General features: G+C 43.3%; 42 protein-coding genes and 2 riboswitches (1 of these 44 cut by a window edge). Of the genes, 11 read left to right on the plus strand and 31 right to left on the minus strand.

Annotation, left to right across the window (positions count from 1 at the left end):
* The 10 genes from hisB to hprK all read right to left on the minus strand — a co-directional run.
* Nucleotides 1-110, minus strand: the start of a protein-coding gene (gene hisB, locus NR125_RS08805) for an imidazoleglycerol-phosphate dehydratase HisB (protein ID WP_256815066.1). The gene continues 478 nt to the left of window position 1, outside the view; only the first 110 of its 588 coding nucleotides appear in the window; the start codon lies at nucleotides 108-110; its stop codon lies beyond the left edge, outside the window.
* Between the two features lie 15 nt (nucleotides 111-125).
* Complete coding sequence (gene hisD / locus NR125_RS08810) at nucleotides 126-1,397, minus strand: histidinol dehydrogenase (protein WP_256815067.1); 1,272 nt, start codon at nucleotides 1,395-1,397, stop codon at nucleotides 126-128.
* A gap of 161 nt (nucleotides 1,398-1,558) precedes the next feature.
* The gene (hisG, locus tag NR125_RS08815) at nucleotides 1,559-2,203 is read right to left on the minus strand and encodes an ATP phosphoribosyltransferase (RefSeq protein ID WP_256815068.1); all 645 of its coding nucleotides are present in this window, start codon (nucleotides 2,201-2,203) and stop codon (nucleotides 1,559-1,561) included.
* The gene (locus NR125_RS08820) at nucleotides 2,200-3,384 is read right to left on the minus strand and encodes an ATP phosphoribosyltransferase regulatory subunit (protein WP_251264558.1); all 1,185 of its coding nucleotides are present in this window, start codon (nucleotides 3,382-3,384) and stop codon (nucleotides 2,200-2,202) included. Before NR125_RS08820 ends, hisG begins: the two co-directional genes overlap by 4 nt.
* 275 nt (nucleotides 3,385-3,659) lie before the next feature.
* Entirely contained in the window at nucleotides 3,660-4,211 is a 552-nt protein-coding gene (locus NR125_RS08825; protein ID WP_019383317.1) for an acyltransferase, read from the minus strand.
* Nucleotides 4,208-4,855, minus strand: coding sequence for a pyrophosphatase PpaX (gene ppaX / locus NR125_RS08830; protein WP_019383318.1), 648 nt, complete (start codon nucleotides 4,853-4,855; stop codon nucleotides 4,208-4,210). The genes NR125_RS08825 and ppaX overlap by 4 nt, the downstream gene beginning before the upstream one ends.
* Nucleotides 4,845-5,792 carry a nucleoside recognition domain-containing protein gene (locus NR125_RS08835; protein WP_009331849.1) on the minus strand — a complete coding sequence of 316 codons (948 nt, stop codon included), beginning with the start codon at nucleotides 5,790-5,792 and terminating at the stop codon, nucleotides 4,845-4,847. Before NR125_RS08835 ends, ppaX begins: the two co-directional genes overlap by 11 nt.
* Nucleotides 5,793-5,811: 19 nt before the next feature.
* Nucleotides 5,812-6,636, minus strand: a complete 825-nt coding sequence (gene lgt, locus NR125_RS08840; protein WP_009331850.1) for a prolipoprotein diacylglyceryl transferase — start codon at nucleotides 6,634-6,636, stop codon at nucleotides 5,812-5,814.
* A gap of 170 nt (nucleotides 6,637-6,806) precedes the next feature.
* On the minus strand, nucleotides 6,807-6,941 hold the full coding sequence (locus NR125_RS08845; RefSeq protein ID WP_256815073.1) for a hypothetical protein: 135 nt from the start codon (nucleotides 6,939-6,941) through the stop codon (nucleotides 6,807-6,809).
* Nucleotides 6,928-7,863, minus strand: a complete 936-nt coding sequence (gene hprK, locus NR125_RS08850; protein WP_009331851.1) for an HPr(Ser) kinase/phosphatase — start codon at nucleotides 7,861-7,863, stop codon at nucleotides 6,928-6,930. The genes NR125_RS08845 and hprK overlap by 14 nt, the downstream gene beginning before the upstream one ends.
* Before the next feature lie 358 nt (nucleotides 7,864-8,221).
* Here hprK and NR125_RS08855 point away from each other — a divergent pair, with 358 nt between their 5' ends.
* The 7 genes from NR125_RS08855 (at nucleotide 8,222) to NR125_RS08885 (ending at nucleotide 15,685) form a co-directional block, all read left to right on the plus strand.
* Nucleotides 8,222-9,598: a PTS transporter subunit EIIC gene (locus NR125_RS08855; RefSeq protein ID WP_256815074.1), complete on the plus strand. Its 1,377-nt coding sequence runs from the start codon at nucleotides 8,222-8,224 to the stop codon at nucleotides 9,596-9,598.
* A gap of 464 nt (nucleotides 9,599-10,062) precedes the next feature.
* Nucleotides 10,063-11,130 carry a DUF871 domain-containing protein gene (locus tag NR125_RS08860; RefSeq protein ID WP_251175535.1) on the plus strand — a complete coding sequence of 356 codons (1,068 nt, stop codon included), beginning with the start codon at nucleotides 10,063-10,065 and terminating at the stop codon, nucleotides 11,128-11,130.
* Between the two features lie 2 nt (nucleotides 11,131-11,132).
* Nucleotides 11,133-12,038 carry an N-acetylmuramic acid 6-phosphate etherase gene (gene murQ / locus NR125_RS08865; protein ID WP_251156261.1) on the plus strand — a complete coding sequence of 302 codons (906 nt, stop codon included), beginning with the start codon at nucleotides 11,133-11,135 and terminating at the stop codon, nucleotides 12,036-12,038.
* A gap of 188 nt (nucleotides 12,039-12,226) precedes the next feature.
* Entirely contained in the window at nucleotides 12,227-13,417 is a 1,191-nt protein-coding gene (gene nagA / locus NR125_RS08870) for an N-acetylglucosamine-6-phosphate deacetylase (protein WP_256815076.1), read from the plus strand.
* The gene (gene nagB / locus NR125_RS08875; protein ID WP_009331856.1) at nucleotides 13,414-14,148 is read left to right on the plus strand and encodes a glucosamine-6-phosphate deaminase; all 735 of its coding nucleotides are present in this window, start codon (nucleotides 13,414-13,416) and stop codon (nucleotides 14,146-14,148) included. The genes nagA and nagB overlap by 4 nt, the downstream gene beginning before the upstream one ends.
* Nucleotides 14,149-14,180: 32 nt before the next feature.
* The gene (locus tag NR125_RS08880) at nucleotides 14,181-14,912 is read left to right on the plus strand and encodes a GntR family transcriptional regulator (protein ID WP_192907879.1); all 732 of its coding nucleotides are present in this window, start codon (nucleotides 14,181-14,183) and stop codon (nucleotides 14,910-14,912) included.
* Between the two features lie 107 nt (nucleotides 14,913-15,019).
* On the plus strand, nucleotides 15,020-15,685 hold the full coding sequence (locus NR125_RS08885) for an N-acetylmuramoyl-L-alanine amidase (protein WP_019383325.1): 666 nt from the start codon (nucleotides 15,020-15,022) through the stop codon (nucleotides 15,683-15,685).
* 39 nt (nucleotides 15,686-15,724) lie between these two features.
* On the opposite strand, the gene NR125_RS08890 is transcribed toward NR125_RS08885, so the two are convergent.
* From NR125_RS08890 to NR125_RS08930, 9 genes are all read right to left on the minus strand, one after another.
* The gene (locus NR125_RS08890) at nucleotides 15,725-16,084 is read right to left on the minus strand and encodes a phage holin family protein (protein WP_009331859.1); all 360 of its coding nucleotides are present in this window, start codon (nucleotides 16,082-16,084) and stop codon (nucleotides 15,725-15,727) included.
* Nucleotides 16,085-16,087: 3 nt separating this feature from the next.
* On the minus strand, nucleotides 16,088-16,282 hold the full coding sequence (locus tag NR125_RS08895; protein WP_009331860.1) for a PspC domain-containing protein: 195 nt from the start codon (nucleotides 16,280-16,282) through the stop codon (nucleotides 16,088-16,090).
* Between the two features lie 190 nt (nucleotides 16,283-16,472).
* Complete coding sequence (locus NR125_RS08900; protein WP_256815077.1) at nucleotides 16,473-17,582, minus strand: DUF4097 family beta strand repeat-containing protein; 1,110 nt, start codon at nucleotides 17,580-17,582, stop codon at nucleotides 16,473-16,475.
* A 23-nt stretch (nucleotides 17,583-17,605) separates the two neighbouring features.
* Entirely contained in the window at nucleotides 17,606-17,920 is a 315-nt protein-coding gene (locus tag NR125_RS08905; protein WP_009331862.1) for a magnetosome magnetite crystal formation protein family, read from the minus strand.
* 355 nt (nucleotides 17,921-18,275) lie between these two features.
* A complete protein-coding gene (locus NR125_RS08910) occupies nucleotides 18,276-18,620 on the minus strand; it encodes a hypothetical protein (RefSeq protein WP_009331863.1) in 345 nt (114 codons plus the stop codon).
* A 206-nt stretch (nucleotides 18,621-18,826) separates the two neighbouring features.
* The gene (locus NR125_RS08915; protein ID WP_226280638.1) at nucleotides 18,827-19,540 is read right to left on the minus strand and encodes a DUF459 domain-containing protein; all 714 of its coding nucleotides are present in this window, start codon (nucleotides 19,538-19,540) and stop codon (nucleotides 18,827-18,829) included.
* Nucleotides 19,541-19,672: 132 nt separating this feature from the next.
* Nucleotides 19,673-22,549 carry an excinuclease ABC subunit UvrA gene (uvrA, locus tag NR125_RS08920; RefSeq protein WP_071156407.1) on the minus strand — a complete coding sequence of 959 codons (2,877 nt, stop codon included), beginning with the start codon at nucleotides 22,547-22,549 and terminating at the stop codon, nucleotides 19,673-19,675.
* Between the two features lie 7 nt (nucleotides 22,550-22,556).
* Nucleotides 22,557-24,536: an excinuclease ABC subunit UvrB gene (gene uvrB, locus NR125_RS08925; RefSeq protein WP_009331866.1), complete on the minus strand. Its 1,980-nt coding sequence runs from the start codon at nucleotides 24,534-24,536 to the stop codon at nucleotides 22,557-22,559.
* Nucleotides 24,537-24,930: 394 nt separating this feature from the next.
* Nucleotides 24,931-25,167 (minus strand): DUF2198 family protein, encoded by a 237-nt coding sequence (locus NR125_RS08930; protein ID WP_009331867.1) that lies wholly within the window; start codon nucleotides 25,165-25,167, stop codon nucleotides 24,931-24,933.
* A gap of 149 nt (nucleotides 25,168-25,316) precedes the next feature.
* Here NR125_RS08930 and NR125_RS08935 point away from each other — a divergent pair, with 149 nt between their 5' ends.
* Nucleotides 25,317-25,592, plus strand: a complete 276-nt coding sequence (locus NR125_RS08935; RefSeq protein ID WP_071156405.1) for an alpha/beta-type small acid-soluble spore protein — start codon at nucleotides 25,317-25,319, stop codon at nucleotides 25,590-25,592.
* A gap of 157 nt (nucleotides 25,593-25,749) precedes the next feature.
* Here the strand turns inward: NR125_RS08935 and NR125_RS08940 are convergent, their stop codons facing one another.
* The 5 genes from NR125_RS08940 to NR125_RS08960 form a co-directional block, all read right to left on the minus strand.
* Nucleotides 25,750-26,958: a M20 family metallopeptidase gene (locus NR125_RS08940; protein ID WP_256815083.1), complete on the minus strand. Its 1,209-nt coding sequence runs from the start codon at nucleotides 26,956-26,958 to the stop codon at nucleotides 25,750-25,752.
* Between the two features lie 27 nt (nucleotides 26,959-26,985).
* Complete coding sequence (locus tag NR125_RS08945) at nucleotides 26,986-27,813, minus strand: MetQ/NlpA family ABC transporter substrate-binding protein (protein ID WP_009331870.1); 828 nt, start codon at nucleotides 27,811-27,813, stop codon at nucleotides 26,986-26,988.
* An 18-nt stretch (nucleotides 27,814-27,831) separates the two neighbouring features.
* Nucleotides 27,832-28,482: a methionine ABC transporter permease gene (locus tag NR125_RS08950; protein WP_019383329.1), complete on the minus strand. Its 651-nt coding sequence runs from the start codon at nucleotides 28,480-28,482 to the stop codon at nucleotides 27,832-27,834.
* Nucleotides 28,472-29,503, minus strand: coding sequence for a methionine ABC transporter ATP-binding protein (locus NR125_RS08955; RefSeq protein WP_256815084.1), 1,032 nt, complete (start codon nucleotides 29,501-29,503; stop codon nucleotides 28,472-28,474). Before NR125_RS08955 ends, NR125_RS08950 begins: the two co-directional genes overlap by 11 nt.
* Before the next feature lie 109 nt (nucleotides 29,504-29,612).
* Nucleotides 29,613-29,713, minus strand: a riboswitch (SAM riboswitch).
* 102 nt (nucleotides 29,714-29,815) lie between these two features.
* Nucleotides 29,816-29,915: riboswitch (SAM riboswitch) on the minus strand.
* 74 nt (nucleotides 29,916-29,989) lie between these two features.
* Nucleotides 29,990-30,904 carry a DMT family transporter gene (locus NR125_RS08960; RefSeq protein ID WP_372675456.1) on the minus strand — a complete coding sequence of 305 codons (915 nt, stop codon included), beginning with the start codon at nucleotides 30,902-30,904 and terminating at the stop codon, nucleotides 29,990-29,992.
* 131 nt (nucleotides 30,905-31,035) lie between these two features.
* Between NR125_RS08960 and pdxR the strand changes: the two genes are divergently transcribed.
* Together pdxR and NR125_RS08970 are read left to right on the plus strand one after the other, a co-directional pair.
* Nucleotides 31,036-32,460: a MocR-like pyridoxine biosynthesis transcription factor PdxR gene (pdxR, locus tag NR125_RS08965; RefSeq protein WP_256815087.1), complete on the plus strand. Its 1,425-nt coding sequence runs from the start codon at nucleotides 31,036-31,038 to the stop codon at nucleotides 32,458-32,460.
* Nucleotides 32,461-32,585: 125 nt separating this feature from the next.
* On the plus strand, nucleotides 32,586-34,001 hold the full coding sequence (locus tag NR125_RS08970; protein ID WP_071156395.1) for a PAS domain-containing sensor histidine kinase: 1,416 nt from the start codon (nucleotides 32,586-32,588) through the stop codon (nucleotides 33,999-34,001).
* 30 nt (nucleotides 34,002-34,031) lie between these two features.
* On the opposite strand, the gene NR125_RS08975 is transcribed toward NR125_RS08970, so the two are convergent.
* From NR125_RS08975 to NR125_RS08995, 5 genes are all read right to left on the minus strand, one after another.
* The gene (locus NR125_RS08975; RefSeq protein WP_217026073.1) at nucleotides 34,032-34,787 is read right to left on the minus strand and encodes an NRDE family protein; all 756 of its coding nucleotides are present in this window, start codon (nucleotides 34,785-34,787) and stop codon (nucleotides 34,032-34,034) included.
* A gap of 219 nt (nucleotides 34,788-35,006) precedes the next feature.
* Nucleotides 35,007-36,107: an AI-2E family transporter gene (locus tag NR125_RS08980; RefSeq protein ID WP_009331877.1), complete on the minus strand. Its 1,101-nt coding sequence runs from the start codon at nucleotides 36,105-36,107 to the stop codon at nucleotides 35,007-35,009.
* A gap of 666 nt (nucleotides 36,108-36,773) precedes the next feature.
* The gene (locus NR125_RS08985; RefSeq protein WP_019383338.1) at nucleotides 36,774-36,947 is read right to left on the minus strand and encodes a hypothetical protein; all 174 of its coding nucleotides are present in this window, start codon (nucleotides 36,945-36,947) and stop codon (nucleotides 36,774-36,776) included.
* Nucleotides 36,948-36,968: 21 nt separating this feature from the next.
* Nucleotides 36,969-37,598: a TetR/AcrR family transcriptional regulator gene (locus tag NR125_RS08990; protein ID WP_192907883.1), complete on the minus strand. Its 630-nt coding sequence runs from the start codon at nucleotides 37,596-37,598 to the stop codon at nucleotides 36,969-36,971.
* A gap of 301 nt (nucleotides 37,599-37,899) precedes the next feature.
* Nucleotides 37,900-38,175, minus strand: coding sequence for a hypothetical protein (locus NR125_RS08995; protein ID WP_256815088.1), 276 nt, complete (start codon nucleotides 38,173-38,175; stop codon nucleotides 37,900-37,902).
* Nucleotides 38,176-38,814: 639 nt separating this feature from the next.
* On the opposite strand from NR125_RS08995, the gene NR125_RS09000 reads away from it, so the two are divergent.
* Nucleotides 38,815-40,371: an amidase family protein gene (locus tag NR125_RS09000; RefSeq protein ID WP_256815089.1), complete on the plus strand. Its 1,557-nt coding sequence runs from the start codon at nucleotides 38,815-38,817 to the stop codon at nucleotides 40,369-40,371.
* A 234-nt stretch (nucleotides 40,372-40,605) separates the two neighbouring features.
* On the opposite strand, the gene NR125_RS09005 is transcribed toward NR125_RS09000, so the two are convergent.
* Nucleotides 40,606-41,139 (minus strand): helicase, encoded by a 534-nt coding sequence (locus NR125_RS09005; RefSeq protein WP_256815090.1) that lies wholly within the window; start codon nucleotides 41,137-41,139, stop codon nucleotides 40,606-40,608.
* A gap of 276 nt (nucleotides 41,140-41,415) precedes the next feature.
* A complete protein-coding gene (locus NR125_RS09010; RefSeq protein WP_256815091.1) occupies nucleotides 41,416-42,312 on the minus strand; it encodes an endonuclease/exonuclease/phosphatase family protein in 897 nt (298 codons plus the stop codon).
* Between the last annotated feature and the right edge of the window lie 428 nt (nucleotides 42,313-42,740).

Consider the following 42,740-nt stretch of genomic DNA (forward strand, 5'->3'; position numbering starts at 1 on the left):
ATAAAAGGCACGCCTGTTTCCAGATCGCTTTTGCCTTCGCCGTCTATATTTAAGGATAGAGTGATATTCGTTTCATTGGTTTTACGTGAAATTTCAGCAGTTCTGGCCATGATTATTCCTCCAGCTTATTTTCTTAGTCTTGTTTCAATGGATCTGGCATGGGCTTCAAGGCCTTCCAGACGCGCAAAGGCCGCTATTTTTTCGCCATTATCCTTTAATGCTTTTTCACTGTATAAAAGAATACTTGATTTCTTTTGAAAATCCTCCACATTAAGCGGGCTTGAGAAACGGGCCGTTCCGTTTGTCGGCAGGACGTGGTTCGGGCCGGCAAAATAGTCACCGACCGGTTCAGGGCTAAACCTCCCGAGGAAAATTGCTCCAGCGTGACGAATCCGTCCGAGAAGCTCCATCGGATTCTCCGTTAAAATCTCCAGATGCTCAGGAGCCAGACTATTCACCGTTTCAATAGCTTCATCCATGTTTTCCGCCACATAGACAGCACCATAGTTTTCGATTGATTGAAAGGCAATTTGCTGCCTTGGCAGCTCAGCCAGCTGGCGGTCCACTTCTCTTGAGACCTGCGCTGCAAGCGCTGATGATGGTGTCACAAGGATTGCACTTGCCATAGGGTCGTGTTCGGCCTGTGATAAAAGATCTGAAGCCACTTCATCTGCGTGTGCCGTATCATCTGCTAAAATCGCAATCTCACTGGGGCCTGCGATCATATCAATATCAACGTCCCCGAAAACCTCACGCTTTGCAAGAGCGACAAAGATATTTCCAGGACCTGTAATTTTATCAACAGGAGCTATCGTTTCCGTTCCATATGCAAGAGCGGCAATTGCCTGAGCACCGCCTGCTTTATAGATTTCTTCTGCCCCCGCAATTTTGGCCGCAGCAAGGACCGCAGGAGGCAGCTTTCCAGTCTTTTTATCAGGAGGAGAGGTAATGACGATCCGTTTGACGCCCGCAACTTTTGCCGGGATCACATTCATAAGTACTGATGATGGATAGGCAGCCGTACCGCCTGGGACATACAGGCCGACTGAATCAAGCGGTGTGATCTTTTGGCCAAGCACTGTCCCGTTTTCTTCTGTTGTCATCCAGGAAGGACGCAGCTGCTTTTCATGAAAAGACCGGATATTCTCGGCAGCTTCTTTAATGATCTCCAGGATTTTTCCATCCACTTGACTAAAAGCTTCCTCTATTTCAGCCTGCGATACCTTGAAATCATCCAGGGATATGCCATCAAATTTTTCTGTGTAATCTTTTAATGCCTGATCTCCGTTTTGGCGGACTGATTCAATAATACCTTTTACAATCGCCCGCTGTTCTTCTGTTCCGTTATCAACAGACCGTTTAATTGAATTCTGGTCATTTACTTTTAAAATTTTCATAGACCTCTACATCCTTTATCGCAGATTAACGGGCAGTAATATCCCTACCTTATATTTTCAATCAAGACCTAATTAGAATCAGGTAGGGATAAACTGCCCATAAAGGCCCGATTGGTTCAACTAACCATCAGTGGAAGAACACCACTGATGGAAGTTTCACTTTAAGAACGAATTTCTTCTCCAGCTATTACTTCCGTAAGACGTCCAACCAGCTCGCTTATGCGTTCATCCTTCATGCGGTAGCTGACAGGATTGACAATCAATCTTGAAGTGATGCCGACGATGGTTTCGTATTCAACGAGCCCGTTCTCTTTTAGCGTTCGGCCGGTTGATACGATGTCCACGATCCGGTCTGCCAGCCCGATCATAGGCGCAAGCTCTATGGAACCGTTCAATTTAATGATCTCCACCTGCTCCCCCTGCTCACGGAAATACGCTGCCGCAATCTGCGGATACTTCGTTGCAATTTTAGGAGCAACATCCTTCAGCCTGGTATTTGGCAGTCCTGCAACCGCGAGATAGCAGGCGCTGATCTTTAAATCAAGAAGCTCGTAAACATCCCGCTCTTCTTCAAGCATTACATCCTTCCCCGCAATCCCAAGGTCTGCCACACCATGCTCTACATAAGTTGGCACATCCATCGGCTTTGCAAGGATAAAGCGAAAATTCTCTTCCGGTACATCTATAATCAATTTACGTGAATCATCAAATTCCGGAGGCAATTGAAAGCCTGCCCGGCGGAGCAATTCAGCCGCTTCTTCAAAAATGCGGCCCTTTGGCATCGCAATCGTTAAAACACCACTCATTTTATGCTCTCCTTTCCAGCTTTTCCGACTAAAAAGGTAATATCCTCATATTGGCTGGTGCAGGCATCGATGTCCTTGACACCGCTAATATCCTGCAGAACCACTTTCTTTCCGGCAGAACGTTCCTTCTTCGCAAAATCGAATGCCTCTTTGCGGCGTTCCGGACTGTATAGAACGCAGTACACAGGTTCAGCCGCATTGCTGTCTTCCAGAGCCTCAAGCAGGCGGTCCATTCTGATGGCAAAGCCGGTTGCTCCCGTATCTTTTCCGAACTTTTGGAGCAGCAGATCATAGCGGCCGCCATTTCCGATCGGGAAACCAACATTTTCTGCATATACCTCAAAAAGAATGCCCGTGTAGTAGCTCATATGGCTGACGAGCGTTAAATCAAATTTAACTGTCCCTTCCTGGCCGTAGTCCTGCATAATGCCCCAAAGCTGTTCGAGCTCGGCTAATGCTTTTTTTCCTGTGCCGTTTTCCAGAAGGCCATAAGCAATCTCAATGACTTCTTCCCCGCCTCTTAATTTAAGGAAATCGAGAAGCCTTTGTTTATCAATGGATGAAAGAGCCAGGCTCTTAACATGTTCTCTGTACCCGACATAATTTTTCTCATATAAAAATCTTGTCAGGTTTTCCACTCTTTCTTCCGTTCCTAAAATCTGCTGGAAGAAGTCCCGGACAAAACCGATGTGGCCGGCGGAAAGCTGGAAGTTCTGAAGACCAGCTTCTTTTAAAGCAGAGATCATCATCGCCATCCCTTCGCCATCCGCACTGATCGTATGGTCGCCAATGCATTCAACACCGATCTGCTCAAACTCAGCTGGCCTGCCGCCCTCCCGCTGCTGGGCACGGTATACATTGGCAGAATATGCAAGCCTGATCGGCAGCTCGTCTTTTAAAAGACGGGATGCTGCCACCCTTGCGATCGGCGCTGTCATATCCGGCCGCAGCACAAGGGTATGGCCCTGCTGATCAAGCAGCTTGAACAGCTGCTGATCAAGTATTGCTGATGCCGCTCCAACTGTTTCGTAGTATTCGAGTGCAGGCGTTTCGATAAACTGATAGCCCCACCGTTTCATTTCCTCCTGGATGGATGACCGGATTGCTGCCTTTCTTTCATATAAATCTGGTAATGTATCTCTCATGCCTAACGGCTTTTCAAACATAAATAATCGGCTCAAAAGTATTCACCTCTATGACTTAAAAATTCCGAATCCTTTAGTTCGCTAATATGGTAGCAAATTGAAGTTATATGTAGTTTAACGCGCAAATTCTATGCCGTCAACCAAAAGAATCAGAAAAATAAAAAAGACTCCCTTTTTTTAAAAACGAGCTTTCATATAGTTTGTACTTTTTTGGAAAGGTTATTTGAGATAAAGACTTGCATCTAAATATATCGAGCATCTTTTGGAATCTATCCAACATCGGCACACAATAATAAAAAAACCCCGCCAGCCTAAGCTAACGGAGTTTGGTCTTTATTAATGCCATATATCGGATCATCCGCCCAGCGTGCGGCAAGTTCTTCCTTTGTATAGATGACACGCATCGGGTTGCCGCCAACAAAAGCGCCAGACGGGACATCTTTATGAACAAGCGTTCCAGCTGAAACAATCGCACCATCTCCGATCGTGACGCCGGGAAGAATGGTTGAATTGGCGCCAATCATGACTTCGCTGCCAATTTCAACCCTGCCGAGGCGATATTCCTTAATCAAATATTCATGGGCGAGGATCGTAGTGTTATATCCAATGACCGTGTTGCGGCCGACACTTATTTTTTCCGGGAACATGACGTCCAGCATAACCATGAGTGCGAATGATGTCTGATCCCCCACCTTCATTCTCAGGAAATTACGATAGAGCCAATTTTTCATACCCAGAAATGGCGTGTAGCGCGCAAGCTGGATCACAATAAAGTTTTTGACCACCTTCAAGAACGGAACCGTTTTATACACATGCCAGAGAGAATTGCCTCCCTCTACCGGAAAACGCTCCGTTTTTCTCATTGGTTTTCTGCCTCAAGAATATCGAGCAGGTCAGCCATATTGTCCAGCATATAATCCGGTTCAAAGCGCGCGAGGAAATCACGGCCTTTCGCTGTCCAGGCAACACCAGCCGTTTTTGTGCCGGCGTTTTTTCCTCCATCGATATCGTGCGAATTATCGCCGACCATAATAGCTTCTTCCGGCTTCGCATCCAGCAGGCTTAATGCCTTCAAGATTGGCTCCGGATCGGGCTTTGGCTTATCCACGTGGTCGAGCGTAACAACCACGTCGAAAAACTGGTCAAGATTTGTCAGCTTTAAGCCCTTTTCAACTACATTGGAAACTTTTGTCGTAACAATGCCCAGTTTATATCCCGATTCTTTTAAAGTCCGAACCGTTTCAAATACGCCAGCAAATTCTTTCACAAGCACGTCGTGGTTCTTAATATTGTACTCCCTGTAAACCGAGATCATCTCCTCCACTTTTTCCGGGTTGATGGACTCGAATGTTTCATGCAGGGTCGGCCCCATGAATGGGAGAACATCTTCCCGCTGATAGCGGTCTGGATAATATTTTCCCAGCGTATGCAAAAATGAGGAAATAATCAATTCGTTTGTGTCGATCAATGTTCCATCTAAGTCAAATAATAGTGTGTTAATGCTCATATGTTGCTTCCTTTCTTTTTGCCAGATCAGCACGCTTCCAGATAGCTGCCACTGCCAATGTCAGGATAATTGCCACACCCAGGCGAATCAGCAGAAGCGGTAATACCGGAATGCCAAGCGGCACAAAAATCAAAGTATCTTCAACGACTGCGTGGCAGGCAACGAGGAAAATAAATGCGATCGTTACATCTCGTTTACTGACGCCATCTTCCTCTACTGCCTGAATCATGACGCCCGCCCCATAGGCAAGGCCAATCAGCAAGCCGGCTGCAAGAGTTGTAGACGTATTTTCTTTCATTCCAAGTGCCCTGGTCACAGGCGCCATCCATTTTGAAAAAACAGCAAGCCATTGCTTATCTTTTAAGATTTGAATAATAATCATCAGTGGAATGACGATGATGGCAAGCTGGAGAATACCGAGCAATGCAGTCTGCAGTGCATCCAGCAGGATGGGCAATGCACCGGATACCAGCTCTTCTTTTGCCGGAATAAATCCGTACTTAGCAGTTTCGGATCCTCCCTGCCAAACAAGGTTGATCACAATCGCGCTTAAAAGCGCCAGTCCGATGCGTACTGCCAGAACGACCCAAAGCTTAACGCCGACCTTCAATGCCACTCCGGTTTCAATCAGCATATTATGTGAAAAAGACAGCATGACGGCAATAATAAATACTTCTTTAACCGAGAGATCGAGCGTTAAAATGGCTCCAATCCCCGCATACAAATTTAAGAAGTTCCCCAATACAAGCGGTATGGCTGCATCTCCTGACAGCCCAATCAGATTCATAAGGGGCGTGATCAGCTTGATTACCCATGGAAGCACTGGCGTATGCTGAAGCAGTGCCACAATCAGCGTGACCGGGAATATGACTTTCCCGAGTGTCCATGTTGTCTTTAAGCCGGCCATCAGCCCCCGTTTGCAAGATTCAACCAGCATCTCTACTCTCCCCTGTCCGTTATTTCCCCTCGGCTTTATCCAAATAACGAGCTTTGGCAAGACCCTCTGCTCTTCTATAAAAAATCAGGACTAGCGCACCAATAATAAGAACGATGGATATCGTCTGAGCAATCCTTAAATTCTCAGTAAGCATCAGGCTGTCGGTCCGCAGGCCTTCTACGAAGAAACGGCCGATCGAATACCAGATTACATACGAGAGGAAAAGTTCCCCGCGCCTTAAGTTTGCTCTTCTTAATAATATAAGGATGATAAATCCGATGATATTCCAGATTGATTCATATAAAAACGTCGGATGATAATAGGCACCGTTAATATACATCTGGTCAACGATAAATTCAGGCAAATACATATTTTCCAGGAATGCCCGGCTGACTTCCCTGCCATGAGCCTCCTGGTTCATGAAGTTGCCCCAGCGCCCGATTGCCTGCCCTAAGATGATGCTTGGAGCTGCAATATCAGCCAGCTTCCAGAACGATATCTTCCTTTTCTTTGCAAAAACATAAGCTGTGATGACAGAACCAATCAAAGCTCCATGAATGGCAATTCCGCCATTCCAAATTTTAATGATTTCACCCGGATTCTGCGAGTAAAAATCCCATTGAAAAATAACGTAATAGATTCTTGCGGAAATAATCGCAATGGGAATAGCCCACAGCATCAAATCGGCAAAAATATCTTTAGGGAGTCCCCTTCTCTCCCCTTCTCTCATCGCGATAATGAGTGCCAGTGCAATGCCAACACCGATAATCAGTCCGTACCAGTGGACCTGAATCGGCCCAAGGGATATGGCAATCGGATCTAACGGCTGAATATTTTTTTCCATGATCACTTCTCCTTCTCATCGAAAAGCGCAAGGCGCCCGCTCATCGGCGGCAAGCATAAGACAAGCCGGCATGAAGGCTGTTTTTAACCTTTGTGACGGATTGGCATAGACCCGAGAGCCGATAGCGCCTGGAGCTAGACAGTTATCTAAGTTCAAAGATATAAATTCTATTATTGCAAGAAAAGCGCATGCACCTCTGGGGTGGTTTTTGCCACACGCGCTATAGATCCTAAGCTAGTCAGGCTTATCAGCCTTTCAATCAAACGTTTGATTGAAAGTGTTTTGCCCTCTTTAACGATCATCATGGTCTCCGTCCTCAATCACATCCGACAGGCGGTTCGTGAACTGTTCCGCTGCATTCATCCCCATTCTTTTTAATCGGAAATTCATGGCAGCCACTTCAATGATGACAGCCAGGTTTCGTCCGGGTCTTACCGGAATGGTCAGCTTTGTAACTTCTGTATCGATGATTTTCATCTTTTCTTCATCAAGGCCAAGACGGTCGTACTGCTTTTTCGGATCCCACAGCTCCAAATTCATGACCACAGAGATTTTCTTATAGCTGCGGACTGCTCCAGCACCAAACAGGGTCATGACATTGATAATGCCGAGGCCGCGGATTTCAAGCAGATGTTCAATCAATTCCGGTGAGTTTCCGACCAGGTAATCTTCATCTTCCTGCCTGATCTCCACGCAGTCATCCGCAACAAGGCGGTGTCCCCGCTTAACTAGCTCAAGCGCCGTCTCACTCTTACCAACTCCGCTTTTTCCAGTTATCAGTACCCCTACCCCATAAATATCGACAAGGACGCCATGTACAGCTGTGGTTGGAGCAAGCTTGCTTTCCAGAAAATTGGTCAGCAAACTGGAAAAACGAGTCGTTTTCTGTTTGGAGCGGAGCAACGGAACCGATTCTCTCTCTGCCGCTTCAATCAGTTCGTCAGGTATATCCAGTCCTCTCGTGACGATTATGCCGGGTGTAATATCTGTACAGAGCCGTTCAAGCCGGATCTCCCGCTCGGAATTATTTAACTTTTCAACAAAAGACAGCTCGGTTTTCCCGACCAATTGAATACGTTCAGCCGGATAGTAATCAAAATAACCAGCCATCTCCAGGCCCGGACGGGAAATATCACTCGTCGTAATCGGCCGGTTAATGCCTTCCTCTCCGGCAATCAATTCGAGCCCAAATTTTTCTATAATATCTTTTGTGCGCACTTTTACCAAAATAGGTTCCTCCTTTAATGCTGGCACTTCTGGATGATCTCTTTATATGTAACTTATAATTTCTAAAAAATTCACTCTGAAGTTTCACTCTATTTTAGCACTTTTTAACGCAGAACCAAATTTCTGAAAACGATTTTTACAAAATTAACACTAGGCCCATATGCTTAATCCTTCTCGACAGGGACAATTTTCAGGGATATTCTGCGTATAAATATGATGATATGCTTTTTGTAAAAATATTCAGATGGTATAGACAACTATACTAAACCTTGGTAATATGATTATGTAAGCGAATTCATTTACATTTTTTAGCTTTTATTACGTTCATTCATTTTTAAAAAAAGAGGGGGAAAAACTCATGCGTAAAGAAGAACGCTTGGCGAAAGAGATTACGGAGCAGTTGGGCGGCACCGGCAATATCGCGGAACTGGCCTCCTGCATGACCCGCCTTCGCGTGAAGCCGGTCGATGAAAGCAAAGTCAACCTGAATGGCATCAAGGATATTGATGGCGTTATGGGTGTGGTGGAAGCAGAAACACTCCAAATCATCCTCGGACCCGGGATCGTCACCAAGGTAGTTGACGAAGTTTCCAGGATGACAGGCAAAAATGTATCATCCGTTGATGATGAAGAGATTGACACTTCATTGGAAGGACTGGCAGCCCGGACGAAAGCCGGACTCAATGAGAAAAACGCTACTCCTTTCAAGTTATTTTTAAGAAAAATTGCAAGTATCTTTATCCCGCTGATTCCAGCTATCGTTGCTTCCGGTTTGATTGCAGGGATCAATAATGTAATCATCAAATCAGGCGGAGACCCGGAATCCACGCTCGTTCAAATGCTTGATTTGATTGGCTGGGGTTTATTCGGTTACCTGGGCGTGTTTGTAGGTATTAACACAGCGAAGGAGTTTGGAGGGTCTCCTGCTCTGGGCGGTGCAGCCGGTATTCTATTAATCAATCCCGGCCTTGCCAATATAACTCTTTTCGGTGAAGCATTGGTGCCAGGCCGGGGCGGCTTGATTGGAGTCATGCTCGCTGCTGCGCTTGTGGCCTTTTTGGAAAAAAGAATCCGCAAAGTCGTTCCATCAGCAATTGATATTATTGTAACACCGACACTGGCATTATTAATTACAGGGTTTGCGACATTCTTTGTCCTGCAGCCTGTTGGCGGATTCCTGTCTGACATTATCACAAAAGGTCTCCTTGGCGTTCTGGATGTTGGCGGCATCCTGGCTGGCTTAGTACTTGCCGGAACCTTCCTTCCGCTTGTTGTAACTGGGCTGCATCAAGGTTTAACTCCAGTTCATATGGAATTAATTAACTCAATCGGTGACGATCCGCTCCTGCCGATTCTTGCAATGGGAGGCGCCGGCCAAGTAGGTGCGGCATTCGCCATCTACTTCAAAACAAAAAATGCCCGTCTGAAGAAAGTGATTAAAGGCGGACTTCCGGTTGGAATGCTCGGTATTGGTGAGCCGCTTATTTTCGGGGTGACACTGCCGCTGGGACGTCCTTTCTTAACAGCATGTCTAGGAGCTGCTGTGGGCGGTGCTTTCCAGGCGTTCTTCAAGATTGCTACAGTAGCCATCGGGGTTTCCGGCATACCGCTTGCCTTCCTCGTTCACACAAATCAAATCGTACTGTATCTGATCGGCCTTTTAATTGCCTATGCGTTTGGCTTCCTGTTCACATGGATGTTCGGATTCAAAGAGGAAATGGCTAAAAACATATAGAAAAGCGGAAGCGCTTTGTCCACAGAGGAACGCAGACTAACCAACGCCACGTCCTGTGGCAACGTCTGCATGCCCCCCTCCTCCCAAAAGCTGTCGCTTTCGGTCGTGCGATGTTTATGCTGACGAGGCCTTCCTTGTCCTGGGGGCCTCAAGCACAAGACGAGCCTCACGGAAAGGCGCTCTTTGCCTTTTTGGGAGGATTGCCAGAAATGTGGAGGTGACAGCCCAGGGACGACAGGCATAAGACGGTTTCTGTAAGTAGGCGTTCTTCCTTCTGAAAGGAAACGGCTTATGACCCGAGTCCATAGGAGCCCTTGTGACCTCGAGGGGGTAGGCGCTGGAGCTAGGCAGTTATCTATATTCAAGATTTTATATTTTCTAATTTAGGAGAAGGAGGAGCATTCCTCCTTCTTTACTTATGAAGTCGCATTTTTGAAAAATTCAGACTTATAGAGGTGACTATGATGCTTGGAATATCAGTTTATCTATCAGAGGAGCGCCAGCTTCAAAATGCAAAATGGATTGCGCGGGCGGCTTCTCACGGCTTCACATCCATCTTCACTTCCCTCCATATTCCCGAAGATGACCACAGCACATATAAACAATTGCTTCAGAACCTCGGTGCTCTTGCAAAGCAGCATCAAATGGAACTCCTCGCCGACGTTTCCCCTCAGTCATTGGACCATCTAGGATTGGACTGGGGAACGCTCGATACTCTTCTTGAATGGGGTCTCTCCGGAATCCGGGCAGACTACGGCTTTACTTCTAAGCAGATTGTTGAACTCTCTAAAAAAATGAAACTTGGAATCAATGCGAGCACTATCTCTGCTGCAGAACTGCAGGAGTGGATGGAAGCGGGATTAAACGCCCATAATGTTGAAGCCTGGCATAATTTTTATCCGCGGCCTGAAACGGGTTTGGATAAAGACTTTTTTATAGAGCGAAATCGGTTCCTTAAAAGCATGGGGATAACCACCATGGCGTTTGCGCCTGGTGACGCTGAACATCGCGGACCCATTTTCGCAGGGCTTCCTACTCTTGAGAAGCACCGGGGCTATCCACCCGCTGCGGCGGCGGCTGAATTGATGAACAGCTGCTATACAGACAAGGTGCTGATCGGTGATCATTCAGTAAAAGACGGGACTCTTGCACAACTGGCGAAAATCGCCAATGCTACTGTGCCTCTCCGAATCGAGCTAATTGGCGGACAAACCTATGAGGAGCTTTTTAATAAACCTCATACAAATCGGATGGATCCTGCCCGGGATGTTGTAAGGTCAGTGGAATCAAGGTCATATGCTGGCCAGGGATCAAATAAATGGGAACCTATGAACCAGCTGGAACGTAAAAAAGGGAGTGTCACAGTTGATAATATCCTATACGGCCGCTACGCAGGCGAGATGCAGATTACTTTAGCAGATCTCCCCCGGGATGAACGCGTGAATGTGATCGCAAGAGTTATGGATGAGGATCTGCCACTCCTTGACCAGATCAAGGCAGGAACTAAATTTCAATTAATAGTGAGGGATTAACAATGAATATTACAAAGCTAAATACCGAGCAGCGAAACCCTAAAACAATGGAAGTAGATTTAATGACAACCGAAGAAATTATTACAATCATAAACCAGGAAGATGCGATTGTTCCAAATGCCATTGCAAGAGAAATTCCTCACATTGTAAAAGTGGTGGATGAAATTACGGATAGTTTTAAAAAAGGAGGCCGCTTGATTTACGTTGGTGCAGGCACCTCAGGACGCCTTGGCATTATCGATGCTTCAGAATGTCCGCCCACTTATGGAACGGACCCGGAAATGGTTGTCGGCATTATTGCCGGCGGCAAAGAAGCCATGACCGAGGCAGTTGAAGGCGCCGAGGATGACAGTGAACAGGGACGCCAGGATGTCGCAGATATTCAATTGTCGGACAAGGATGTGCTTGTCGGCATTGCAGCGAGCGGCCGTACGCCGTATACGATCGGTGCTCTTCAATATGGAAATGAAGTCGGTGCTGTTACTGTTGCTGTTGCCTGCACTAAAGACTCCGAAATGGGGAGAATTGCAAAATATACGATAGCACCTATCACAGGGCCCGAAGTGGTTACAGGCTCTACAAGAATGAAAGCAGGCACTGCACAAAAGCTCGTCCTGAACATGTTAACAACAGCTTCCATGATCAAACTCGGAAAAGTATACGGCAATCTGATGGTGGATGTGCAGATGACAAATGAGAAGCTGTTTAAACGTGCTGAAAATATCGTCAAAATGGCTACAGGTGCATCTGATGAAGAAGCCCAGGCTGCTCTCAAAGAACAAAACCATAATACAAAGGCTGCGATTCTTCAAATTTTAACAGGATTAAAAGGTGAAGCAGCCGCCAGGCTTCTGAAAAAGCATAATGGTTATTTACGGGAAGCCATTGCGGAATATCATACTAAATAATCAGATATATTGTATGAAATTCCCTTAAAACTCAAATTAATAGGATAGAAAGCGTCCACCCGCCTTCTATCCTATTTTAGTTGTATAGACCAAAACACCAGAGAGAGTTAATTCTTTTAACTGGTATAGACATCTAAACACAAACCTTTTATAATAAAAGTATCATTCAAACGGAGATGAACTAAAAAATGAGCCGTCTATTACTGAAAAACGCTAGAATTATTCTGGAAAACAGCATGATTGATCAAGGGTTTATTCTAATAGAGAAAGACCGAATCTTAAAAACTGGAACTTTGGAGGAGCTTCCTGCCATCGGCCAGGATACAGAAATCATAGAACTTTCCCCTGAGCATACAATCAGTCCGGGGTTTATTGATGTTCACATTCACGGCGCTGGCGGTGCCGATACAATGGATGCAACATTTGAAGCACTTAACACGATGGCCAGCGTGCTGCCTGAAGAAGGGACCACCAGCTTCCTGGCCACGACTATCACACAGGAAAAGGAAAAAATAGAAGGCGCGCTGATCAATGCAGCCCACTTTCAAAAAGAACAAAATATTCCTGGCCAGGCGGAAGTAATCGGAATCCACCTGGAGGGCCCGTTTATTAACGAAGCAAGAGGCGGAGCCCAGCCGAAGGATCATATACTCGAGCCTGATATTGAACTTTTTAAGCGCTGGCAGGAAGCAGCAAATGGAACCATCAAGCTGATTACACTTGCACCTGAGAAAGCAAATGGCTATGAATTTATCCGCTACTTAAGTGAAAACGGTGTTGTCCCCTCAATCGGCCATAGCGATGCCATTTTTACAGAAATGGAGAAAGCTGTTCAGGCGGGAGCTAAGCAGGTGACTCACCTTTTTAACGGAATGAGAGGCATGCATCACCGTGAACCTGGAGTAGCCGGCGCTTCGCTTTTATTCAAAGAATTGATAGTTGAAATGATTGCTGATGGAATCCATGTCCGGCCTGAAATGATCAAGCTTGCACTAAACGCCAAGGGCCCGGATGGAATGATCCTGATAACCGATTCCATGAGAGCAAAATGCCTGAAAAATGGCCATTATGATCTTGGCGGACAGGATGTAAAGGTTGAAAATGGCCAGGCACTGCTTGCTGACGGCACACTGGCTGGAAGTATTTTGAAAATGAAAGATTCCATTAAAAATATGATTGATTTTACTGATATTCAGCTGTCTGAAGCTGTCCAGCTTGCAAGCAGCAACCCGGCCAGACAGCTCAATATATTTGACCGGAAAGGCAGTATTTCGGAAGGAAAGGATGCCGACCTGGTTGTACTCGATGAGAACCTTGAGGTTGCTATGACTTTCTGCAGAGGCGTCAAAGCCTTTGAACACGAGGTGAAAAGACCTTGAAAATCATTCGAACAGCCAATTATAACGATATGAGCCAAAAAGCTGCCCAGATGATGATTGAAAAAATCCGGCAGCAGCCGGATCTGACATTAGGGCTTGCAACCGGCAGCACACCAAAAGGAGTTTATGCTGAACTGATTAAAGATCATCAAAAAAATGGCACTTCTTATGAAAAAATCACGACGATTAATTTGGATGAATATATCGGCCTGCCTCCTTTCGACCCTAATAGCTACAGGCATTTCATGAATAGTGAACTATTTGATCATTTGGACATCCGGCTGGAAAACACTCACCTTCCAAAAGGAGCAGCAGAAGATATGCCACAGGAATGCGAACGGTATGAGCAGCTGATCAAGGATCTGGCAGATATCGATCTGCAGCTGCTGGGAATTGGACGCAATGGACATATCGGCTTCAATGAACCCGGCACGTCTTTTCAAAGCCGTACGCATGTCGTGGACCTGGCTGAAAGTACACGTAAGGCGAACGCAAGGTTTTTCAATTCTATTGAAGACGTTCCAGCCCAAGCGATTACTATGGGAATCGCTTCGATTCTTGATAGCCGGGAAATCATCTTGCTCGCTTCAGGTTCAGCCAAGGCAGAAGCTATCAGGCAACTGGTTTATGGAGAACCTGATGAACAGTTCCCCGCATCAGCTTTGAAGCTTCATGAGAATGTGACAATCATAGCCGATGAAGAAGCACTTAGTCTTGTCAGTAAGGATTGATGAGCACTACTAATAGTGATAGGAGAATTCCCATGATCGATAAGCAATCACCCATCCCGATATATCACCAATTGGAAGAGTATATTAAACAATTAATAGAAAGCGGCATATTAAAGCCTGATGAAGCAATCCCTTCTGAGCGCGAGTATTCTGAGCAATACCAGATTAGCCGCATGACAGTCAGACAGGCATTAAACAACCTTGTCAATGATGGCTATCTATACAGGCAAAAAGGGCGCGGAACTTTCGTCAACAAGCAGAAGGTCGAACAAAAGCTTCAGGGATTGACCAGCTTTACTGAAGATATGAAAGAGCGCGGCATGGTGCCGAGCAGCCGTCTGATTTCATTTGAAATCATCCCGGCCGAGCCGCAGCTGGCGAGAAAGCTTGATATAAAAGAAAACACACCTGTTTATGAAATTAAACGGGTGCGTATGGCAGATAATCTGCCAATGGCGCTGGAAACTACCTGCCTGCCTGCTAATCTCGTTAAAGGGCTTACAGAAGAAATCATCAACAAGTCCCTTTACCAGCATATTGAAGAAAAATTGTCCCTGACCATCAGTGAAGCAACCCAGCAAATTGAAGCTTCCATCGCTAAGGAAACGGAAGTAAACCACTTGCAGGTCGAATCCGGATCGCCTGTACTGCTTATTGTCCGAACTTCCTTTTTAGAGGATGGCACGCCTTTTGAGCTTGTCAAATCAGCATACCGCGCAGACCGCTATAAATTTGTTCATACGATGCAGCGCGCCGCAAAATAGGAGAAAGCCCATCAGGGTTTTCTCCTATTTTCATTTTACCATGTCCTTTTGGAAGGTTTGTCCATATTATATACATGAGAATATTTTTTATTGAAAGGAGCGATTAGATGAAAATCATACTGGATGCCGGGCATGGATACAGCACCTCCGGCAAACGGAGCCCTAACGGAATGAGAGAATATGAATTCAATCGGGCTGTTGCCGAACTAGCAAAGGAGTTGCTGGAAAGCTATCAAACCACAGTGGTTTCCTTTGCACACTCGGATGTACGGGACGTGCCGCTTGCCGAAAGGACCGAGCTGGCAAATAAACAAAACGCGGACTGCTATGTGTCCATCCATGCCAATGCTTACGGAACAGGCGGATGGAACAGTGCAGGCGGAATTGAGACATATGTCTACCCTTCAAAACCTCGGGAAGCGCTGGCATTAGCCCAAAAGATACAGCGAAACTTAATCAGTTCTACAGGCTTGCGGGACCGGGGAGTCAAAACAGCTGATTTCCAGGTTCTTCGTGAGACAAAAATGACTGCTGTACTTGTGGAATGCGGGTTTATGACCAATAAAGAAGAAGCTTCCCTTCTCCGGACCCCTCTCTATCGAAAACGCTGTGCACAAGCCATAGTAAAAGCAATCGCCGAACAATACGGCTTGAGAAAGAATGATAAAATCAAACAATATAAAGTTCAAGTTGCATTTTCAGAAAAGCAGCTTGCCGAGAAACTTGCCGGGAGTCTGAAGAGGGACGGCTTTAATGCCACCATCATTGAATAGAAAAAAGCCAGCATCACGGATGCTGGCTTTTTAACGCATTTACTTTTCCCTTGCCGGTTCGAGGATCGCTTTTTGAATGATCAGATTAACAATTGACATAATCACAGACACAAGAATCGCTGTGCCAAACCCGTCAATTTCAAAAGAATCCCCCATAAAGCCATCTGTAATCATTAATGTAACAGCATTGATGACGAACAAAAACAGACCGAGCGTTAAAACAGTGACTGGCAGAGTTAATATAATCAGGATTGGTTTCACGAGAATGTTCAGGATGGAAAGCATGAAGCTGGCACCGATGGCAGCCCCAAATCCCGATAAGTAAAACGAATCCTTAAAAAAACCGGCGATCGCTACAAATAGGACCGCATTAATCAAAATTCCCAGAATCCATCTCATTTTCTACAGCACCTCTTCATTAGGAAGCAAGAACACAAGCAGAGCATAAATGAGTGTCATTGGAAAAACGCCTGTTGTAAATAATAAAACAATGAAAATCACCCTGAGTACGGTAGGATCTATACCGATCGATTTTGATAAGCCGCCCAATACCCCCGCTAATTTCCGGTTGCTGCGGGAGCGAACCAATTTATTCACAAAGAATCCCTCCTATCAAGAAAAGCGAAAGCCCCTTGCCCACCCCAGACCCCTCGAGGGGGCAGGCGCTCCTCCTAAAAAGCTGGCGCTTTTAGTCGTGCGATGATAAAGCTGTCGAGCGTTCCTTGTGGAGCTAGACAGTAATGTTCAAAATTTTATACTATCTATCAACAGCCAAATTCCTTACGCTTTACCAGGCAGTTGACCGCTTGATCGTGATCGTACCTGTTTTTGAGTCAGCCCTCAGCTTGAGTCCGCTGCCGCTTTCTTTTACAGACTTGAAGCGCAGCATTTTCTGAATCACTTCGCTCTTTTCTTCTATAACTTCAATACCCTCAATATCAGGGTGGAAACTGCCCAGATTGGTGCGAAGTTCTCCGCTGACAGCAGCGAAATCCGGAACAAACAAGTCGATGCTGCCCGTCGCTGCCTTCGCTTCGATCCATTCGCAGCGTTCATTTTCTGCCCTGCATGTTACATTTCCATTAAACGATTGGAGTTCGGCTTTTTTGAAGTCTCCTTCAGCCAGAATTGGACCATTCAACGTTTCGGCTTCTACATGATCAATTCGGCTTTTTTGAATGGTAATTTGCCCGTTGGCGGTTTCAGCCTCAACATTTTTACTGTTTAAATCACTAACCGTAATCTTTCCATTGGCCGTTTTCGCTTTAAAGTTTTCCACTGTTAAGTTTTGACTTTCAATCGGGCCATTAAACATGCGGATTTTCACATTTTCATATTCAGATCTTGGAATATAGATGACTGCTTCAAGCTTCATCCACTTTTGCTGACTGGAAAATCTCAGCCTTTGCCCCTCAATGGCAAAAATAACATCCTTCAGGAAATTTCTGCGTGCTTCATCCTGATTATCCACACGATAGACCTTAGCTTTGCATTCAACGCGGACATCACTTTGCTCCCATGGAATCACCTTAACTGTCCCATTGGCAACATCAATGTCCAGATCTTTTAAGTATGCGTCTGCATGCTGAAATATATGAGAGATCTCAACACTTTTCCCAAAATTAAAATCAAGATCGAGATCCTTCACTTTCTTAAATGCTGAATCTACAAAATCAATGATTTTTTCCTTGGCACTTTGTTGCTTTGAGCTGTATGGCTCACCCTTTTTAGCTTCTTCAAACTTAACCTCAGCAGATAGCTCCTTAATTAAATCCTCCTGCTTCTGTTCCATCGTCTGGTTTGTTTTTTCAAGCTGCTCCAGCAGAGTTAAAGCTTCGTCAACCGTAAGCTTTCCATCCTCGACCATTTTCAAAATACGTTTGCGTTCCTCTTTCATTCTTTGGCCCTCCTCTATTATTTCTATTCTTGTATCAGGACTTTTACCCCTTTAATGATATTCCAGATAAGTACAATTAATAGCAGAATGATCGTGATGCCCACAGCTGCAAGAAATAGGACCGGGATTTCCTGATCATTTACTGTGAACTGGGTCACCCCAGCAAAAACAATAAACGGAACAGGAACCAGCGGAATCAAATGTGATAAGAATGCACTCTTGGCATGCCGCTTCACTTCCGTGTCTTCTGATGCAAAAAATACAATGAGCGGAAAAATAAATCCTGCGAACATAATGCTAAAATAGCTTAAGGCAGACAGAACCTTTCTTGTTTCCATTGTTTTCAGCTCCTTTATCGCAGTCTAACGGGCAGTAAGACCCCCACTTCAAGACTCAGAGAAACCAATGGAGGATAAGTGGGGGGGCAAACTGCCCGTAAAGGCCCGATTGGTTCAACTAACAATCAATGGGGATAAAAAAACCCCACTGATTGAAGTTTCACCTTATCTGTCATACGGAAATGGAGCGCTAAAAGTTTCAGCCTCTTCTTCATTATAGAAAATCAAAGGAGCATTTTCCTCCATATTTCTAAAAATACATCTGCAGGCTGAGGGGTTCCATAGCCTCAAGTCGCATAGCTTTTTTCTATATTAAAAACCGCCTTTCTTGAAAAGACGGTTTTATGATTATGTCCTATTTATAGGCAGCTGCCAGGTCAGTGCGAGGCGCTTCCTTCTTTTTCACTTCGTCGATTTTATTGACAAACATTTGGAAAACTTTTCGTTTTTCATCCAAATCACGTATGTATTCTTTCAATTCGTTATACTTCTCTTCAAAAGGCTTATGATACATTTCGCGGATATTATCAATAATCTCTTCGTTCACAGTAGACTGGATAACCTGCTTTGTAATTCCATATTTGTAGGAATATACTTTAAGCTCTTTTTTAACATCCTCATATTCATTATTAATCTGATCCAAAACCTCAGAAATATCTTCTTTCCATTCTTCCAGAGACTTCTCTAAATAATCCTCCATAATGACCTCCCCTTCTGTTTCCAGGCAATAGCTTCCCTTATATAGGAGTATAACGCTGCTTGGTTACATCGATTTTGCTGGAACATTACATTGTGTTATCAAATGGTCAGAAAGGAAGGAACTTCAAATGGTTCTTTTGATTTGACCTGTTGATTTCCGCTCCAGGCAACAGGTGCTAAAATCAATTTAGTAAGCTTTAAATTTTATTAAAAAGAAAAGCCTTCCATAATCCTATCCGCAATCATCTCATATCCCTTTCCGTTCGGATGAAGGGAATCAGCGAAGTACTGTTTCTTGTTTTTTCCCTTGAATAGTTCATTGGTAGAAATGTAGGTGATATTTTTATCTTCCGCTGCTTTTTTTCTTATGGAATTGTTCCAATGGTCAATATATTTTTCAATCTGGTCACCGTCCGGATAGGGATTGTATAGTCCGAGAAGGATAACAGGTGCATCACTGTTGGCGGTTTCCAGTGTTTCAAGGATTCCATTCAGTTTATCCTCATAAATGTCTTTAGCTTCAACCAGTTTTTCGTGATGGAGCGGATAAAGATCCCCTCCGTTGCTTTTCAGCAAATCGTTTGTTCCAATATATACGATAAACATATCTGCATTTTTAATATCCTGTGCCACTTCCGGTTTGAGCATTTGCTGAAGGACATCCGAAGATTTAAAGCCATACACTCCATGATTTGTTATTGTATAATTCTTCTCCGGAAATGTCCGATCCAGTTTGGTCTGCAGCCTGCCAATGTACCCCTCCTCAGTTTCATCTCCATATCCGTAGGTGAGCGAATCGCCAAAAGCTACAATCGATTGATTGCTTTCAGCCTTTTTTTCCTCTCCAAGAAATGTGATGGATAGATAGATGCCGAACCCAAGCAAAATAAGGCCTGCCAAAAGATATATTTTATTTTTCATAGTGAATGTTCCTTTCCTGGTTGAGATTATTGAGGGTTGCTGCAGACGCATGTTCTATACCCCTCATCCAGGAGAATTAATCTCTTTTACATAAAAAAGAAACAGTACCAAAACGGTACTGCTTCCTCCTAATTAAGCGTTTGTCACGCCCTCTTTCTCTTCAATTCGCTGTTTCATTCTCAGGCGGTCTCTTTCCAGGATTGGTTTGAGGTATTTGCCTGTGTAGGATTCCGGGACTTCGGCAATTTTTTCCGGTGTACCGGCTGCTAAGATGGTACCTCCCTTATCTCCGCCCTCAGGTCCAAGGTCCACTATATAGTCGGCTGCCTTGATGACATCAAGATTATGCTCAATAACCAGTACCGTGTCTCCATTTTCAACAAGACGCTGAAGGACCACGAGCAGTCTTGAGATATCATCAACATGAAGACCTGTTGTCGGTTCATCAAGAATGTACAGGGAGCGGCCCGTTGAACGGCGGTGCAATTCGGAAGCAAGTTTGACACGCTGCGCTTCACCGCCGGACAATGTTGTCGCAGGCTGTCCCAAAGTGATGTAGCCCAGGCCAACATCATAAATCGTCTGCAGCTTGCGGCGGATTTTAGGAATATTTTCGAAAAACTCCAGTGCATCTTCCACTGTCATATCGAGAATCTCCGAAATATTCTTCCCTTTATACTTCACTTCAAGTGTTTCCCTGTTATAGCGTTTGCCATGACATACTTCACATGGCACATACACATCAGGCAGGAAGTGCATTTCAATCTTGATGATCCCGTCTCCGCGGCATGCTTCACATCGTCCGCCTTTTACATTGAAGCTGAAGCGCCCCTTTTTGTAGCCGCGAACTTTTGCTTCATTGGTTGAAGCAAATACATCACGAATATCATCAAACACTCCGGTGTATGTTGCCGGGTTGGAACGAGGTGTCCGTCCGATTGGAGATTGGTCGATATCAATGACTTTGTCGAGGTGATCCACACCTTTAATTTCTTTATGCTCACCCGGCTTTGATTTGGCTCTATGAAGCTTTTGGGCAAGCCCTTTATGAAGGATTTCATTAATCAATGTACTCTTGCCCGATCCTGATACACCAGTAACGGAAATAAAAGTGCCGAGCGGGAACTTAACGCTTACATTTTTAAGATTGTTTTCCTTAGCCCCTTTAATTTCGATAAAGCGTCCGTCATTCTTTCGGCGCTCAATTGGAAGCGGAATGAATTTCTTGCCTGACAAATATTGCCCTGTCAGGGAGTTTGGATCATCCATTACCTCCTGAGGGGTACCAGCTGAAACGATTTGTCCGCCATGAACCCCTGCTCCCGGACCTACATCAATTAAATAGTCGGCTGCCACCATTGTATCTTCATCGTGTTCTACCACGATCAGGGTGTTGCCGATATCCCGCATATTTTTCAGTGTATCAATCAAGCGGTCATTATCACGCTGATGGAGACCAATGGAAGGCTCATCCAGAATGTAGAGTACGCCTGTCAGGCGCGAACCGATTTGTGTGGCCAGGCGGATACGCTGGGCTTCACCGCCGGACAAAGTTCCCGCTGCCCGGCTTAATGTCAGGTAATCCAGCCCGACATTAATGAGGAAGCCTAGCCTCTCCTTAATCTCACGGAAAATGAGTTTGGCAATCTTCATTTCTTTTTCAGACAGTGTCAGATTCTCAAAGAAGCTGAATGCTTCCTCAATCGAATATTCTGTCACATGGCCGATATGCTTTCCTGATACAAGCACCGCAAGCGTTTCCGGCTTCAGACGGTAGCCTTTACAGGAAGGACATGGATGCTGGGCCATGTATTTTTCCATTTGCTCCCGGATATAATCAGAACTTGTTTCTTTATAGCGGCGCTCCACATTGCGGATGACACCTTCAAAATGGATATAATTCTCCCGCACCTGGCCAAAATCGTTTTCATATCGGAAATAAATGCTGTCCTTGGCGGATCCGTATAAAACTTTTTCAAGCAAGTGTTCAGGAATATCCTTAACCGGAACGTCCATATCAATTCCATAATGATTGCATACTGCCTCCAGCAGCTGAGGATAATATTGAGAGCTGGTCGGTTCCCATGGGGCAATAGCATTTTGCTTTAATGAAAGATCCTTATTGGGTATGACCAGATCAATATCTACCTCCAGCTTTGAGCCCAATCCGTCACATTCCGTACAGGCACCAAACGGACTATTAAAAGAGAACATTCTTGGCTCAAGTTCGCCGATTGAAAACCCGCATTGAGGGCATGCGTGGTTCTCGCTGAACAGCAGTTCTTCTTCCCCGATTACATCCACAAGCACCTTGCCATTGCCCAGATTCAACGCGGTTTCCAATGAATCTGCAAGCCTTGGTGCTACGCCTTCTTTTACGACAATCCGGTCGATTACTACTTCTATAGAGTGCTTTTTATTTTTTTCCAGCTCAATCTCATCACCGAGATCCATCATTTCTCCATCGACACGGACACGGACAAACCCCTGCTTTTTGACATCTTCAAACACTTTTACATGTGTCCCTTTTCGGCCGGATACAAGCGGAGCCATAACCTGGAGTTTTGTTCTTTCAGGGTACTCCATAATCCGGTCAACCATTTGCTCTATGGTCTGTGAGGAGATTTCAATATTGTGAATCGGACAGGTTGGACGCCCCACCCTTGCAAATAATAATCGCAGATAATCATAAATTTCTGTCACCGTTCCCACTGTGGAACGAGGATTTCTGCTTGTCGTCTTTTGGTCAATTGAAATGGCAGGAGACAGACCTTCGATCGCATCCACGTCAGGCTTATCCATCTGGCCGAGGAATTGCCGGGCATAAGCAGATAATGACTCCACATAGCGGCGCTGCCCTTCTGCATAAATCGTATCAAATGCCAGTGAGGACTTTCCTGAACCTGAAAGTCCTGTCAGGACGACAAGCTTATCTCTCGGAATGGTGACATCTATATTTTTCAGATTATGGGCTCTGGCACCCTTTACAATCAGTTTATCCATCGCCATTTTTACGTCATCCTTCCGCTTTCAGCTCTAATATTAGATCACGAAGCTCGGCAGCCCTTTCGAAATTCAGGGATTTGGCCGCTTCCTTCATTTCTTTTTCCATATCGCCGATCAGCTTCTCGCGCTCTTTCTTGTTCAGCTTGCCGAGCTTTGCTGACGGCTGGTATTCTTCCTGCTCTTCTGCCGCATGTGTTGCACGGATTGAATCGCGTATATCCTTCTGTATAGTCATTGGCGTGATGCCATGCTTCTTATTGTACTCTTCCTGAATGGACCGGCGGCGCTTTGTTTCACTGATGGCTTTTTCCATGCTGTCAGTGATCCGGTCTGCGTACATAATGACATGGCCATTCGCATTACGCGCTGCACGTCCAATCGTCTGGATGAGTGAACGTTCCGAACGGAGGAAACCTTCCTTATCAGCATCAAGTATAGTAACGAGAGACACTTCCGGTATATCAAGTCCTTCCCTTAGAAGGTTGATTCCGACTAACACATCGTATTTACCTAGACGAAGCTCTCTGATAATCTCAATCCGCTCAAGCGTTTTTACCTCTGAGTGCAGATACTGCACTTTAATGCCGATTTCTTTTAAGTAGTCTGTCAAGTCCTCAGACATTTTCTTTGTTAATGTAGTGACAAGCACACGTTCATTTTTCTGAATGCGATCCTGGATTTCACCGATTAGGTCATCAATTTGCCCTTCGATTGGACGGACATCAATAGTAGGATCAAGCAAACCGGTTGGGCGGATAATTTGCTCAATCATTTCCGGTGTATGCTCAAGCTCATAAGGGCCAGGTGTTGCAGAAACAAAGACAGCCTGTTTCACATGCTTTTCGAACTCGGTAAACGTAAGCGGCCTGTTATCCATGGCTGAAGGCAAACGGAAACCATGGTCCACAAGCACGGATTTTCTTGCCTGGTCACCATTGAACATACCGCGGATTTGCGGCAGAGTTACGTGCGACTCATCAATCACAATTAGAAAGTCTTCCGGAAAATAATCCAGAAGGGTATACGGTGTTGAACCAGGCGGCCTTAATGTAAGGTGGCGGGAGTAGTTTTCTATGCCGGAACAAAAACCCATCTCCCTCATCATCTCAAGGTCATAGCGGGTCCGCTGCTCGAGGCGCTGGGCTTCAAGCAGCTTATCGTTTTCTCTTAATTCAGCAAGGCGCTCTTCCAGTTCTTTTTCAATGTTCTGGACGGCGATCCGCATTTTTTCTTCACGCGTTACGAAGTGGGATGCCGGGAAGATCGCAACGTGCTCACGTTCACCCATAATTTCTCCGGTGAGGGCATCTACTTCACGGATCCGGTCTATCTCATCCCCGAAAAACTCTACACGGATACAATGCTCATCCCGTGATGCCGGGAAAATCTCTACTACATCCCCGCGTACACGGAAGGTGCCGCGCTGGAAGTCGATATCATTGCGTTCATACTGAATGTCAACGAGCCTGTGAAGAAGCTGGTTCCTCTCAATCTCCATGCCGGTTCTGAGGGATAGCACCATTTCACTGTATTCTTCAGGAGAACCCAAACCATATATACAAGACACACTGGCAATTATAATGACATCTTTGCGCTCAAATAATGAAGAAGTCGCCGAGTGGCGGAGCTTATCAATTTCATCATTGATGCTTGCATCTTTTTCAATAAAGGTATCTGTAGAAGGCACATATGCCTCCGGCTGATAGTAGTCATAATAGCTGACAAAATACTCAACAGCATTGTTTGGAAAAAAGTCCTTAAATTCACTGTATAACTGCCCTGCAAGTGTCTTATTATGCGCAATGACTAGCGTCGGCTTGTTAACCTCTTGTATAACATTTGAAACTGTGAAGGTTTTTCCCGTTCCTGTTGCACCCAAAAGCGTCTGGTGCTTCTTGCCGGAATTAATTCCCTCCACAATTTTTTTGATTGCCCCAGGCTGATCGCCCTGAGGGGAATATTTTGAGACTAATTCAAATTGATCCTTCACCTATAAGCCTCCCGTTCAAATTACTTTTATCTATATATTAATCACAAACCAGCATTGAAAGAATTTAAGATCCGGGATGCATGGCTGATTTGTCAGTTTTTTACTCAAAACTCATATCATCATTCTACCACAAAGAGCCTAAAACAAACCAACAATATGCGAACGGATATTCGTTTTTTTATTTTTGCCGGGTAAATATTGCTTGGGAAATATGCCGAATTCTTGAGGGTGGTGTCGAAGCAAGGTTAATCAAACGTTTGATTAACCTCCTGAAATTAAATCAATCGTTTGATTGATATTGATTAATAGCTGATTTTATGCGAGCAAAAATACAGCTGAAATTTCATTTTACAAAAAACCTGTCGATACGTTTGATCGACAGGTTCCGCAAAAATTATTCCGCACTTGGCTTTGTTTTGGGCTTCAGTTTTTGAGCGTACCAAAACCCGACAGTCAATGAAAGTGCGTCTATAACAATCAAGGCAAATGAATTTGTATACCCTTTATAGACAGAAGCAGCAATCAGTCCCACCGTCAATACAAGCCCAATCACACGATTATAGCTTACTCTCGTAAAGAGCAAAACCAGCAAGCCGGGCAGCAGCAGAGCTGACAAGTATTTTAATGCCAACCAAAACACCTTCTTTTGTTTATTCACAATGATTCAGGGTTTCTAACATTAGAATATCTTTTCATAAGAAGATGTACAAGTTTTTTCAGTGTTATTCCCTATGTTCTATCACATAATAAGAAAAAGTACTTATTATGGAGGAATGCATCATGGCAAGAAGAAAAAGACGCCCGCTTGTGCCGGAATCAAGAGCGGCATTAGACCAGCTTAAAAATCAGGTAATGGCAAACCAGGGATACCATGTTGACAATGAAAATCCCGATGTCGTGAAATATGAAATTGCCGAGGAGGCCGGTGTGCCATTGAAGCCGGGATATAACGGCCGTCTTACATCCAAACAGGCAGGAACAGTGGGCGGGAAGATTGGCGGAAGTATGGTGAAGGAGCTTATTCGGATGGCACAGGAACGGATGAAGGAACAGTAGGTAATCGTGAACTTCGGGAAAAGAATGAGAAAATTGGGGAAACGCGGACTTAATTTACGGAAAATATTCAGCAAATTAAGGAAAGAAACCTCCAAATTGAGGAAAAGACTCACTAGAATAAGAAAAAGCTATCCCGCAAAGAGGATAGCTTTTGTTCTTATTCAGCGGCTTTCCGCTCTAGAAATTCCTGTTTAATGGATTTAAGCAGCTCCTGGTCTGTTACCAGCTGGAAGGCAGTGAGTGCGAGCCCTTTTGCCCCGGTTATCAGTGCTTCGTCTCCTTTTACAGATGCTGCAGCCTCACGAAACGGAACTGTATGGGCAACAAGATCATCTGCACCAATTTTAATATAAGGATGAATGGTTGGCACCACTTGGCTGATGTTGCCTGCATCCGTCGAGCCGATTCCATCTCTGTCCCCTTCAACGACCGTTTCTCCCAAGTCTTCAATCACTTCTTTAAACACTTGGTCATATGTCTTGTTTAACAGCAGGTTATCAACTTCATTTTGAAAAGCAATAACATTGAGCTTTGCTCCGGTTGCCAATGCGGCGCCTTCAGCGACAGCTTTAACCTTCCGTGTTACCTCATTAAGACTGGTTCTGGTTGTAGCACGGATGAAGAATCTGGCTTTTGCATACTCAGGGATAATATTTGGAGCATACCCGCCATGAGTAATAATGCCATGGATTCGTACATCATCCTTTAATTGCTGACGAAGGGCATTAATTCCGTTAAATAGCTGAATAACTGCATCAAGGGCATTGATTCCTTCCTCCGGTGAAGCTGCCGCATGGGCAGGCTTACCGATAAACTCGAAGTCAAGCGGATCAACTGCCAGTGATGAACTGGTCAGGCGGCTATGGTTTGATGGATGAACCATTAGGGCAGCGTCAATGCCTTCAAGTAAGCCATGCTTCACAAAGCTGCCTTTTGCACTTCCATTTGGCCCGCCTTCTTCTGCCGGGGTTCCAAATACTACTGCCTCTCCTCCGGTCTCATCAATAACCTTGCTCAATGCAATGGCTGCTGCCACACTTGTTGTGCCAATGATATTGTGGCCGCATCCATGACCCAGCCCGGGAAGGGCATCATATTCTGCAAGGAATGCAATAGACGGCCCTGGTTTATCGGATTTTTTCCGGGCAAGGAAAGCTGTTTCATGCCCGGCCACTGCCCGCTCAACTTCAAAACCTTCCTTCTCAAGGATGCCTGAAAGCAAGCCAGAGGCAAAAAACTCCTCATTTCCTATTTCCGGGGTCGCATGGATCTGGTGGCTTGCGGAAAGATAAAGTTCTTTATTTCCCTCAACATTTTTCTTGATTGCTTCTTTCAGTTCAGATAGTGCTTTTACAGGTGCCGCCATCATTGTTCCTCCTTTATAAATAATTTTTTACCAGCCAATATCACTTAAAGGAATAAAAGTCGGGATCATGCTTCCGTCATATTCCTTCGTAATGAAATCAGCTACATCATCTTCCTGGTAAAGTTCAGCAATTCTCTTAAGCGTTTTGTTATCCTTGTCTTCTGTTCGGACAGCAATGATATTTACGTATGGAGTAGCAGTTTCACTTTCAATAAAAATTGAATCCTTAGTTGGGTTAAAGCCTGCATCTACGGCAATTCCGTTATTGATTACAGAAGCAGAGACATCCGGAAGTGCACGCGGTGTCTGCGCTGATACCATTTCTACAAATTCAAGGTTCTTCGGATTTTCAACGATTTTATTCAAGTCCAGGTTTCCGTCATAGTCCTCGGATAATTTAATCAGGCCGGCTTCCTCCAGTAAAAGAAGGGCTCTTCCGCCATTTGAAGCATCATTTGGAATGGCAATTTTGCCGCCTTCCGGAATGTCTTCTGCCGATTTTACTTTTTCAGAATAAAGCCCCATTGGTGCTAAAACAGTTGTCGCTATTGGGGTAAGATCCATATTATGCTCTTTAATAAAAGTGTCAAAATAAGCGACTGTTTGGAATGCATTCACATCAAGATCGCCTTCTGCAAGGGCAACATTGGGCTGCACATAGTCAGAGAATGTCACAACTTCAATTTCAATGCCTTCCTTTTCAGCCTTTTCTGCAATAAAGTCCCAGATGCGTGTATCAGAACCGCTTACACCTAATTTAATCTTCTTTGTTTCTTCTCCTCCAGTTGTGCTTGAGCATGCTGCAGTGAACACACCCAATGCTAAAATAATGAATGTTAAGAATAGTTTTTTCATGATGTATTTCCTCCTTATTTATCTTCTTCTGATTTTTTTGGATAAGATATTTCCGAATGACTGCAGGCCCTGAACCATGACAACTAAGATCGCAACGGTAATCAGCATGACTGTTGTATCGAATCGCTGGTAGCCGTAGGTAATGGCGAGGTCACCAAGCCCGCCGCCTCCGACTGCCCCAGCCATGGCTGATGCTCCGACCAATCCGATTGTTGCAATTGTAAAGCCTAATACCAGCGAACTAAGTGCTTCCGGAATCAGGAATTTTAATATTATCTGGCCTGGTGTTGCTCCCATTGCTTCTGCAGCTTCTATGACTCCCGGATCTACCTCAAGCAATGAGTTTTCTATTAATCTTGCAATATATGGCCCGGCATAAAAGACTAGCGGCACTACGGCTGCAGCCGTACCTATTGATGTTCCGACAATCAGCCTGGTAATGGGGATAATGGCCACCATTAAAATGATGAAGGGAACTGATCTGAAAATATTAATAATGCTGTTTATGATATTAAAAACAACGAGGTTTTCCAGCAGATGCCCTTTCCTTGTTACGACAAGCAATATACCAAGCGGCAGTCCGATAACAGCTGAAAACAGCAATGAGAATGCCACCATTTGAATCGTTTCGATTAAGGCTTCGATGATTTTTTCCTGATTAACTAGCACGTGTTGTCACTTCCTTTATTGAAACTTTTTCCTGGCTGATGTACTGAATAGCACGTCTGATTTCACTGTCCGGACCCTGGAATTCGACAATCAGGTTGCCAAACGGTGTTCCCTGAAGTTCAGTAATATTTCCAAACAGGACGTTGAAGTCGATATTAAACTTTTTGGCAACCTGCGAGAGGAGCGGCTGCCCGGCAGAATTTCCAACAAAGTTGATTCTAAATACCTTTTGAAGCCCTTGCTGTTTTTCAATCACTTCTTTAATGGAGTCAGGTATTTGATCATTCATGACAGTGCTGACAAAGTTTTTCGCTGTTTGCGTCTTTGGTGATGAAAAGACATTGAAGACGGTTCCTTCTTCGATAATTTTTCCTGCCTCTATTACAGCGACACGATCACAGATCTCTCTGATTACAGACATTTCATGGGTAATGATCAGTATAGTAATGTTGTATTCTTTATTTATTTTTTTCAGCAGCTGCAGGATAGAGCTGGTTGTCTGCGGATCCAGCGCTGAAGTTGCTTCATCACATAATAGAATGGAAGGCTGGGTCGCCAGCGCCCTGGCAATTCCGATCCGCTGCTTTTGCCCGCCTGACAGCTGATCGGGATAGCTGTTTGCCTTGTCTGCAAGCCCCACGAATTCTAATAGTTCATGGACACGCTTTTTGATGTCATCTTTAGGGATCTTACCCAGTGTGAGCGGCATCGCCACATTGGCAAACACTGTTTTCGAATTTAAAAGGTTAAAATGCTGAAAGACCATCCCGATGTTTCTTTTCACTTCGCGAATTTCTCTTACAGATAAAGCCGTCAGATCATGTCCACTGACAATGACCTTTCCTGAAGTCGGCTTCTCCAGCCAATTGACACAGCGGATCAAAGAGCTCTTTCCCGCACCGCTGAAGCCGATCACACCGAAAATCTCACCTTTGTTAATCTTTAAGTCTATTCCATTTAAAGCAGCTACCTGCTGTCCTCCGCTTTCATAGATTTTCTTTAAATTCTGAAACTCTATCATTCAGCATCTCTCCTTTTCTAAATGTTATATATAATTAATCCTATGGGAAAACTAAGAATTATATCCTGAAATTTACCCCTTCTAACAGAAGAGGTTTTTTGAAGTCCCCTCCTTATCTTTCAGGCTATCGCCTGCTGGATTTGGCACAGTGCAGTCTGCCTGCTGCCGAAGCTTCATTGGGCCAGGTCCCTCTGCTTCTCTCGATAAGAATTATTCATATGTTTATGAATAGAATCTTGATGCATTTTTTTCGGATAAAAACAAAAACCCTCTTCTAAAGAAAGAAGAGGGCGGCATTTATCAATGGTCCTCTTCTTATCTTTCAAGCTACGCTTGCTGGATTTGGCACGGTACACTTTTGTCCGCTGCCGAGGTGTCATAGGGCCAGTCCCTCAACCTCTCTGGATAAGAAGATTTTTATTATTCGGTTGTTTAATATGCTTATTACTTTACCACCATAAAGAAAAGGATGTCAATCATTATTTTTCAAATATTTTCACTTGGGCCATTTTTAAAAATTTCCGTTACTTTAACAGAGCTGTCTTTACGGTGAATAATCATCACACCTGCCAGAGCGATTATACCACCCGCAACGGATAACATAGTCGGCACCTCTCCCAGCCAAACCCAAGCAATGACAAATGCTATTGCTGGTGTCAGATAAAGAGAGCTTGTCGCTTCAGAAGTCCCTCCTATGGACGCAAGAAAAGCTAGGGCAATATATGGAATTACCGTTGGAAAAATCCCCAAATAGATGACACTTAAAGTGGATTCGGCCGATGCATGAAAGATCTCATTACCAAGCCCAGGAAGATAAATCAGCATAAAACCAGTCCCTGCCCATACCGTATAGGATGTAAATGACAAAAATCCGTATTTATTAAAATATTTAGTCTGAAACACGAAATAGATGCTTTCTGAAATGGAAGCAAGCAGGACAAATAAAATACCGGTTTGGATTTCAAACCCTCCTCCTGCACCAAGCGAAATAAGTGCGGCACCAGCAAAACTGACTGCGGAACCAGTCCACCTGACCCTTCCAAACCTTTCCCTTAAAAATAAAGCAGCCAACGCAGCCGAAAAGATCGGAGTCATTGATACAATCAAGCTTGCCGGCCCTGCGCTTACTGTTTTTTCCCCAATGTTGAGAGCTGTATGATAAACCGTAAAACCAAGGAATCCAAGTATAAAAATAGCAGGAAGATCTTTTATATCCGGAAGACGCATCCTTGTCAGCAGTGCTAAGACACCAAGTGCAGCCGAACCAACTAAAAGTCTAAAAAGGGCAAGGTGCTCAGGGGAGTACGATTCAAGCCCAGCCCGAATTCCCGGGAATGCGGATGCCCAAAGAATGATGATAGAACTATGCGCCCCGATAATCATAAATTTCTTATTTGCCAACTTCATCCCCCTTATCAACATTTCCAGCCATTATCTGTGCTGCTTTTCAGGATAATCAATAACTGATACAATGTCCTCAACCAATTAGGAAAGAATTTTGCCAGCCAATTTTCATAAAGGCGGTTATATGGATGGATACAGCACAATTGCCAAAATATCAGCAAGTTATTGAGACTATTAAAGGAAAGATTTCCAAAGGGGAATGGCCAATCGGAAGTAGAATTCCAAGCCAGCGGAAACTGGCTGAGGAGTTTGGAGTAAACCGAAGCACAATTATCACTGCTCTGGAAGAACTTGCTGCAGATGGACTAATAGAAGGGAAAACGGGGGTTGGCACAAAGGTTATTAATAATACTTGGACCTTGCTCGCTTCAAGGCAGTCTGCCAACTGGAGTGAATATATCGATACAGGGATACACAGAGCCAGCGAAAAAATCGTTCAAGAAATTAATGATTTAGAAATGGATCCCGCTTTTATACAGCTCAGCAAAGGAGAGCTTTCCCCTGAGATTTCCCCTGTGCAAACGATGCAGAAAGTTCTAAAGGAAGCTGCTGATGAATTGAGTGAACTCGGTTATGAGGAACCAAAGGGGTATTTGCCATTAAGACAGGCAGTTAGTGAATATTTGGCAGCATCTGGAATAGACGCTTCTCCTTCCTCGATACTTATTGTTTCTGGAGGGCTGCAAGCCCTGCAGCTTGTTTCATTGGGCCTTGTGCAAAGAGGGGCACCCGTATTTCTGGAAAAGCCCTCTTACTTATATTCTTTACAGCTTTTCCGGTCATCAGGCATGAATTTAAAAGGATTGCCGATGGATAAAGAGGGAGTTATCACGAAAAGCATCTCTTTGAAGAAATATGAAAAAGGGAAATCCATTTTATATACGATTCCTTCCTACCATAACCCGACTGGAATTTTAATGACAGAAAAAAGACGGAGGGAACTGCTTGATGTTTGCAGAATAGAACAGCTGCCAATTGTGGAAGACGATATTTATCGTGAGCTATGGCTTGATGAAATGCCCCCTCCACCATTAAAAGCAATGGACAAAAACGGCCAGGTCCTTTATATGGGAAGCTTGTCAAAAACATTGAGTCCCGGACTTCGAATAGGCTGGGTAGCAGCACCTGAACCTGTTATCGACCGGCTTGCAGATCTTAAAATGCAGACTGACTATGGTTCAAGTTCACTTTCACAAAGGGTAGCTGAAAAATGGCTGTCCACCGGCCTCTATCAAAAGCATATGGAAAGGGTACGTGAGCAGCTGAGAATTCGTCGTAATACTGCCCTGAATACATTAGATGCTCACTTGTCCGGGATAGCAGAATGGAATTCTCCGGAAGGAGGTTTTTTTATATGGCTGAAAGTACCGTCCAGTATTCCAATTCGAAGCCTATATCGGCAGGCCATTTTAAGAAAACTGCTGATTAATCCCGGCAGCATATACAGTGACGGGCCGAATCATTTTATACGAATTTCCTATGCTTATGCCTCGCTGGGGGAACTGCAGGAAGGCATATTCATCCTTGGAGAGGAAATTAGAAAGCTCCTATGAGTTTGATACCTGACAAGGGATCCTTTTCACAGTTTGCATAGAGTGAAATTTATCCTATATGTCAATCCAAACATGTATTGTATAATGATGGAAAAGTGCCATTTTTCAAAAAGGAGGGACAGAAAATGATCATGACCGAGAATCCTGCAGATTTATTCGCGGACAAAGTCGAAGCGAGGAATCTGCAGCTGGCCATTCAGCATTCCAGCGATGTGATTGCAAGAGTAACCAAAGAAGGCATTGCTTTATATGTCTCCCCTTCCTGCTTGCCGATGCTGGGGTACTCACAGCAGGACTTTTATCGAAGCAGCCTTTATACATACTGCCATCCAAATGACCGGGACCTCTTAGGAGATGCTTTGGCCGAGCTTGAACAGCTTCCGCATAAACGGGAGACCTTTCGCTTCAGGCATAAGGAGGGGCATTATCTGTGGCTTGAAGCCAATTTTTCAGTCATTAATGACGATAAAGAAATGATGTGCATCATCCGGGATATGACACAGAGAATTATCATGGAAGAGGAGATTCTTGAAACACAGGAGAAGTACCGCTTTCTGGTGGAGTTCTCCAAGGATACGATAGGAATGGTCACACAAAAGGGGATTTGGACCTACATCAATAATGAAGGAAAAAAGCTTTTTGGATTCACGAGCATCAAAGAGATGATCGGCACCTCCCTCCACGACTACATTCCTCCTTCAGAACATTCCACTCTCGATGATTTTCTGCAAACAAAGCTAAGTGTGAATTTTGAGCTTAATCTGATCCGGACTGACGGACAAACGAGAAAAGCCGAAGTCCAGCTGATTCCAACCACTTTCAAGAACAGAAAGGTCTACCAAATCATTATTAAAGACGTGACCGGACAAAAGAAGACAGAGGAAAAGCTGCAGAATGCCGAAAAACTTTCCGTTGTCGGTCAGCTTGCCGCAGGCATTGCCCATGAAATCCGCAACCCGCTTACAGCCATAAAAGGCTTTACACAGTTATTATATGAAGAACATAAAGGAGATTTCGCGGAGGTCATCCTAAGTGAGCTGGAACGGATTGAAGGCATCGTCAATGACCTGCTCGTTCTCGCCAAACCTCAAATAACCGAAATGGAAGAAACCTGCCTGACAAACGTTGTAAAAAGTGTAATCACTCTCTTAAACAGCCAGGCTGTTATGGAGAATATCGTGATCGAACTAACACAGTCACCAGGCGAGTTTTATGTGAAATGTGAAAAAGATAAAATTAAACAGGTGCTGATTAACATCATTAAGAACTCGATTGAAGCCATGCCGGCGGGCGGAAAAATAAACGTGGATATCCGCCAGGAGGACCATTCTGTCATCATCAGTGTCGAGGATGAGGGAATTGGCATACCCGAAGAACGCCTCGCCAAACTGGGAGAGCCGTTTTACAGCACAAAAGAAAAAGGCACAGGCCTTGGCATCATGATCTGCAAAAAAATCATTAAAAACCATGGCGGAAATCTTTACATCCACAGCAGGGAAAATGAAGGAACAACGGTGCGGATTACTTTACCGCTTGCCTAATGAAAGAAGCCAGATGCCTGAACTGGCTTCTTATTTTTGAATAATAAACTCCTGTTCCTGCGGGCTATCCCCTATATGTACCCTTTCCTTATAAAAAATCTCATCCTCTGACATCAGCATCACAGTTGAACTCCTGGTTCCGTAGCCTTCACTTCTGATAAATAAAGGAGACAACATCCGCTCCCACTCCAGTGAAACTCCTGTTTTCGGAAGCATGTCATCAGGGGCAGGGTCTGCATTCTGGAGAAGTGTGAACAAGGCTTCCGTAAAATCCCCTGCTGCATGATCTATTATCTTAGATAACCCTTCCTTCCCCTTTTTCACCTTTGGCCACTCGGTATTCAGCACATGATTGCTCACCCCGTACACTCCTGGTCCAAGCTGTTCTATTCTATCTTCCACGTTCGAGTAATAAAAGAGCTCCTCCAAATTGCCCGCAAGCAGATTGTATCCGGGATAGCTGTTGCGGTGTTCAGATGCTATTTTCATAAATCTAGAAGGCGAAGCACTGCCTTTCAAGAAATCCGCTACGAGATCTCCTCTTGATCTTTTGCCATCTGTCACTGCGTTCGGATCACGGTAGTTTGTAAGAGCTGCAAATCGTCCATTCTTTGTGACACCCATCCATGTCCCCATCTTGCTTAAATCACGTCCAGCCAGAATGGCAGGATGGTCCTCCCAAAAATGGGCCGGTGCAGTCGGGCGCCTATAAAATTCATCGCGATTGGCAGCAACGATAAGCTTGTATGCCGGATGAACCTTATATGCGAAAAGGATTAAACACATTCGGATCACTGCTTTCGTTTTATTTATTATTTTAACTTTTCGGGAGGGAAAAACAAAAAATACCCGCTTTAATTATGTGAAATGTTAGATAAGAAGGGATCATGCCTTAATCTTTTTAAAGGCTAGAAAAGCCCAACAAGCTGTAACCTATTTGATGAATTATGTTAAATAAATTCAGCAATAGAAAAAGCCCCTTTTTTTAAAAGGAGCTTTTTCTATTTAAGTAACCGCTTCTTCCCTCGCTGTCTTCCTCGCCCTTAAAAATCTAACTGTATTTAAGACGATCGTTTTGGTCACAGCATAGGTAGGTATTGCCAGAATCATGCCGAGGATACCGGCAAGATTGCCTGCAACCAGCAATAGGATGATGATGGTGGCCGGATGTGTGTTCAAGGTTTTTCCGAGAATCAGCGGCGACAGCACATTTCCTTCAATCTGCTGAGCAATCACAATGACTACGACCACCAGAAAGGCTTTAGTCGGCGAGTCAAAAAGTGCAACGATTACGGCAGGTGCACCGCCCAGAAACGGCCCAACATAAGGAATGATATTGGTTATGGCAACAATAAGCGCCATGACTAGCGCATATGGCAAGTCGATGATTAAATAGCCAATAAATGAAAGTGTCCCAACAAATAATGCTACTGTAATCTGCCCCTGAATGTAGGAAGAAAGTGTCTCTCCTGTTTCCTTAAGCGTTTTAACCCCCTCTTCCCTGTAAGAAGCAGGAAGGAACTTCGAAACGGCAGCAGGGAACTTATCTCCGTCTTTAAACATATAGAAAAGCAGGAATGGCACCGTTACTATTGTAATCGCAATATTGGTGACCAGGCTGACTATTCCAGCTACCCCCTGTGTCACACGGCTTGGCAGGGTATTGGCATATTCCATAATGCGTGCTTCAATTTCTTCAATCGATATGTAGTCCTGCTCCAAAAACCATTTGAACTCTTCGGTGCTGGACATGGAGTTAACAAAGTCTCTTGTCGTCTTCGCATACCCCGGCAGATCGTTGAATAATTCAGTCACCTGTCTGCTGATAAGCGGAGCAATGTTGCCAATAATCAGCATTACTAAACCGATAACCGCTGCATAGATGATCAATATCGCTGCCGTTCTCGGCACCTTGTAGCGCTGCAGCAATCTTACCAGCGGGTTCAATAGGAAATAGAGAAATCCTGAAATAATAATTGGAAAAAATAATGTTGATGCAAAAATGCCCACTGGTTCAAACAAAAAAGAAATTTTAGTTGATACATAAATAATTGTTAAGATAAGCAGCAATTGCAAAGTCCAGTATTGCAGTTTTTTCTTTGCCACAATGTCACCTTTTTCTTTGAATTGGATTAACTAAAGAATACCATATTCGTGTGTTTACTCCTAAGAAGATGCTACTTCTATTACGATTCGAAATTGAAAAAGGTTTCGGAAAAAACAATCCATATAATTAAAAATCATACAATCCACAAGTGGATATATTTACTCATAAATATCTCATTTTTTGGTTTCATCAACCCCGAACAGGGTATAAAAGACTATAAATAACAAGTTTTTCCCCTCTTAAAGCCAGGAGTGAACAGACACATGAGTATAATAGACATTTTTAAGAAGGAACTCCTATTACTGAAAAGCGAAATGAATCGCTGTAAGAATGAAAAGATAAAAAAACAAATTTTTAATGATATCCTTCTCATCCAGAGTGCAGTCCAGAACTTACTTTAATCTGCTCATAAAATAGAATCCAGCTGTTTTCTTTCCTCACTTGAAGAACAAAAAACCAGCATCCATTGGCTGAAATACTGGTTTTAGAAGTTATCTTCAAGCTTACTTTAATTTCCTGGTATTTCCAGTAATGGCCCCTATAATATCCCTGCTTTATATTGTATCGTTTTTCTTAATTTCGCGGAATTAGATACCTGTAACTTGGATCAAATAGTTTGTCAAAAACAAACGGAATAAACCTTTAGTAACAACCTTCTTCAACCGTTAGTTTAAGTATCTAAAGAAATTTTTAATTGCATCCATACGTATCTTATGGCTACAATCCTCGCAACAAAAAATCTTAGCCTTATTTTCCTTAAATTGTTTATAATTTAGTGAACCTTCGTATACTCTGAAAATCCTTTTACAACTATAACAAAGTACCTCATAGTAAATCATTAAATCCTCCTAAGCGACACATTACTTTTTAGTTGATTTATCGAAGATTGTAACCAATTCTCTAGTATATTCCTGAACATCTAAATGAGGCTTTCTCGTTAATTCAAGGGTGAACCCGTCAATGGCACTTCTTATTGTTAACGCCATCACCCTTGCTGATGATTTGGTAAATTCTCTAAAAACTCCTTCTTGCATCCCTAGGGTAAGAATATTTTCAATCGGAAGTAGAATAGCTTCATCATGGTCTGCTGCAAACTGAAGTTTACCATCAGCAGTTCTCTTATTAGAAACCGTTTCAATAACAGCGAAAACATGCTGGCGATTTTCATCTATAAATGTAAGGTTGGATTCAATATACACCCGAAGCATGTCTTTAGGAGATTTTTGGGCTTCTATTCTTGGAACAATATAGGCTTGCCATGCCAAATAGTATTCGATAGGTATTTGCTCCAATAAGTCCTCTTTATTTGCAAAGTGATAAGAAATAACCCCCTTACTGATATTTGCACGCTTTGCAATTTGTCCTATAGAGGCTTGAGCGTAACCTACTTCTGCGATTGTTTCAATCGCACATTCCACAATTTGAGCTCTGCGGGCTTTTTCGATGAATGATAATTCTTTTTGGTTAGTTGGTTTGTTTTTTTTACTCATGTACTTATTTTAGTACAGTCGTACAAATAATTCAAACAAAAAAAACCATTTAGTTGAAGATTATCTAAATGGTTTATGCAAATATCCTGCACCATTAGTTCAATAATATCTTACTCCATAATCTGGCCCGATTGTTGAACATCGATCTTCAACTAAACTGCCCCTTTTATGGAATAAGAAAAACTACCGATTCAGAAGCTGATCTTGTATATAAGCACCAAATAGTTTAAGTACAATACTTTACAATTAAATAATTTTACCTTTCTTGTCTGGAAGGAAATATCTTATATCATCTTGTTTTCTAAGTTTTTATTTTTCTAATCTTAATATCCGAGCAATGTATAAGTATCTTTGTTTGTGAAAATAAAAGAATTTCATGTTGCAATTTCCTTTTACTCAACGGAAGGATTTCATCGTAGCCCCAATCATCAAGTCCTTTTGTACCACCGAAGACAATTTCATTAGGCTTATTACCATCAACATTTCTTTTAATATCAAAATCCATTAAGAACTTACGAACGTTTAACCATTGTATTTCATATATCCCCGCACCCTCTTCATATTGCTCAATGACCATTTTAATTGTGGTCGGGTCCTTTGCTTTCCCATTCTCTTGATTCAAAACCGTAAGAGAAACAACTTTACCATCATGGAATGAGTGGTTTTTTAAAAAATTTGATGTCTCTTTATTAAACCTGGGTAATAGTCTTTTTCATTCCTTTACATAGCCCATTACATCCCAATGGTCATCATCTAAAAAATACTTCATTGAAAATCTCTCCTCTACCTATTCAAATTCCTTATCGAATACTATCTCAGAAAATGGTCCGATTGTGGAATTAAGAAAAATAACACTCTTCAACAAACCTGCCCCTGTTGTTAAATAAGGAATATAGGCTTCCAATATACTCGTGCTCTCCATGTCTCCATGAGTACAGTTATGTAGTTTAATCAAATCCACTAGCGATTTTTTTGTCAATTAAATGTTGAACACCCCTAATTCTACCAATTTTTTCAACTTGTATCATTAAGAACCTTAACTTAAAGCGGTTCCAGGCACCGGAAAATATACTGCTTGTTCAAGTGGTATAAAATGAAACCTTCCAATTGGTCAATACTCCCTATATAACCTAGTCTTTCATGACCTTCCTCTTATATACAGTATAAATATAGATTGGTATATTCAAATTATTCCAAAAAATGAAAGGGGTTCGAAATGGAAAAATGGTATAACAAATTTATAGTTTTCTTCACTGCTCTAGTAATGGCTTTGGGACTGTACGCAGATCCAGCAGGTGCTGTTCCTAATTTAGCGAGCCCCGTCGCTGAAAGAGGTTTATCTGTTGAGATTGAGGAAGCGACGATATTTGAATTGCAGCATGAGATGCAGAAGGAGGAGTTAACCTCTGAGGAATTGGTTCAATTCTATCTCAATCGAATTGGGGAGTACGATGACAGCATTAACTCCATCATTACGGTTAACGAAAATGTATTAGAGGAAGCGAAACAACTAGATAAAGAGCGTAAAGCGGGAAACGTTCGCGGTCCCTTGCATGGAATTCCGGTTATATTAAAAGACAACTATGATACATACGATATGCAAACCACTGCAGGATCCCTGTCACTTGAAGGTTCCATCCCTCTAAAGGATGCCTATCAAACGAAAAGATTAAGAGATCAAGGTGCAATCATCTTAGGGAAAGCGAACCTGCATGAATTTGCTTTCGGATTCCAAACAATTAGTTCCCTTGGTGGACAAACCTATAATCCATATGATTTAACAAGATACCCAGGAGGTTCAAGCGGTGGTACGGCAGCAGCGGTTGCTTCCAACTTTGCCGCTGCCGGATTAGGGACAGACACTGGTGGATCCATCCGAATACCATCGTCCTTTAATAATCTGGTTGGACTTCGCCCTACTATGGGACTTGCCAGCCGCGATGGAATCATTCCACTTGCACTATCACAGGATGTCGGCGGACCGATGGGACGAACGGTTGAAGATGTGGCTGTTGTGCTCGATGCAATTGCTGGCTATGACCCAGCAGATCCAGTTACTGAAGCGAGTATCGGGAAAGTTCCAAAAACCTATACTCATTATCTTAAGAAAAATGGATTAAAGAAAGCTCGGATAGGCGTTATTCGCGACCTGTTTGGGAATGATCCTGAAGTCAATAAAGTGATGGATCAAGTGATTGCGGACATGGAAGCGCTTGGAGCAGAAGTGTTCGAGGTAACAATTCCCAGTCTTAGTCCAATTCTTTCTTATCCAAGCTTAAGCGGATACGAATTTAAATTTCAGTTAAATGATTATTTGGCTGGCCTTGGGCCGGATGCACCTGTAAGAACCTTATCAGATATTATCGAAAGCGGGAAGTTCCATCCAAGTTTGGAAAGTGGATTAAAATCCCGAAATGAAAGAGAATCATTAGAAAATGATGAGGAATACCATGACATTATTACCAATCGTCCTAAAATGGCAAGGGAAAGCTTAATGGTAACGTTTAATGAACATGACCTTGATGCACTACTCTATCCAACTTCGAGTGCTTTACCGGCACAGGTGGGCAAAAGCCAAGGTGCAGGGAATGCTAATCGCTTAAGTCCTTATTCAGGGTTTCCTGCAATCTCGGTTCCTGCCGGCTTCAGTGACAACGGCCTTCCAGTCGGGCTAGAGCTGCTAGGAAAAGAATTCGACGAGCCAACTTTGATTAAACTAGCCTATGCTTATCAAGAAGGAACTAACCATCGAATAGCGCCTGAACTAAAATAAGAATCTTCAAAGAAAAGAGGCTATCTTCAATAAAGAAGAATCGCTTTTTCCTAAACATAAGAATAGGGATTGCTGCAGCGATCCCCCTTCTCTTAACATTAGCACCCGTTGAATAAGGAAAAGGCGCTCATTCTTATTGAATAATCGAGGTAAAAGCTGCCTGATTAGCAGCTGATCATGAACGTAAGCACCAGGGTATACTGCCCTTCAATTAAAAAAAGATCCCTCTTTGATCTAAGTTTGACAAAAGATAAAATGATCATTAGGATTCCAAACGTGCAGATAATCTGCATTGTACCCACGCAGCCACAACACGCCGTTAATTCGTCTAAGATAAAAGCCTATTGGAAAATCAGCGTCTTCAGATAGTGTCTCCGAGGCTATTGTGATAGAGCCAGATGGAGCTTCATTCCGCTGCAAAGAATTCCCCGAATAACCCTCAGGCTGATTCAGATATTCCAGTCTTAGATAAGGTCCCAGTTCAAGCGGACACAATTCCAAACCTAGTTCGTTCGCTTTTTTAAAGATTTGATCCGTAGTAGCTCCATCAGGGAAGCCAAGATTGCCTGCCGTTAGTTCTACGGTCTGAAGGTTGTACTTTGTATCAGAGGTAGTAAATTTATCATCAGCTAATAGTTTTTCTGCATACTCATTCATCAAGATAGAGTATTGTTGCAATTTCTGGATAAGCTGCGATTTCGTAAGTCCACCAACTTCTATTTTTCTGGTAATAACTTTAGAGTGTATTTTCTCATTTTCAAAACGCAATCGCAGTCACTCCTAACATAGTGGCACATTTGCAGAAACGATACCATGACTACATATATATATTCTGCAATCACCAATAAATTCCCTCGTTGAACTCCTGACCCTTTAGTTTATAAGAAAAAGCTGCCTCGATTGGCAGCCGTATCTTTAAGAAGAGCACCCCATTAGTAGTATAAGAAAAATTAATTACATAGATTTCTAGACTATTAAAATAATAGTGGAATGAGAGCCTTCTTTCTTATTTGATTATTAGTACGCAATCCACCTCTCGGCCACTTACTTTATAGTTATTTCAGCAATAACCGGATAGTGGTCGCTAGGAAATTGACCATTTTTTTGATAGTTATTGATTTCGATCGTATTTGCGGTTACATTTCCTTTGGTAAGAATCCAATCGATGCGGTTGTCTGCTCCGCCGCCTGTTGGGTCACGGAAGCCATTGAACGTCCCAATTCCTTCATTGATTCGTGACTCCGCTGTTTCCCATAAATCATCAAAAGCCTCATCGCTAGTTAATGTTTGATGTGGAAGAGTACCAGGATGAGTATTAAAATCTCCTGTCAGAACAATAGGTAATTCAGGGTTAAATTCTTTGATTCTGTCTAAAATTAATTCAGCGCTCTTTTCTCTCGCTTCGGCGGATTGGTGATCGAAATGCGTATTTACAAAATAGAATTGTTTATCGGTTTGGTTGTCTACAAATTTCGCCCAAGTGACCATTCTTGGAATGTTGTTTCCCCATGTTTTTGAACCGATTACATCTGGAGTATCTGAGAGCCAGAAATGATCATACTCTACTGGAGTAAAACGTTTTTCATCATAGAAAATCGCGGAGTATTCTCCTCTATTACCCCCTTCGCGGCCCAATCCAATCCATGCATAACCTGGTAATACTTCTTCCAAATCCTGAAGTTGTCCATATAAAACTTCCTGCGTACCAAAAATATCTGGATTTTCCATACGAATAAGCTTTTTAATGGTTGGAACCCTTTCAGCCCATGTATGCGGTGATGGATCATTGTTGTTTTCATACCTTAAATTAAATGTCATCACCTTCAAGTTCTGTTCCGTGCTTTCTGCAGCAAAGACATTGGAGATTCCGGAAAACATACTTCCCACCATTGCGAATACCATTACTACCGCTAAAAAAATCGGACTTAATCCTTTTTTCAACAAAATTCCCTCCTTTTTTTGATTACATTTGAAAGTATAGTTTTCAAAAGTAAACACAATGTTAAAAAAGAAGCAGATGTTTGTTTTGTTTTTCTAAGCAAAGGAGAATTCAATAATATCAAGGGATTTTTGATTAAAAATATGAAATTTTCCTTAGAGAATCACTTGTTTTTGTAAATATTAACAGGTTCAATTTACCAGTGAAATTTAAAATTTTTTAATGATATTTAGAATATTTAAATAAATAGCCTTCGATGGGATGGGCATTTATTTAAGCATCTTAGGTGGGAATTTTGCACGAACAGCGATGCTGATTTAACTATATGGCCCGATTGTTGAGTAGAGGTAATAACAATTGTATTGTTCAACTAAACTGCCCCTCGTATATTATGTTTAACTCCTTAAATACCATTCTCTTTTTCATCTTT

It is taken from the genome of Cytobacillus sp. Bac17, from assembly GCF_024519925.1.
GTDB classification, from domain to species: Bacteria; Bacillota; Bacilli; order Bacillales; family Cytobacillaceae; genus Cytobacillus; species Cytobacillus pseudoceanisediminis.

Coding starts and splice junctions, on each gene's coding strand:
- pdxR (WP_256815087.1), top strand. CDS start 31,036: ATGGATACAGCACAATTGCCAAAATATCAGCAAGTTATTGAGACTATT.
- NR125_RS08910 (WP_009331863.1), bottom strand. CDS start 18,620: ATGGAGGATTATTTAGAGAAGTCTCTGGAAGAATGGAAAGAAGATATT.
- NR125_RS08825 (WP_019383317.1), bottom strand. CDS start 4,211: ATGAGAAAAACGGAGCGTTTTCCGGTAGAGGGAGGCAATTCTCTCTGG.
- NR125_RS08940 (WP_256815083.1), bottom strand. CDS start 26,958: ATGGCGGCACCTGTAAAAGCACTATCTGAACTGAAAGAAGCAATCAAG.
- NR125_RS08860 (WP_251175535.1), top strand. CDS start 10,063: ATGCTTGGAATATCAGTTTATCTATCAGAGGAGCGCCAGCTTCAAAAT.
- NR125_RS08890 (WP_009331859.1), bottom strand. CDS start 16,084: ATGAGATGGATTCTGGGAATTTTGATTAATGCGGTCCTATTTGTAGCG.
- NR125_RS08975 (WP_217026073.1), bottom strand. CDS start 34,787: ATGTGTTTAATCCTTTTCGCATATAAGGTTCATCCGGCATACAAGCTT.
- NR125_RS08945 (WP_009331870.1), bottom strand. CDS start 27,813: ATGAAAAAACTATTCTTAACATTCATTATTTTAGCATTGGGTGTGTTC.
- NR125_RS08855 (WP_256815074.1), top strand. CDS start 8,222: ATGCGTAAAGAAGAACGCTTGGCGAAAGAGATTACGGAGCAGTTGGGC.
- NR125_RS08970 (WP_071156395.1), top strand. CDS start 32,586: ATGATCATGACCGAGAATCCTGCAGATTTATTCGCGGACAAAGTCGAA.
- NR125_RS08835 (WP_009331849.1), bottom strand. CDS start 5,792: ATGCTGGTTGAATCTTGCAAACGGGGGCTGATGGCCGGCTTAAAGACA.
- NR125_RS08885 (WP_019383325.1), top strand. CDS start 15,020: ATGAAAATCATACTGGATGCCGGGCATGGATACAGCACCTCCGGCAAA.
- hisG (WP_256815068.1), bottom strand. CDS start 2,203: ATGAGTGGTGTTTTAACGATTGCGATGCCAAAGGGCCGCATTTTTGAA.
- NR125_RS08845 (WP_256815073.1), bottom strand. CDS start 6,941: ATGATGATCGTTAAAGAGGGCAAAACACTTTCAATCAAACGTTTGATT.
- murQ (WP_251156261.1), top strand. CDS start 11,133: ATGAATATTACAAAGCTAAATACCGAGCAGCGAAACCCTAAAACAATG.
- NR125_RS08955 (WP_256815084.1), bottom strand. CDS start 29,503: ATGATAGAGTTTCAGAATTTAAAGAAAATCTATGAAAGCGGAGGACAG.
- hisD (WP_256815067.1), bottom strand. CDS start 1,397: ATGAAAATTTTAAAAGTAAATGACCAGAATTCAATTAAACGGTCTGTT.
- nagA (WP_256815076.1), top strand. CDS start 12,227: ATGAGCCGTCTATTACTGAAAAACGCTAGAATTATTCTGGAAAACAGC.
- lgt (WP_009331850.1), bottom strand. CDS start 6,636: ATGGAAAAAAATATTCAGCCGTTAGATCCGATTGCCATATCCCTTGGG.
- NR125_RS09000 (WP_256815089.1), top strand. CDS start 38,815: ATGGAAAAATGGTATAACAAATTTATAGTTTTCTTCACTGCTCTAGTA.
- NR125_RS08990 (WP_192907883.1), bottom strand. CDS start 37,598: ATGAGTAAAAAAAACAAACCAACTAACCAAAAAGAATTATCATTCATC.
- uvrA (WP_071156407.1), bottom strand. CDS start 22,549: ATGGCGATGGATAAACTGATTGTAAAGGGTGCCAGAGCCCATAATCTG.
- NR125_RS08985 (WP_019383338.1), bottom strand. CDS start 36,947: ATGATTTACTATGAGGTACTTTGTTATAGTTGTAAAAGGATTTTCAGA.
- NR125_RS08900 (WP_256815077.1), bottom strand. CDS start 17,582: ATGAAAGAGGAACGCAAACGTATTTTGAAAATGGTCGAGGATGGAAAG.
- NR125_RS08915 (WP_226280638.1), bottom strand. CDS start 19,540: ATGAAAAATAAAATATATCTTTTGGCAGGCCTTATTTTGCTTGGGTTC.
- NR125_RS08880 (WP_192907879.1), top strand. CDS start 14,181: ATGATCGATAAGCAATCACCCATCCCGATATATCACCAATTGGAAGAG.
- ppaX (WP_019383318.1), bottom strand. CDS start 4,855: ATGAGCATTAACACACTATTATTTGACTTAGATGGAACATTGATCGAC.
- NR125_RS08905 (WP_009331862.1), bottom strand. CDS start 17,920: ATGGAAACAAGAAAGGTTCTGTCTGCCTTAAGCTATTTTAGCATTATG.
- NR125_RS08935 (WP_071156405.1), top strand. CDS start 25,317: ATGGCAAGAAGAAAAAGACGCCCGCTTGTGCCGGAATCAAGAGCGGCA.
- NR125_RS08995 (WP_256815088.1), bottom strand. CDS start 38,175: ATGGTCATTGAGCAATATGAAGAGGGTGCGGGGATATATGAAATACAA.